The sequence below is a fragment of the Micromonospora saelicesensis genome (genome assembly GCF_900091575.1).
Lineage (GTDB): Bacteria > Actinomycetota > Actinomycetes > Mycobacteriales > Micromonosporaceae > Micromonospora > Micromonospora saelicesensis.
This window is the reverse complement of the sequence record NZ_FMCR01000011.1, coordinates 1-54,837: the sequence shown is the minus strand read 5'-3', so window position 1 is coordinate 54,837 and position 54,837 is coordinate 1. Positions and strand designations below refer to the sequence as shown.

The following is a 54,837-nucleotide window of genomic DNA, read 5'->3' as shown; positions in this document are numbered from 1 at the left end:
GCTCGTGCCCGAGCAGGAACGGGACCGGTTTCGCCGGCAGATGGAACCGGTGGTCGGCCGAGCCCGGGTGGAGTGGGTCTCACACAGCGTTCCCGGCGTGGTGATCACCGCCGACCCGGTGCCACCGCCCCGGCGGGCCAACCCGTCAGACTGAGCGCCGACCCTGTCGGGGCCCATGCACAGAACGGCCGGCCCGGATGAACACGGCCGGCCTCTGGACACACGGAAACCCCGGGCCTGGGGCCCGGGGTTTTCCGAATCAGTCTGACGGTGAAGTCGTCAGGCGGAGAGCGACACCACGCGCTTCGCGATCGCGGACTTGCGGTTCGCGGCCTGGTTGGAGTGGATCACGCCCTTGCTGACGGCCTTGTCCAGCTTGCGCGAGGCGTCCAGCATGAGCGCGGTCGCCTTCTCGACGTCACCGGCCTCGGCAGCCTCGTGGAACTTCCGGACGGCGGTCTTCAGCGACGACTTGACCGACTTGTTGCGCAGCCGGGCCTTCTCGTTCTGCCGGTTGCGCTTGATCTGGGACTTGATGTTCGCCACGCGACAGCCTCGTCTTGATAGCTCGGGTTGGTCAGCTTATTGCGCGTGATGACGAACGTGCGTCATCGCTGCGCGAAGAGCCAGGTTACCAGGTCGCCGGGGACGAGCCAAAACGACTCGGCCTTCGCGCGGACGGACCCGGCCCGTCGGGCACCAGGTTACGCCCTCGAACACGGCTGCGGCTCACCGCCAGCCCGGCGGCGAGCCGGTTCGCCGCACCGCCAGCCCGGCCGCGTCGCCGCGAGCCCGCCCCAGGCCAGCCCGCGTCACCGCCAGCCCATCCCAGGCCAGCCTGCGTCACCGCCAGCCCTGGCGGCGGGCCAGCCAGTCGAGCGACTGCTCGCCGCTCCACCGCTGGTGGGCGGGCAGGTGCGGCGAGGCCGTCGGCGGTGCCGCCGCAGCACCGGTGAGGTAGTAGCCGGCCAACGCGGCCAGGGTGGCGTCCAGCGCGTCCGGGGGCGCGCCGGCGGTGGCCGGGTGCGCGGCGAAGAGCCGGTCCGCGTCCAGCCCGCTGGCGTACGCGGTGAGCAGCAGGCCGGCCAGGTCGAACCAGGCCGGCCCGGAGCAGACCCAGGTCCAGTCGCAGAACCAGGCTCGGCCGTCCGAATTGATCAGCACGTTGTCGACCCGCAGGTCGCCGTGGATCAGGCCGGTCGCGCCGGCTGCGTACCGGGGGAGGAGGGACTCCAACTCCACCAGCTCGGGCAGCCGGCCCAGCAGCGGCTCGGGCAGCGGTGGGGTCGGCTCCCGACCGGCGGCGACCTCCTCCCACCAGAGGATGTCCGACCGGGCCAGGTCGGCCAGGTGGGGCAGGCCGAGCGCGGTCAGCTCGGCCGGCGGGTCGGCCAGGGCGGCGGTGACCCGCGCGTACCCGGCGAGGGTGGCGTCCAACTCGGCGGCTCCCCAGGGCAGGTGCGGGGTGTGCCCGTCGACGGCGTCGGTGCAGAGCACGAACCAGCCGGCCGCGGAGAGGGTCCACCGGGGGCGGGGCGCCGGCAGGTCGGCCGGCAGCCGGTCGAGGATCGCGGCCTCTCGGGCGTACCAGTCGACCAGATGCGGTTGCTCGGCGGCGGGTGCGGCCTTGACGAAGGCCCGACCACCGTCGGCGGTGTCGAGCACGGCGGCGAACCCGCGGGTGAAGCCCGCGCCCGCGACCCGGGCGGTGACCACCGGCGCGCCGAGCCGTTCGGCGACCGCGGCCCGCAGCGCCGCCGGTAACGCCGGCCACGACGGGCGCAGGGCGCTCGCGTGGTACGGCACCGGCGGCAGCAGGGGAGGGGACATCCCACCATGCTGCCCCGGGGTACGTGCGCGACGCACGGCGACACTGCCAGACTGCCAAGCCATGAGGACCGAGGACTTCTGGCAGCTGATCGACGAGGCGCGGGCCGGCGGCGGGGGTGAGCCCGGCCCGGTCGCCGCGCGGGCCGTGGCGTTGCTCGCCCAGCGCGACCCGGAGGACATCATCGGGTACGCGCGGCACCAGACGCGGGTGCTGGCCGCCTCGCACAAGGCGGATCTTTGGGGTGCGGCGTACCTGATCAACGGTGGCGCCTCGGCCGACGGCTTCGAACACTTCCGGGGCTGGCTGATGACCCAGGGGCGGGCCGTCTTCGCCCGCGCGGTCGCCGAACCGGACTCGCTGGCCGAACTGCCCCAGGTGCGGGCGGCCTCGCTCAGCGGCGAGGAGTTCTCCGCCGAGCAGATGCTCTCGGTGCCCTGGGACGCGTACCGCAAGGCCACCGCGACCGAACTGCCGGCGGACCGCGACCCGGTCCGGACGCCGGATCTCAACGACTTCTGGGACTTCGACGACGAGGACGAGGCGCGTCGCCGGCTGCCCCGACTGGCCGCGCTCTTCGTCGAGCCGCCGATGGAGTGAGGGGTCCTCGGGCCGTTCCATCGCCCGCGCAGTGGGCGCACCCCGGCGGCGTGGGAACATAGAGGGGGTCGGCGGCGCGCCGGCCTGTTCACGTCAGCCGACCAGAACGGACCGCTGTGCCACCGAAGCTCGATCCCGGCGCGAACGCCCCTGGTGCCACCGACCCCGGTCGCATCCGGAACTTCGGCATCATCGCCCACATCGACCACGGGAAGTCGACCCTGGCCGACCGGATGTTGCAGCTCACCGGCGTGGTCGACCCGCGGCAGATGCGCGCGCAGTACCTGGACCGGATGGACATCGAGCGCGAGCGCGGCATCACCATCAAGAGCCAGGCCGTCCGCATGCCGTGGACCATCCGCGAGGGTGAGCGGGCTGGTGAGCAGGCGGTGCTCAACATGATCGACACCCCGGGGCACGTGGACTTCACCTACGAGGTGTCCCGGTCGCTGGCCGCCTGCGAGGGTGCCGTGCTGCTGGTCGACGCCGCGCAGGGCATCGAGGCGCAGACCCTGGCCAACCTCTACCTGGCTCTCGAGAACGACCTGCGGATCATCCCGGTGCTCAACAAGATCGACCTGCCGGCCGCGCAGCCGGAGAAGTACGCCGAGGAGCTTGCCCACCTGATCGGCGGTGACCCCGCCGACTGCATCCGGGTCTCCGGCAAGACCGGCGAGGGCGTTCCGTACCTGCTCGACGAGATCGTCCGGCAGTTCATCCCACCGGTCGGTGACGCCGTGGCGCCCGCCCGCGCGATGATCTTCGACTCGGTGTACGACGTCTACCGCGGCGTCGTCACGTACGTCCGGGTCATCGACGGCCGGATCAGCGCCCGCGACCGGATCAAGATGATGTCCACCGGTGCGGTGCACGAGCTGCTGGAGATCGGTGTCATCTCACCCGAGATGGTCAAGGCCGAGGCGCTCGGCGTCGGCGAGGTCGGCTACCTGATCACCGGTGTGAAGGACGTCCGGCAGTCCCGGGTCGGTGACACGGTCACCATCAATAGCCGGCCGGCGGCCGAGGCGTTGGGTGGTTACAAGGACCCGAAGCCGATGGTCTACTCCGGCCTCTACCCGATCGACGGGTCCGACTACCCCAACCTGCGCGAGGCGTTGGACAAGCTCAAGCTCAACGACGCCGCCCTGGACTACGAGCCGGAAACCTCCGGCGCGCTCGGTTTCGGCTTCCGCTGCGGCTTCCTCGGCCTGCTCCACCTGGAAATCATCCGGGAGCGGCTGGAGCGCGAGTACAACCTCGACCTGATCTCCACCGCGCCCAACGTCGTCTACCGGGCGATCACGGACGACGGCGAGGAGATCGTCGTCACCAACCCGAGCGAGTACCCCACCGGCAAGATCGCCGAGGTGTACGAGCCGGTGGTCCGGGCCACAGTGCTGACGCCAAACGACTACGTGGGCGCGGTCATGGAGCTCTGCCAGGGTCGGCGCGGCACCCTGCTCGGCATGGACTACCTCTCCGCCGACCGGGTGGAGCTGCGCTACACGCTGCCCCTAGCGGAGATCATCTACGACTTCTTCGACCAGTTGAAGAGCCGCACCAAGGGCTACGCCTCACTCGACTACGAGCCCTCCGGCGAGCAGGCGTCCGACCTGGTGAAGGTCGACATCCTGCTGCACGGTGAGCCGGTGGACGCGTTCAGCGCCATCGTGCACAAGGACAAGGCGTACAACTACGGCGTCACCATCGCCGCCAAGCTGCGCACCCTGATCCCGCGCCAGCAGTTCGAGGTACCGATCCAGGCGGCCATCGGCAGCCGGGTCATCGCCCGGGAGACCATCCGGGCGATCCGCAAGGACGTGCTCGCCAAGTGCTACGGCGGCGACATCAGCCGTAAGCGCAAGCTGCTGGAGAAGCAGAAGGAAGGCAAGAAGCGGATGAAGATGGTCGGCCGGGTCGAGGTGCCGCAGGAGGCCTTCATCGCCGCCCTCTCCTCCGACTCCGGCGACGGCAAGGCCGCCGGCAAGAAGTAGTTCGCGCCGCCGTACGCGCCCGGGTGCCACCCGCACCCGGGCGCGTCGCGTTTCCGGACGCCTCGTGTGCGCCGGTGCGGGGAGTGTGACCGCCGGGTGCCGAAAATTTTTTGTCGCTGTTGTGCGGCCGACGGAGCGACGAAGTGGGCTCCTACCTGTGTGGACGTACTCACGCGTCAACCGACGCACCTCCGAAACATTGACTGCTGACAGTGTCGATTGAGGTGAGTCGGTTTGGGCTTTCGGTGGGTCGGGCACTTAGCCGTCACGACAGGAAGCACACAACTCGTGTGTCAGACATTCTTTGAAGGAGGGCGACCGTGGAGTTCACCGTGTGGGGCATCATCACTGCGATCGTTGTCGGTCTCATCGTCGGCGCGCTCGGCCGGCTGGTCGTCCCGGGCCGGCAGAACATGCCGATCTGGCTGCACATGCTGATCGGTATCGGCGCGGCCCTGCTGGGCACCGTCCTGGCGCGGGCCATCGGCATCGCGACCGAGACGAGCGGTATCGACTGGGGCGAGCTGCTGGTGCAGGTCGTGGTGGCCGCGATCGCTGTCGCGCTGGTGGCCGGTGTGGGTGGCCGCCGCCGCGTGACCCGGTAACACCACAGCACCAACTCGTACCACCGCGACACCTCCGATGGGCGCCCGACCGACAGGTCGGGCGCCCATCGGCGTACTGCCGCCGCGAGGGCCGCCGCCGCTTCCTGCTGGACGTCTCCGGCGAGCTGGATCGCGGTGATCGACTCGGTTTTGCTGATGTCGTGGTGTCCCGGTGGGTCCAATACCGCGGATTCAATGACCTCGTGTTGATCAGGTCCGGCGACCCGGCGACCCGGGGACCGGGCGACCCGGTGGGCTGGTGGCCCGGGGAGCCGGTGGGCCGGCGAGCTGGTGGGACCGCGGTGGAACGTGTCCCTGTCGGGCAAGTCGTGATCGTTTGGTGATTGAAGTCGGTTTGGATTTTCGGTGGGTAGGGCAATTAACGGTCACGACAGGAAGCACACGCACCGTGTGTCAGACATTCTTGAAGGAGGGTGGCCGTGGAGCTCACCGTGTGGGGCATCATCACTGCGATCGTTGTTGGTCTCATCGTCGGCGCGCTCGGCCGCCTGGTCGTCCCGGGCCGGCAGAACATGCCGATCTGGCTGCACCTGCTGATCGGTGTCGGCGCCGCGCTGCTGGGCACCGTCCTGGCGCGGGCCATCGGCATCGCGACCGAGACGAGCGGTATCGACTGGGCCGAGCTGCTGGTGCAGGTCGTTGTGGCCGCGATCGCGGTCGCCCTGGTGGCCGGTGTGGGTCGCCGCCGCAGCGTCACCCGATAACGACCCGGCATCATCTGGCGACACAGCACCACTCGTAGGACAGCACGACCCGAAAGAGCGCCCGGCCGAGAGCCGGGCGCTCTTTCGTGCTGAAAGGCCCAACTTTGGCCGGATGTTGGAGTGCCGGTCGTCGGGCCGCTGCGGTACGGTCGCCACGCTTCGGCCAGTCCCGCCCACTGTCGTAAAGGAATTCTCCGTACTAGGGTGCGGCGGAGAAGGTTAGTTCCAGGCGGCGCGAGGGGAGAAGTGGCGTGAACAGGTGGAAGCGGCTGGCCCCGGTCACCGCCATGGTGGCCTCGGCCGCGATGGTGCTGACCGGCTGTGGAGGCTCCGGCGACGATGCGGCCGACGACAGCAAGCTCACGGTCTGGATGATGGGTGAGGGCGGGGACGCGCAGAACTCCTTCCTCGACGGGGTCGAGGCCGAGTTCCGCCAGAAGCACCCCGACACCGATGTGGTCGTGCAGTACATCCCCTGGCTGGAGGCGCCCAAGAAGTTCCAGGCGGCGCTCGCCGGCGGTGAGGGGCCGGACATCACCGAACTGGGTAACACCGAGACCCAGGGTTGGGCCGCCCAGGAGGCGCTCGCCGACGTGAGTGGTCGGATGGGCGGCTGGGCCGACGGCAAGGATCTGCTGCCCGACCTGGTGCGCAACGCGCAGCTCGACGGCAAGCAGTACGGCGTGCCCTGGTACGCCGGTGTGCGCGCGATCTACTACCGCACCGACTGGTTCGCCGAGGCCGGCGTGCAGCCCCCGAAGAGCTGGGACGAGCTGGTCACCGTGGCCAAGGCCGTGCAGGCGAAGAAGAAGGGCACCTACGGCATCGCCCTTCCCGGCAACTCTGAGCTGCCCTTCTACTCCTTCCTCTGGGGCGCCGGCGGCGAGATTGCCAGCAACCAGGGCGGCACCTGGAAGTCCGGCTACACCACGCCCGAGGCGCAGCGGGCCGTCAAGTTCTGGACCGACCTGGTGACCGTGCACAAGGTCGCCCCGCCGGCGGCGGCGGGTTGGAACGAGATCGACGCGCGTACCCAGTTCGCCACCGGCAAGGCCGCGATGGCCTTCGCCGGCAGCTGGCAGCAGGGTGCCATCAAGAAGGACAACCCCGAGATCGAGAAGGTCTGGGGTACGTTCCCGATCCCCGGCCCGGACGGCAAGGCGGCGCCCGGTTTCGCGGGCGGCTCGGACGTGGCGATCTGGAAGGACAGCGAGCGGCAGGACCTGGCCTGGGACTACCTGACCGTGCTGCTCAACAAGAAGAACGCGCAGAGCTTCGCGAGCAGCCTCGGCTTCTTCCCGGTCTACAAGGACCTGGTCTCCGGTGACGCGTACGCGAACGACAAGGTGATGGCGGCGTTCGCCACCACCATGCAGAACACCAAGCTCACGCCGCTCACCCCGAAGTGGGTGGAGGTCAGCCGGACGAAGACGGTGACCCAGGCGATGAACAGCTCGGTCATGAAGGGTCAGAAGACGGTCGAGAAGGCTACCGCCGATGCGGCCGGTGAGATGGAAGGCATTTTGAACAGCAAGTGAGCTCACAGACAAAAAGCCCGGAGACGGCCGCCGCGCGGGAGAACCCCGCGCGGCGGCGTCGCCGGGTGGACCGCCTGCCCTACCTGCTGCTCCTGCCCGCCCTGCTGATCATCGGGGTGCTGCTGCTCTGGCCGCTCGGCCAGGTGGTGGTGATGTCCTTCTACCGGCTGAACAGCGTCCGCCAGCTGCGCGGCGATCGGGAGTGGCCGTGGGTGGGGTTCGGCAACTACGTCGACATCCTGTCCGACCCGTTCTTCCTGACCGTGCTGCGCAACACGGTTCTGTTCGCCGCGGCCAACGTGCTGCTCACCATGGTGCTCGGCACGCTGGTGGGGCTGCTGCTCAACCGGCTCGGTCGCAAGATGGCGACGTTCGTGGCCAGCTGCGTGATGCTCGCCTGGGCCACGCCGGCGCTGACCGGCACCATCGTCTGGAAGTGGATCTTCGACGACACGAGTGGCCTGGTCACGTGGCTGTTCAACGCGTTGCCGGACGGGCTCTCGAACAGCCTGTTCGGGCGCAGCGACTGGACCGGCTACGGCTGGTTCAACTCGCCGCTGCTCTTCTTCGCCATCCTCACCCTGGTGGTGGTCTGGCACTCGTTCCCGTTCATCGCGGTGAGTGTGCTGGCCGGTCTCAAGAGCGTGCCGAGTGAGCTGCACGAGGCGGCCCGGGTGGACGGCGCCAGCCCGTGGCGGGTCTTCTGGAAGATCACCTTCCCGTTGCTGCGCCCGGTCTTCGGGATCCTGATCGTGCTCTCCACGATCTGGGACTTCAAGGTCTTCACCCAGCAGTTCGTGCTGGCCGGCGGCACCCAGGACCGGCCGACGTTCATGCTCGCCATCTACTCGTACGCCGAAGCTTTCTCCCCGCCGCCCAAGTACGGGCTCGGCGCGGCCATCGCGGTGATCCTCACGCTGATCCTGCTCGTGGTCACCGGCTTCTACGTACGGATGGTGCTCAGGCAGGAGGACGAGTCGTGAAGAAAATCGCCCTCAACGGCGCCGGGCTGCTGGTCGCGCTCTTCGCGGCGTTTCCGGTCTACTGGATGATCTCCACCTCGCTGAAGCCGAGCAGCGAGATCTTCTCGGCCACCCCGCAGCCGGTGCCGACCCATCCGACGTTGACGCACTACCGGGAGATCCTGACCGGCAACCTGATCCCCGGTGTCAGTTTCCTCGACTTCTTCCTCAACAGCGCGCTGGTAGCCGTCTCCACTGTGGTGCTCAGCGGTCTGGTGGCGTTGCTCGCCGCGACCGCGGTGGCCCGGTTCCGCTTCAAGCTGCGGACCAGCTTCCTGATCATGCTGCTGGTGGTGCAGATGATCCCGCTGGAGGCGTTGGTCATCCCGCTGTTCCTGATGATCCAGCGGCTCGGGCTCTACAACACCCTGCCCAGCCTGATCCTCACGTACCTCGGTTTCTCGCTGCCGTTCGCGGTCTGGATGCTGCGCGGCTTCGTCGCCGCGGTGCCGAAGGAGCTGGAGGAGGCGGCGGCGATCGACGGGGCCAGCCGAGCCCAGATCTTCCGCCGGGTGCTCTTCCCGCTGGTTGCGCCCGGCCTGGTGGCCACCAGCATCTTCTCCTTCATCACGGCGTGGAACGAGCTGATCTTCGCGTTGACGTTCATCAACGACCAGGGCAGCTACACGCTGCCGGTGGCGATGACCTTCTTCTTCGGTCGGGACGACACCAACTGGGGGCCGGTGATGGCCGCGTCCACCCTGTTCACCCTGCCGGTCATCATCTTCTTCCTGCTGGTGCAGCGTCGGATGGTCTCCGGCCTGGTGGCCGGCGCCGTCAAGGGCTGACCCCGCGCCGCGAGAGCTGACGCCGGTGCTGACGCCCGGTCGGGAGGGCTGGCCGGCGTTGGACCGCCAACTAGGCTGACGGTCATGACGGGCAGGGTGGCAGCGGTGAACCTCGGCATCGTGACCGAGGCCGGGTGGGCCGGCGACGCGAGCGGTCGCAGCGGCATCGACAAGCGGCCGGTCGACGGCCCGGTTTCGGTGCTCACCGGCGGCCTGGCGGGGGACTTCATCGGCGAGCGGGCCCATCACGGTGGCCCGGATCAGGCGGTCTACGCCTACGCGGAGGAGGACGCCGCCTGGTGGGTGGCCGAACTGCGCCGCGCCATACCGCCCGGCGGCTTCGGCGAGAACCTGACCACCTACGCGGTCGACGTGACGGGTGCGGTGATCGGCGAGCAGTGGCAGGTCGGCTCCGCCCTGCTCCAGGTCACCAAGCCGCGTACCCCCTGCACCACCTTCGCCGGTTTCTGGGGCGTACCGGATCTGATCAAACGGTTCACCGTCCGGGCATCGCCCGGGGCCTACCTGCGGGTGCTGCGCGAGGGGGAGGTCGGCGCTGGCGACCCGGTCGAGGTGGTGGACCGGCCGGCGCACGGTGTCACCATCGGCGAGGTGTTCCGCGCGAACAGCCTGGAGCCGGAGTTGTTGCCGCGGTTGCTCGACGCCGAGGACCTGCCGGAGCCGATCCGGGAGAAGGCCCGCCGACGCCTCGCCGCCCGGGGCTGACCGGCCGCGACGGCATCCGCCGCGACGCCCCGACGAGCACCGACGGACTCCGCTGATCCGGCCCGGAAGAACCCCGATGACGGGCCCAGCGACGGACTTGCCCGTATTGTCCCCACGGAGGGCGTGCGGCGGGGACCGGGTGGAGCGCGATGTCGATGACGACGGACGGCGGTGCCGCGGCGGCGTCATCCCCCGACCCGAGCCTGGAGCGTCCGGCGTTCCTCGAGCTCTTCTTCGACCTCGTCTACATCTTCGCGCTGGTCACCTTGGCGACGGTGCTGGCCGACAACCTGACCTGGACGGGCGTCACCGAGACGCTGGTGCTGCTGCTCGGGTTCACGATGATCTGGGCACTGACCGTGTGGACGGCGGACAGCGTCGACCTGACCCGCCCGGCCGGGCAGGGGCAGTTCATCTGGGTGGCGGCGGCCAGCCTGCTGTTGGCCGCGCTCGCGGCCGACGCGTACGGCGATCGCCGGCTGCTCTTCGCGACCACGTACGTGGTCATCCACCTCAGTACCGCTGCCTACTACATCCTGGTCATCTCGCACAGGAGGCCGCCGCGGCGCAGCATCCGGATCCTGATCTGGGAGGCCGTCGCGGGCATCGGCTGGATCGGTGGGGCGCTCGTCGGCGGTTCGGGGCAGTTGGCGATCTGGGTGCTCGCTGCCGTCGTCGAGTACGGCGCGGCGGCGTTGGGTTGGCCGGTACCCGGGATCGGCCGCTCACGACCGCGCGACTGGCGGCTGGTCGGTGCGCGGGTGGCCGAGCGTTACCGGCAGTTCGTCATCGTCGCGCTCGGTGTCTCGATCTTCGTGACCGGAACGACCTTCAGCATGAGCGAGTACACGCTGGAGCGAGCCTCGGCTCTACTCGTGGTGTTCACCACCATCGTGTTGATGTGGCGGATCTACATCTACCGCGCCGGTGAGCTGCTGACCGACGCGATCGCCCGATCGTCCAACCCGGCGCTGCTCACCCAGTCCGCCGCGGTCACCCATCTGATCATGGTGGCCGGAATCATCGGCGCGGCGGTCACCAGCCGGCTCGTGGTGATCCGCCCGTTGGGCGAGACCCCGCCCTCGTGGGCCGCGGTGATCCTCGGCGGACCCGCGTTGTACCTGGTCGGCCGGGGCGTCCTCGACTTCACCGTGTTCGGGCGGATCTCGCGGTCCCGGTTGGCCGGGCTGGTGCTGCTGGCGGGCGTGGCACCGGCCACGCCCCTGCTGCCGCCGGTGCTGGTCGCCCTGCTCGCCATGGCGGTGCTGCTCCTGATCGCCGCGGCGAACCTGGTGAGCACCCGGCGACACACGCGTACGCCGGCACCACCGATGCTGCGGTGACTCTCCACGACGGCCGCCGACGGCCGTTCATCACGATGGCACGGCGGCCCCGACCAGGCGCCTGCGCGCGGCCAGCCCTTCCGCGACCAGGGTGACCAGCAGGACCAGGTTCGCCAGCATCAGGGCGGCCAGGGGCGGGAACAGGAGGGTGGCGGGTGCCACCAGGGCACACAACACCGCGATCGCCAGCACCCGGGACCAGAGGGTCCGGCCGGTCACCACGGCATCGAACAGGACGCTGCCGAGCAGGAACAGGACCGGTCCGCCGAGGGTGGCGACCATCAGCGCGACCGGGGCGCGGCCGAACGGCCGGTCGATGACCAGCGAGGTGCTGGTCGAGACCAGCACCACCCCGGCCACCATGACCAGATGGCTGTACGAGGTGGAGGTGCCGGAGCGGACCCGTTCCACAGTTGCGACGCTGGGTGGTGCCAGGATCCGCTGGACCCGTTGGAAGTAGAGCTGGAACAGCAGTACGGCGCTGAGGAACGCGACCGCGCTGGTGGCCACCGCGCCGGCCGTGAATCCGCTGCCGGCCAACCCCATGCCGGTGCTCAGGATCAACTCGCCGAGCGCGACGATGAAGATCGCCCGGTGCCGCTCGGAGAGGTGCACCCCGGTGAAGATCTGGCTGGCAAGCTCGGTCCGCCCCAGCCTGGGCGTCGGCCAGCCGATCCGGGCCGAGCCGAGGTCGACCGCCACCGCGAGAGACCAGAGCACCAGTCGGGCGGTCTCGTCCGCGAACACCCCGGCCACCCAGGGCGTCACTGTGACGCCGAACCAGAAGAACACCCGGATGCTCCTGGCCTGGATCGGCCGGTTCACCCGGGTGCCGGGGATCAGGACGGCGTCGCGGACCAGGTGAATGGCGAAGTAGGCCGCGACGAAGAGCCACCCGTACCGACCGAAGGCGTACGGGGTCGCGATCGCCATCAGCAGGGTGCCGAGCATGACCAGCAGGGTGGTCGCCTGGATGATCGGCAGCCGGGGGTTGAACAGGTCGGTGAGCCACGCGGTCAGCACCCAGACCCACCAGGCTGCCAGCAGCAGGACGGCGGTCTGCGCCGCGCCCCGGACGGTGAGGTTCTCGGCCAGGCTGGCAGCGAGCCGGGAGAACATGAAGATGTAGACGAGATCGAAGAAGAGTTCCAGGAAGGTCGGGTATTCCGGCTCGCCGCGGCGGCGGAGGATCCGGGGGAGCGGAGCGGATGTCACTGCGCTGCCTCCTGTGCCACCCCACGCCCTGGGCGCCGCGCCCCGACCTGCGCACCCGCCACGCTACCGACAGTGCGGGTCTCCGGTGTCGGGAACGGGCCGGGCCCGAGCGGTCGGCCCGCGGACGTGAAACGGCCCCCTGCCAACGCTGAGCGTCGGCAGGGGGCCGTCCTACGAGCAGTGGATCAGCGGAGCCAGGGGATGTTGCGGTCGAGCAGACCGCGCTCCTTGAGCTCCTTGCGGAGCGGGATCTCGTCGTCGACGTACCCGTCCCAGTTGATGCCCCAGTAGTTGGCGGTGTGGGTGCCCTCACCGATCAGCTGGCGCTGCACGGGGGTGCGGTTGCGGTACCACTCGCCGTTCACGTCGGGGTGCAGCTCGTCCAGCGGACGGATCCACCGGTAGGTGTAGCCGACGAAGAGCATCTTGCGGGTGATGGTCGACAGGTTCGTCGACCGCGAGTGCCACTGCCGGCGGTCGAAGATGAAGGCGTCGCCCGGGTTGGCGGTGATCTCCACCGTGCCCTCCGGGTCGGGGTTCTGCACGGTGAGGTCCGCAGGCCGGGGCAGCGAGTTCTTCAGGTGGCTGCCCGGGATGACCTTGGTGGCGCCGCGGCCGGTCTCGGAGAGGTCCGACAGCACGTACGCGACCTTCAGCGAGAACATCGGCCGAGGCAGGTTCGGGTCCATCGTCTCCGGGTCGGAGTTCTGCCGGTACCCGTCCTGGTGCCAACCCCAGTACGGCTTCTCCGGCTCGGCGGCCGGCGGGGTGACGTCCAGGTGGTTGTGGTGGGTGTAGATGTTCCAGCCGGCCAGCCCCCACATGTACGGGAAGGCGATCGGGTGGGTCAGCAGCTCACCGAAGAGCTCGTCGCGCTCCAGGAAGCCCAGCAGGTGCAGGGTGCCGTCCTTCTTGGTGGTGCCCTTGGCCTGCTCCTCCGCGTAGACGCGGTCGACCGCCGCCTCCAGCGCCGCCCGGTGGTCCTCCGTCAGGACGTTGCGCAGCAGGAGGAAGCCCTGCTCGTGGAACTCCTTGCGGTCAGTGTCGCTGATCGGTTCGTAACCGGTCCGGTCGCCGTAATCGAACACCGCGTCGTACCCCTCCCCATGAGGTGAAACCTTTTCTGGCACAGGCCGCCGATCGTAACGCGGCGGCCCGGGCAGCGGGGAGAGTGTGGCGCGGGATTGGGCCAGGGCGGGACCCCACGCAGCGGAAGAAACGCATAGAGTGAGATCTCAGAGATCAATAGTGCGATTCGGTGCGTATTGCCCGATTGTGCGGTGACTGCCGGTTAAGAGATCCGGGTCGGTCAACCCTCGTTGAACACCTCGGCGACCACCTGGCCGGCGGGGTTCTGCCGGCCGTCCACCCGGCCCCACGAGCCGTCGCGGGCGGTCCACTCCAGGTCGCCGAAGCGGACCCGCTTCACGCCGTGGTCCTGGGCGTGGGAGACCAGCCAGTGCGCGTACCGCCAGCCGTCGCGCTGGTCGCCCGGAGTCACCGCCAACCCGGTCGGGTCGGTCGGGTCGGTGCCCTTGAGCCCCCAGTCCAGCACCAGGTTGCGGGTCAGTTGCGCGGCCGCCGCCGCGCCGTGCATTACCGGGGTGCGCCCCACCGAGCAGGCGACAGCGCCGCTGGCGTCGCCGAGCAGGGCCCGGCTGAGCACCTCGGAGTCGTCGGCCCACTTCTGGTACGCCTCGGGGAACGCCGAGCGCTGCACCCGCTGGGCGGCATCGGTGACCCGCATCTCCTCCCAGCCGCGCACCTTCTTGAGGGCCGCGTAGAACCGGTTGGCCGCGTAGCGCGGGTCGCGGATCTGCGCCGGAGTGCCCCAGCCCTGGCTCGGCCGCTGCTGGAACAGGCCGACCGAGTCGCGGTCGCCGTCGGCGAGGTTGCGCAGCCCGGACTCCTGGTACGCGGTGGCGAGCGCGACCACGACGGCCCGCTCGGGCATTCCACGCTTCGCGCCGATCGCGGCGATGGTCGCCGCGTTTGCCATCTGGTCGGCGTCCAGGGCGACCCGCCCGTCGGCCTGCACTGTGCACTTCCGTGCCACCAGCGGCAACGTCAGGTTGTCGCCCACCTGCCGTACGACGAGCCAGATCGCGATCACGGCGACGAGGATGAGCACCACTCCACCCGCCACGGTTGCCCGAGTTCGCACCCACACCCCCAGATCGACAGTTCGCCAAGCGTACGTCCCCGCAGGCCCTCCGCGGGTCGTCCGAGTGGTTCGGGCCCAGCCTGGCCGCTCCGACCGGTTCGGGGTCCGCTCCGCTCTAGCGTGCCGGTTGGCGACGTTCCCGCTCCGGTCGCGATCTCACCTGCCACGTCGTTCCTGTCGCTCGCCCCGGTGCAGGGCTGTCGTGAGCGTCACCGGGTAACCACAACGGGAAGCGATTGATCGGTCAAGGACTTGAGTCAGTTGACATATCAATCCGACCTACCCTCCCATACCCGGGCGCGTTGGTCGACGAACGAGGAGGAGATCCATGGGAACGCTCGATGGCAAGGTCGTGCTGATCACCGGCACCGGCGGTGGTCTGGGCCGCGTCGCGGCGCTGACCTTCGCCCGCGAGGGCGCGAAGGTCGTCGGGGCCGACCTTCAGGTCGCGGGTAACGACGAGACTGTCGAACTCGTTCGTCGCGCCGGCGGCGAGATGACCGGCATCGCGCCGGTCGACCTCACCGAACCCGAGCAGGTACGCAAGCTCGTCGACGACGCCGCGGCCGCCTACGGCGGGCTCGACGTGGTCTACAACAACGCAGCCGCGCTCCGCTTCGGCCCGATGCCCGACTTCTCCGTGCAGGACTGGCGCTACACCATCACCGGAGAACTCGACATTCCGTACTTCGTGTCGAAGTTCGCCTGGCCGCACCTGGTCCGGCGCGGTGGCGGTGTCATCATCAGCGCCGCCTCCATGGCCGGCATGATCGGCGGCCACGTCCCGCCGATGGTCGGTCACACCGCCGCAAACGCCGGCATCATCGGCATGACGCGACAGCTCGCCCTCGAAGGCGCGCCCCACGGCATCCGCGCGGTGGCGGTCAGCCCCGGGCCCACCCTCACCCCGGCCAGCGAACGCGACCTCGGTGACAACCAGGAGGCCCGGGACGCCATCACCGCCAAGACGCTCCTCAAGCGCTTCGCGCGCCCCGAGGAGGTCGTCGAGCTGGTGGTCTTCCTCGCGTCCGACCGGGCGTCGTACATCACCGGGGCGAACTACCCGGTCGACGGCGGCGCGACCGCCTGGTGACCCGACCTTGGGGCGCCGCCGCTCCCGGTGGCGCCCCGACCGTCAGTCGTCGAGAGCGGGCACCCAGCGCGCCGGTCGCTTTTCGCGGAACGCCATGACTCCCTCGCGCCCCTCGTCGGAGAGGAAGTAGCCGGTCGAGACGGCGGAGAGTCGAGCCAGATCGGCGCGCAACTCGGCGGTACCCGGTCGGCGCAGCAACTCCTTCGCGCCGGCCAGCGCCCCGGGCGCGCCGCGCACCAGCGAGTCGCAGTAGCCCCGTACCGCGTCGTCCAACCCGTCCGCCGGGACCGAGGCGGTCACCAGGCCGATCTCGGCGGCCCGGCGGCCGTCGAAGGTGTCGCCGGTCAGGTACAGCTCGGCGGCGGCCCGGGGGTGCAGCCGGGGCAGCACGGTCGCCGAGATCACCGCCGGGATCACCCCGATGCGTACCTCGGTGAACGCGAACGTCGCCTCGTCGGCGCAGACCGCAAGGTCGGCGGCGGCGATCAGGCCCAGGCCGCCGGCCCGCGCCGGCCCGCCGACCCGGGCCAGCACCGGCTTCGGGCATTCCCAGAGCGCCGCGAGCACGTCACCCAGCATCCCGGCCGGCACCGTCCCGCTGGCGTACGCCGCGGCGGTCTCCTTCAGGTCCGCGCCGGAGCAGAAGACCGGGCCGGTGTGGTCGAGCACGATCACGCGGACCGCCTCGTCGGCGACCGCGTCCGCCAGCCCGGCCAGCAGTTGGGTCATCAGGCCGGTGGAGAGCGCGTTGCGGTTGTGCGGGCTGTCCAGGGTGAGGGTGGTCACCCCACGGGCCGTGGCGACCCGCACGAGGACGTCGGGAGAGGTCATGCCGGGCACACTAGTGGCCATGCCCGGCGTCCTTCCAGATGGTGAGACCGTCCCCGTCGACGGATCGTTGCCCGCCACCGCCACCGCGGCGGTCGGCGCGCGCGGCTTCGGCGTGTACGTGCACGTGCCGTTCTGCGCCAGCCGCTGCGGATACTGCGACTTCAACACCTACACCGCCGCCGAACTGGGCGGCGGCGCCAGCCGCGAGGGGTACGCGGACACGGTGCTGGCCGAGCTGAAGCTCGCCGCCCGGGTGCTCGGCGATACCCCGCCGCCCCGGGTCGACACCGTCTTCGTCGGCGGCGGCACGCCCACCCTGCTCCCCGCCGACGACCTGGCCCGCATCCTCGACGGCATCGACCGCACCTGGGGGCTGGCCGCCGACGCCGAGGTGACCACCGAGGCCAACCCCGAGTCGGTCACCCCGGAATCGTTGAAGCTGCTGCGGGCCGCCGGCTACACCCGGATCTCGCTGGGCATGCAGTCCGCCTCCCCGGGGGTGCTGGCGATCCTGGACCGCAAACACAGCGCCGGCCGGGCCACCGCCGCCGCCCTGGAGGCGCGCGACGCCGGGTTCGAGCACGTCAACCTGGACCTGATCTACGGCACCCCGGGGGAGCGGGCCGAGGACTTCGCCGCCTCGCTGGAGCAGGTCGTCGCCGCCGGAGTGGACCACGTCAGCGCGTACGCCCTGATCGTCGAGGACGGCACCCGGCTCGCCGCCCGGATGCGGCGCGGCGAGCTGGCGTACCCCAGTGACGACGTGGCCGCGGACCGCTACCTGGCTGCGGAGGCCGCGCTCGACGCGGCCGGGCTCTCCTGGTACGAGGTCTCCAACTGGGCCCGCACCGAGGAGGCCCGCTGCCGGCACAACCTGCTCTACTGGACCGGCGCGGACTGGTGGGGGCTCGGACCGGGGGCGCACAGCCACGTCGGTGGGGTGCGCTGGTGGAACGTGAAGCACCCCTCGGCGTACGCCCAGCGGTTGGCCGCCGGCGCGTCTCCCGGCCTGGCCCGGGAGGTGCTCACTGTCGACGAGGCGCACATGGAGGACGTGATGCTCCGGCTGCGGCTGGCCAGCGGCCTCCCGCTGGCGGTGCTCGACGCCACCGGCCGGGCCGGTGCCGAGCGGGCGCTGGCCGGCGGCCTGCTGGCCGCCGACGAGTACGCCGCCGGCCGGGCGGTGCTCACAGTGCGCGGGCGGCTGCTCGCCGACGCGGTCGTCCGCGACCTGCTGCCCTGAGTGGCCCCCCCCGGACCGGCACTGCGGTGCTCCGGACCGGCCGGGGGAGCGGCCGGCCCGGTTCACTTGATGAAGTTGGCCGTCATCGGGTAGCGGTACGGGGTGCCCTCGTTGGCCTTCATGCCGGCGATGATCCCGAACAGGATCTGGATCACCACGACGGCGATGCTGGGCAGGAAGAGCAGGCACCAGCTCACGAAGAGCAGCACGAACGCGATGATCGACCAGAGGATCTGGAAGTTCAGGGCGGCGAGGGCGTGCGCCCGGACGGTCGGCGACTGCTGGCCGCGGGCCAGGTAGGCGATCAGCGGGGCGACGAAGCCCAGCGGACCAAAACTGACCAGCGCGCCGAGGGCACCGCCGAAGTGCGCGACCAGCGCCCAGGTCTTGTCCTCGTTGTTGGCGTAGCCGCCACCGGGGCCGCCGTAGGCCCCACCGGCCGGGTAGCCGCCGGGCGGAGGATAGCCACCGGGCGGGGGGTAGCCGCCTGCCGGAGGGTAGCCGCCTGCCGGAGGGTAGCCGCCTGACGGCGGTTGGTCACCGGTGGGCGGCGGATAGCCACCGGGCGGGGGATAGCCGGCCGGCCCGGGCGCCCCGGACAGTGGTGCGGTGGGCGGCTCGGCCGACGGGGACGGGCCTGGGGAGGTGGGCTCCGGCGGGTAGTTGCCGGGGTCGCCCGACCCGGGAGGGCGAGGAGGTTCAGTCATGGATGTCACGGTAGGGGCCCGTGGCAACGCCGCACCAGAGCGACACCGCCCGGCAGTGCGGGCCGATCGGCCCGACAGGGTGGCGTGGGCCGCACCGACGGGTGGCCGTTGATCATCGCGTCGGCGGGCCCGCCGACGTAGACTGGCACTCGTTACAGTCGAGTGCCAGGACGGCCCGGCCGGCCCAGAGCGCCGGCGGCCGACGTGCGACAGGAGGTGCGGAGGATGGGTCTCGACGACCGTAAACTCGCCGTGCTCCGCGCCATCGTCGAAGACTACGTCTCCACCCAGGAGCCGGTCGGCAGCAAGGCGCTGGTCGAGCGGCACCAGCTCGGGGTCTCCCCGGCCACGGTCCGCAACGACATGGCCGTGCTGGAGGAGGAGGGCTACATCCGGCAGCCGCACACCAGTGCCGGCCGGGTGCCCACCGACCGCGGCTACCGCCTCTTCGTCGACCGGTTGTCCCGGGTCAAGCCGCTCAGCCCGGCCGAGCGCCGGGCCATCGAGCGCTTCCTGGTCGGCGCGGTCGACCTCGACGACGTGGTGCACCGCACGGTGCGGTTGCTCGCCCAGCTGACCCGGCAGGTCGCCGTCGTGCAGTACCCGAGCCTGGCCCGCTCCTCGGTGCGCCACCTGGAGCTGGTGCCGATCTCCACCACCCGGCTGATGCTCGTCATGATCGCCGACACCGGGCGGGTGGAGCAGCGACTCGTGGAGCTGCCCGGGCCGGTGCCCGCCGACGACGTCACCGACCTGCGCCGACTGATCAACGAGAAGCTCGCCAACGCCCGGCTGTCCGAGACGCCGCCGCTGGTGCAGGCGCTGGTCGAGGAAGCGCCGACCGGCCTGCGTCCGACCATGACCACGCTCGCCACCGTCCTGCTGGAGACGCTCGTCGAGCGACACGAGGAACGGATCGCGCTCGCCGGCACCGCGAACCTCACCCGGGGTGGCCTGCTCGACTTCCAGGGCTCCCTGCGGCCGATCCTCGAAGCTCTGGAGGAGGAGGTCGTGCTGCTCAAGCTCATCGGTGAGACCGAGCCGAGCACGACCCGGGTGCTGATCGGCGACGAGAACGAGTTCGACAACCTGCGCGCCGCCTCGGTGGTCAGCACCGGGTACGGCCCGGGCACCACCATCGTGGGCGGCCTGGGGGTGCTGGGCCCCACCCGGATGGACTACCCCGGCAACATCGCCACGGTGCGCGCCGTGGCACGCTACGTGGGCGAGTTGCTGGCCCAGAACTGATTGGTCAGGGCCGATGCGGCCGGCTGCGGCCGCCGACCGGCGCAACGCGAGACGAACATGAGGACACGGAACGCAGTGGCCAGGGACTACTACGGCATTCTCGGTGTGAGCCGGGAAGCCTCCGATGACGAGATCAAGCGCGCCTACCGCAAGCTGGCACGCCAGTTCCACCCGGACGTCAATCCGGACCCGGAGGCTCAGGAGAAGTTCAAGGACATCAACGCCGCGTACGAGGTCCTCTCGGACGACCGGAAGCGGCAGATCGTCGACCTGGGCGGCGACCCGCTCGCCCCGGGTGGCGGCGGTGCCGGCGGCCCGGGTGGCCCCGGAGGCGCCGGCCCGTTCGTCGGTTTCCAGGACATCATGGACGCGTTCTTCGGCGGCGCCGGAGGTGGCGCCCGTGGCCCACGGCCGCGTACCCGCCCGGGCGCCGACGCGATCCTGCGGCTCGAACTCGACCTGCACGAGACGGCCTTCGGCGTGGAGGCCCCGATCACCGTCGACACCGCGGTGCTCTGCACCACCTGCTCCGGCGCCGGCACGGCCGCCGGCACGCACCTGGCGACCTGCGAGGCGTGCGGCGGTCGGGGCGAGGTGCAGTCGGTGCAGCGCACCTTCCTCGGCCAGGTGGTCTCCGCCCGGCCGTGCACCGTGTGCCAGGGCTACGGCACCACCATCCCGCACCCCTGCCCCACCTGCGCCGGCGACGGCCGGGTGCGGACCCGCCGTTCGCTGACCGTCAAGATCCCGGCCGGCGTCGAGGACGGCATGCGGATCCGGCTGGCCCAGCAGGGCGAGGTGGGCCCGGGCGGCGGCACCGCCGGTGACCTCTACGTGGAGATTCACGAGCGCCCGCACGACGTGTACTCCCGTAAGGGGGACGACCTGCACTGCCGGGTCACAGTGCCCATGACGGCGGCGGCGCTGGGCACCCGGCTGACCATCAAGACGCTGGACAGCGAGGAGACCGTCGACGTCAAGGCCGGCACCCAGCCGGCCAGCACGCTGCGACTGCGCGCCCGGGGCGTGCCGCACCTGCGCGGCACCGGCCGAGGCGACCTCTACGTCCACCTGGACGTGCGGACGCCCACCAAGCTCGACCCGGACCAGGAGAAGATGCTGCGCGACTTCGCCAAGACCCGTGGTGAGGAGGTCGCCGAGCTGTCCAAGCAGGGCGGCTTCTTCTCCCGGATGCGCGACGCGTTCAACGGGCACGCCTGAGGTGTCCGCACCGCTGTTCCTGGTCGAGGCGCTGCCCACCGGCGACGCGCTGACCCTGGACGGCCCGGAGGGGCATCACGCCGCCACCGTGCAGCGACTGCGCGTCGGCGAGGAGCTGCTGCTCGCCGACGGCCGGGGTGGCACGGCCGCCGCCGTGGTCACGGCCGTCGGCCGGGGCAGCCTGGAGGTCACCATCACCTCCCGGGGGTACGCGGACGCGCCCGTACCCCGGCTGGTGACAGTGCAGGGCATCGCCAAGGGCGACCGGGGTGAGCTGGCCGTGCAGGCGATGACCGAGGTCGGGGTGGACGAGATCGTGCCCTGGGCGGCCTCGCGTTCGGTGACCCAGTGGCGCGGCGACCGGGGCGTACGCGCCCGGGAGAAGTGGGTGGCCACCGCCCGGGAGGCGGCCAAGCAGGCCCGCCGGCCGTGGCTGCCGGTGGTGGCCGGTGCGCCGGACGAGTCCACCGCCACTGTGGCCCGTCGGATCGCCGGTGCCGCCGCCGCGTTCGTGCTGCACGAGGAGGCCGAAGACCGGCTCACCACCGCCGAGCTGCCCTCCACCGGCGAGATCGTGCTGGTGATCGGCCCGGAGGGTGGCATCGCCCCGGCCGAGTTGACCGCCTTCGCCGAGGCCGGCGGGCGACCCGTACGCCTCGGGCCGGCCGTGCTGCGCACCTCCACCGCCGGCGTGGCGGCCCTCAGCGTGCTCGCCGCCCGCCTCGGCCGCTGGTAGCGCCGCCCGCCCCGCGCCGGTTACCGATCTTCACCGAGATCTTGGAAGGAAACCGCCCCTCCAGTGGCGCTTTCCTTCCAAGATCTTGTCGGAGCTGGCCTCAGCTGCGCAGGTAGGAGGCGCCGTTGAGGTCGACGATCGTGCCGGAGGCCCACTCGGCCTGCGGCGAGGCCAGCCAGTGCACGGCGGCGGCGATCTCCTCCGGTTGGCCCACCCTGTCGAACGGGCTCTGCGCGCGGATGGCCGCGCCCCGCTCGCCGCGCAGGTGCTCGGTGGTCATGTCGGTCGCCACGAAGCCCGGCGCGACGGTGGCGACAGTGATGCCGAACGGCGCGAGCGCCACGGCGAGGGACTGGCCCAGTGCGTTCAGCCCCGCCTTGCTGGCGCCGTACGCCGGCTGCTCGGGCTCGCCGCGGAACGCGCCACGGGACGAGACGTTGACGATTCGCCCGCCGCGTTCGCGCATGTGCTGGGCGGCGCACCAGGTGACGTTGCCGGCGCCGGTCAGGTTGGTCTCCAGCACCTGCCGCCAGCGCTGCTGCCACTCCTCGTACGAGGTGCCGAAGATCGGGTGCGGGTCGTCGCGGTCGCCGTACGTCCCGGCGTTGTTGACCAGCACGTCCAGCCCACCGAGCAGTTCGGCGGCCCGGTCCACCATGACCCGGACCGCGTCCGGATCGGTGAGGTCGGCGCGGACCACCACGTGCCCGGTGCCCGGCAGTTGCGCGAGCAGTTCCTCGGCCGCGTCGGCGGAGTCGCGGTGGTGGATGGCCACCCGGTCGCCGCCGGCTGCGAACGCCTTCGCCACCGCGCGGCCGATCCCGCGCGAGGCCCCGGTCACGAGTACCGCCCGATCCGTCATGCCGGCCATCCTGCCTCAGCCGTGCCGTGCCTGCGAAGGCCGGCGGCGCCTGCTGGGCCGGAGCGCCCCCGGCCCGTTGGTCCTTAGACTGCCCCGATGGGATCCGACTGCCTGTTCTGCCGCATCGTCGCCGGGGAGATCCCGGCCACAGTGGTCCGCGAGACCGACACCACGCTCGCCTTCCGCGACATCGGCCCGAAGGCGCCGGTGCACGTCCTGGTCATTCCGAAGGAGCACTACGCCGACGTCGCCACGCTCGCCCAGGGTGACCCGGCGCTGGCCGCCGACGTGCTGGCGACGTCCGCCGCCGTGGCCGAGGACGAGGGGCTGCTCGGCGACGGTTTCCGGCTGATGTTCAACACCGGCGCGTACGGCGGCCAGGAGGTCTTCCACGTGCACGCGCACCTGCTCGGCGGTGCGCCGCTCGGCCCGATGCTCGCCCGGGACCTGGCGTGAGCGAGCGCGGTCCCGACGGTCGCGGCAACGAGCACCTGGACCGGTTGGTCCGGCGGGTACAGGCCGAGGCCCGGGTGCCCGCGGTGTCGGCGGCGCTGCACCGGGCCGACCGACCGCTCTGGAGCTGCACCGTCGGCGAGACCGGCACCGACAGCCCCCTGGGCGCAGGCACCCAGTTCCGGATCGGCTCGATCACCAAGACGTTCACTGCGGTGCTGGTCCTGCAGTGCCGCGACGACGGGCTGCTGGACCTGGACGACCCGGTGGGCCGGCACCTGGACCTCCCGGCGCACGGCGACCTGACCGTACGCCGGTTGCTGTCGCACACCGGTGGCCTGCAACGCGAGCCGTTCGGCGATGTGTGGGACAGCCTGCGCGCACCGGACGACGACCAACTGGTCGCCGAGCTGGACCGGGCCGAGCGGGTGCTGCCGACCGGCCGGCGGTTCCACTACTCCAACCTGGGCGTGGCCGTGCTCGGCCAACTCGTCGCCCGGCTCCGGGGCGAAAGCTGGGCGCAGGCGCTCACCGAGCGGATCCTGACGCCGCTGGGGCTGACCGACACCACAGTGACCCCACGGCCCACGGCAGCCACCGGGTTCCTGGTCGACGCGTACTCCGACGAGGCGCACCCGGAACCGCCGACCGACTTCGGCGCGGTCGGCCCGGCCGCCCAGCTCTGGAGCACCGCGACCGACATGGCCCGCTGGGCGGCGTTCCTGGCCGACCCGGCGGCGCTGGACCCGGCCGGCGCGGTCCTCGCCCCGGCCACCCTGGACGAGATGCGCTGGCCGGTGACCACCACCGACGAGACGCTCTGGGGCGCGGGCTTCGGGCTCGGGCTGATCCTGATCCCGCAGGGGGAGCGGGTGATGCACGTGGGGCACGACGGGGCGATGCCCGGGTTCCTCGCCGGGGCGTACGGCCGCCGCGGCGGTGACGGCACGCCCGGCGCGATGGGCGCCGCGGTGCTCGGCTCGTCCGGTACAGCGGCCGAACTGTTCGACCTGTCGCACCGGCTGCTCGCCGCGGCGGTCGAGCACGACCCGGCCGAGATCGAGCCCTGGCGACCCGGCGCACCCGCGCCGGCGGCCCTGCGGGGTGCGCTCGGCCGCTGGTGGGGCGAGGGCTCCGAGTACGTCTTCTCCTGGCACGACGGCACCCTCCGGGCGCGCGGGGTCGGTGACCCGACCGGACGCCCACCGGCGATCTTCATCCCTCTACCGGACCAGCCGGACGTGTTCCGGGTGGTCTCCGGTCGGGAGGTCGGTGAGCTGCTGCGGCTGACCCGCGACGAGGCCGGCGCGGTGGTCCGGATGCACTGGGCGACGTACCGGTTCACCCGCCACCAGGAGACCTTCGACCGGTACGACTTCCGGGCCGGGAGTTGATCGCGGCCAGCGGAAATGGGCGCGATGCGCCCCGCGTTGAACCGATACGATGGGTGTAACGTCCGCACGCCAGGCCAGCAGGCCGGCGCCGAGATCGAGAGCAGGTGCGCAGGGCCCTTCGGCCCAACCTATGACCGGCACCCCACCTCCCGGCCCGCCCCGGGTGCAGACCAGGATCACCGTGCCCGACCCGAAGATCATGGTCAATCTGCTCGGCGCAGGCGACGAGATCCTCAGGCTCGTCGAACGCTCGGTCACCAGTGACGTGCACGTTCGCGGCAACGAGATCACCATCACCGGTGACCCCGCGGACAACGCCCTCGCCGAGCGGGTCTTCAGCGAGCTCCTCGAACTCATCGAGAAAGGCGAGACCCTGACCACTGACGCCGTCAGGCGTACCGTCGGCATGCTCGAGCAGGGCAGCGCCGAGCGGCCCGCCGAGGTCCTGACACTCAACATCCTCTCCCGGCGCGGGCGCACCATCCGCCCCAAGACGCTCGGGCAGAAGAAGTACGTCGACGCGATCGACACCCACACCATCGTCTTCGGCATCGGCCCGGCCGGCACCGGAAAGACCTACCTGGCGATGGCGAAGGCCGTCCAGGCGTTGCAGGCCAAGCAGGTCAACCGGATCATCCTCACCCGGCCGGCGGTCGAGGCGGGCGAGCGACTGGGCTTCCTGCCCGGCACGCTCAACGAGAAGATCGATCCGTACCTGCGCCCGCTCTACGACGCGCTGCACGACATGCTCGACCCGGAGACCATCCCGAAGCTGATGGCCGCCGGGACGATCGAGGTCGCCCCCCTCGCCTACATGCGGGGTCGGACGCTCAACGACGCGTTCATCATCCTGGACGAGGCGCAGAACACGACGCCCGAGCAGATGAAGATGTTCCTCACCCGACTCGGCTTCAACTCCAAGATCGTCGTGACCGGTGACATCACCCAGGTGGACCTTCCCGGCGGGACGAGCAGCGGCCTGCGGGTGGTTCGGGAGATCCTGGAAAACGTCGATGACGTGCACTTCTCCCAGTTGTCCAGCTCCGACGTGGTCCGCCACCAGCTGGTCGGGGAGATCGTCGACGCGTACGCCCGCTGGGACGCCGAGCGGGAGAACCAGCAGGCGCAGGGCGTTCACGCCGTGCCTGGGCGACCCGCCCAGGGCGGCCGGGCCGCCCGCCGCCGCTAAAGCAGAGGAAAGCAGTTGTCCATCGAGATCGCCAACGAGTCCGGTGTCGACGTCGACACCGACGCCGTGCTCGCCGTCGCCCGGCACGCCCTCGACGAGATGGGGGTCAACCCCCTCGCCGAGCTGTCCGTGCTGCTGGTCGACATCGACTACATGACCGAGCTGAACCACCGCTGGATGGGTGGCGACGGCCCGACCGACGTGCTCGCCTTCCCCATGGACGAGGGCAGCGTCGACCACGGCCCGGGTGAGTCCGCACCGGCCGGCGGCGAGCCCGCCCTGCTCGGCGACATCGTGCTCTGCCCGGAGGTGGCGGCCAAGCAGGCCGCGACCGCCGGGCACGCACCGGCCGACGAGCTGCACCTGCTCACCGTGCACGGGGTGCTGCACCTGCTCGGCTACGACCACGCCGAGCCGGAGGAGGAGCGGGAGATGTTCGCACTCCAGGCTCGGCTGCTGGCGAGCTGGCGGTCGACCCGCACCCAGTGATGTCCACTCCTCCGTTACTCGCGGCCGGCGCCACCGCCGGCCTTCCCGACTTTCAGCTGATCGTCTTCGCGGCCGGTCTGGTGGTGCTGGCCGGCCTGATCGCGATGACCGAGGCGGCCCTCGCCGCGGTCTCACCGGCCCGAGCCGCCGAGCTGGCCCGCGACGGCGTGCGCGGCGCCCGCACCCTCCAGGTCGTGGCCGGCGACGTCGTCCGGCACCTCAACCTGCTCCTGCTGTTGCGGCTGCTCGCCGAGCTGACCGCCACCACACTGGTGGCGCTCGTGGCGGTGGACAGCTTCGGCGCCGGCTGGCGGGCCGCGCTGGTGACCGCCGGCGCGATGACAGTGGTCAGCTTCGTGGTGGTGGGCGTCGCCCCGCGCACCATCGGCCGGCAGCACGCCTACGCCGTGGGTCGTGCGGTGGCGCCGCTGGTCCGCTGGCTGGGCCGGGCGCTCAACCCGCTCGCGTCGCTGCTGATCCTGATCGGCAACGCGGTCACCCCGGGGCGCGGCTTCCGGGAAGGTCCGTTCGCCACCCAGGTGGAGCTGCGGGAGCTGGTCGACCTGGCCGAGCAGCGCGGCGTTGTCGAGCACGGCGAACGCCAGATGATCCACTCCGTCTTCGCGCTCGGCGACACCATCGCCCGTGAGGTGATGGTGCCGCGTACCGAGATGGTGTGGATCGAGGAGGGCAAGACACTCGCGCAGGCGCTGGCGCTCTTCCTGCGCTCGGGTTTCTCCCGCATCCCGGTGATCGGCGAGAGCGTCGACGACGTGCTGGGTGTGCTCTACCTCAAGGACCTGATCCGGCGCTCCCGAGGCGGGGACCCGAGGGCCGAGCAGTTGCCGGTGGCCGAGCTGATGCGCCCGGCGACCTTCGTCCCGGAGTCCAAGCCGGTCGACGACCTGCTGTCCGAGATGCAGGCGGCCCGCAACCACCTGGTCATCGTGGTCGACGAGTACGGCGGCACCGGCGGTCTGGTCACCATCGAGGACATCCTCGAGGAGATCGTCGGCGAAATCACCGACGAGTACGATGTCGAGCGCCCGCCCGTCGAACGTCTGGCGGACTCCTCGGTGCGGGTGACCGCTCGCCTGCCGGTGGAGAACCTCGGCGAGATGTTCGACACCGACCTGCCCACCGACGAGGTGGAGACGGTCGGCGGTCTGCTCGCCCAGTCGCTGGGGCGGGTGCCGATCCCGGGTGCCGAGGCCGAGGTCGCCGGTCTCCGTCTGGTCGCCGAGGGCACCACCGGCCGGCGCAACCGGATCGACACCGTCCTGGTCACCCGGGTGGAGCCGGGCGATGAGCAGGACACCGCGGGGCGCGGCGAGCACGCCGGCCCCGGGGACGACACTGACAACTATCGAGACGACGAGAGGCAACCCGCCGATGCCTGACACACCCGCCGCGCCTGCCGCCCGGCCCACCCCCACCGCGTCGGGCGCGCTGAGCGCCGAGGACGGCAAGCTCGTCGTCCTGGCCCGGGGAGCCCGCGCGCGGGTCGGCGCCGTGGAGGGCGCCGCGGTCCGCGACCAGGACGGCCGGACGTACGCGGCGGCCAGTGTCGCGTTGCCGTCGCTGACGCTCACCGCGTTGCAGTTGGCGGTCGCTTCGGCCGTGGCGGCCGGGGCGAGTCGGCTGGAGGCGGCGGTGGTGGTGACCGAGGCGTCGACGCTGGACGGTGCCGGGCACGCTGCGGTACGGGACCTCGCGGCGGACGCACCGGTCCACGTGGCTGCTCCGGACGGCTCGGTCCTCGGCACGGTGACCCAGTGAGCCCGGTGCAGGATCCGGAGGCGCGTCCGTACCGGGCCGGGTTCGGCTGCTTCGTCGGTCGCCCCAACGCCGGCAAGTCGACGCTGACCAACGCCATCGTCGGCACCAAGATCGCCATCACCTCGAACAAGCCGCAGACCACCCGGCACGTCATCCGGGCGGTGCTGCACCGACCGGAGTCGCAACTGGTCCTCGTCGACACGCCGGGCCTGCACCGCCCCCGTACGCTGCTCGGCGAACGTCTCAACGACCTGGTCCGGTCCACCTGGACCGAGGTCGACGTGATCGGCCTGTGCATCCCGGCCGACGAGCCGGTCGGGCGCGGTGACCGGTTCATCACCGGCGAGTTGGCCGAGTTGAAGGCGACAGTGCTGGCGGTGGTCACCAAGACCGACCTGGTGGACAAGCGTCGCCTGGCGGAGCAGCTGCTGGCGGTCAGCAAGATGGGGGAGTTCGCCGAGATCGTGCCGGTGAGCGCGGTGTCCGGGCACCAGGTGGACACCCTCGTCGACGTGATGACCAAGTACCTGCCGCCGTCGCCGCAGCTCTACCCGGACGACATGCTCACCGACGACCCCGAGCAGGTGCTGGTCGCCGAACTGATCCGCGAGGCCGCCCTGGAGGGGGTCCGCGACGAGCTGCCGCACTCCATCGCCGTGGTGGTGGAGGAGATGATCCCCGAGGGTCAGGTCATGAAGATCTACGCCGACCTGTACGTGGAGCGGCCCAGCCAGAAGGCCATCGTGCTCGGGCACAAGGCGAGTCGGCTCAAGGAGGTCGGCACCAACGCCCGCAAGCAGATCGAGGAGTTGCTCGGCGGTCGGGTCTACCTCGACCTGCACGTGCGGGTCGCGAAGGATTGGCAGCGCGACCCGAGGCAACTGCGCAAGCTGGGCTTCTGACCCACCTCGTCGGCGGCGCCCGACCGGCGGCACGATCGCCTTCGGTCGGGCAGCCGCGGATGTTCACGCTCGGTTGAGGTGGCTGTCGTTTGGTGCGGGCGCCACGCAGGGTAGGAAAGTTGTGCCCCGCGTCCCCGACCGAGTGCAGGCTGATGCGCAACAGGTACCTCGACATCCTCCGTGCCCTGGCCATCGTTCGAGTGGTGGTCTACCACGTCACCGGATGGGCGACCCTCACCCTCGTCTTCCCTGCCATGTCGGTGATGTTCGCGCTGGCAGGCTCACTGATGGCCGCGTCGCTGACCCGGGCCGGACCGGCGGCGGTCGGGCGTCGGCTGCGTCGACTGCTGCCGTCGCTGTGGGTGCTCGCGGTGGTCTTCGTGCCGGCCATGATGTTCAGCGGGTTGTCGGTGAGCCCTCGGATGCTGTTGTGGCTGTTCCCGATCGCCGACCCGCCGGCCAACAACTGGGGCGCGCTGGCGCTGAGCATCATCTGGTACCTGCGCGACTATCTCTGGTTCGTGCTCGCCTCGCCGGTCGCGTTCTGGCTGTTCCGGCGTGCTCCGCTGATGACCCTGCTCGCCCCGTACCTCCTGCTGGTGACGATCGAGGTGGGGATCTACCCGGCGCCGCCGGTGCTGCGCGAGTTCGGGCTCTACTTCGGCGCGTGGCTGCTCGGCTTCGCCCACCACGCCGGGATGCTGCGCCGACTCTCCGGCCGGCTGCTGTACCCGGTGGCGCTCGCCCTCGCCGTGGGCGGCGGCGCCTGGATCGTCGAGCATCCCGGTCCGCGCGGGTACGACCTGAACGACAACCCCCTGGGCAACGCCCTCTGGTCGGCCGCGTTCATTCTGATCGTGCTGGGCCGGGCGCCGGCCGGGGTGGCCTGGCTGAGCCGGAGCCGACTGGCCGACCGGGCGGTGACACTGCTCAACCGGCGGGCGCTCACCGTCTACCTCTGGCACATGCCGTTCGTGGTGGCGCTCACTCCGCTGGTCGACGTGGTGGGCTGGTCCCACCAGGACCCGGTGGGCCTGGCCATCCGGGTGTTGCTGGTCTTCGCCCTGGTCGGGCTGGTCACCCTGGCCGTCGGTTGGGTCGAGGACGTCGCCGCCCGCCGCCGCCCGGAGTTGATCCCCGGTGGCCCGGCGCGGTCCGCCGACGCGGCGGTCCGGCCGGGTGCCGACGCTGGGGCCCGGCCGGGTGCCGAGGGTGCGGTCCGGCCGGGTGCCGAAGCGGCGGGCGGTGCCGGGGCGACCGTCGGACGAGCGGTGGTGCCGGCGCAGCGGACGGCCGGGGCCAGCGCCGAGATCAACGCTCGCTGATCGTGAGGTTGCCGCTGTTGGCCGAACCGTCGAGCACCAGGGACGCCGCCGGGTTGTCGGCGACGGTGACGGTCTTGTCGCCGGAGTCGGCGCTGGACCGGACCCGGTAGCTGCCCTGCGGCACCACCAGCGTGACGTCACCACTGGAGGCGTGGACCCGGGCCGAGGCGGGCTTGTCCAGCTCCACGTTGACATTGCCCGAGCTGGCCTCGGCGTCGACAGTGCCGCCCAGCCGGCGTGCGCTGATGTCTCCCGACGAGGCGCGCAGCCGTACCGCCGCGGCAGCCTCGCTCACCTCGATGTTGCCGGAACGGGCCTCCACCCCGACCGCGCCCGACGCGCCGGAGATCCGCACGTCGCCCGAGCTCACCTGTAGGTCCACGGTGCCGACCCGGCTCAGCTCGACGTTGCCGGAGCTGGTCTCGCCCTGCACCGCCACACCCTCGGGCACCGTCACCTCGTAGGAGATGCTGCACCGCGAGCCACAGTCGGTGTCCAGCACCAGCTCGCTACCCTTGATCTCGTAGCGGGTGTTGTCCGGTTCACCGCCCTGGTAGCGAACCACTCGCTTGATCCGTACCTCGGACGCCGGGCCGGTGCCGCGGACCACCACGTCGCCCGACCCCCCGGAGACCCGGACCGTGGTGATCCGGACCGCCTCGGTGTTGTCGTAGTCGAGCCGACGGAACGACAGGTTGTCGCACCCGGCGAGCACGATGAGGGTGGTGGCGAGCCCTAGCGCGACGGGAGCGGCGACGCGACGACGGCGGGGAGTGGTGGTCAGGTGCAGTGCCATGACCAGCACGCTACGACCGAGCACGAGGTGGCCGCATCGGGGTTCATCCGCGCTTGCACCCCGAACCAACCCTGATTTCACACCCCGAGGGAGAATGGCCCGATGGCCGGGTATCGCCGACAGCTCTACCGCGACGACGCGGTGGTGCTGCGTGTGCAGAAGCTCGGCGAGTCCGACCGGATCATCACCCTGCTCACCCGCCGGCACGGCCGGCTGCGCGCGGTGGCTCGAGGGATCCGCCGCACCACCAGCAAGTTCGGTGCCCGGCTGGAGCCGTTCGGCCACGTCGACCTCCAGCTCGCCGGTGACCCGAAGGGCAACCACGGCAGTTCTCTGCACACCGTGAGTCAGGTCGAGGGCATCGACCTGTACGGCAAACGGTTCCTGGGCGACTATCCGCGCTACACGGCGGCCAGTGCGATCGCCGAGACCGCCGAGCGGCTGACCCCGGTGGAACGGGAGCCGTCGCTGCGGCTGTTCCAGCTCACCATCGGCGCGTTGAAGGCGCTGTCCCGGGGCGAGCACGCCACCACCCTGGTGCTCGACGCGTACCTGCTGCGCGGGATGTCGCTGGCCGGCTGGGCGCCGGCGCTGGTCGCCTGCGCGGTCTGCGGCACGCCCGGGCGGCACCGGGCGTTCTCGGTGCCCGCCGGAGGCGCGGTCTGTCCGGATTGTCGGCCACCCGGGGCGGCTCATCCCGCCCCGGCCACCATCGATCTGATGTCCGCGCTGACCTCCGGCGACTGGGTGATCGCCGACGCCACCGACGCCGCCGTACGTCGGGAGTGCAGTGGGCTGGTCGCGGCTCACCTGCAGTGGCACCTGGAGCGCGCGCTACGCTCGCTGCCGCTGGTCGACCGGGGTTCCTCGGCGGCCGGCACGGCTCCGCCGCCGGAGGGCACCGGGGCCGTGGTGCTCCGGCCACGTGGCGACGTCGAGGCCGGGGCGGACGGCGCGAACAGGGAGTGACCGAGTGATCCGATCGAAGAAGGCGGGCCGGCGTGAGCCGACGCCGCCGGTGCCACACCCGTCCGGGGCCCGCCCTCCGGCGCTGCCCACCGAGGCGGTGCCGAAGCACGTGGCGGTGGTGATGGACGGCAACGGCCGCTGGGCCAAGGACCGCGGGCTGCCCCGTACCAAGGGGCACGAGGCGGGGGAGCACAGCCTCTTCGACACCATCGAGGGCGCCATCGAGATGGGCATCCCGTACCTGTCGGCGTACGCGTTCTCCACCGAGAACTGGCGGCGCTCGCCCGACGAGGTCCGGTTCCTGATGGGGTTCAACCGGGACGTGATCCGCCGCCGCCGGGACCAGCTGGTCGACCTGGGCGTACGGGTGGTGTGGTCGGGCCGGCCCGGTCGGCTGTGGAAGAGCGTCATCTCCGAGTTGCAGACCGCCGAGGAGATGTCCCGCGACAACTCGACGCTGACCCTGCAGTTCTGCGTCAACTATGGCGGGCAGGCCGAGATCGGTGACGCCGCCGCCGCGATCGCGCGGGACGTGGCGGCCGGCCGGCTGGATCCGGCGAAGGTCACCGAGAAGACCGTGGCGAAGTACCTCTACCACCCGGAGATCCCGGAGGTGGACCTGTTCCTGCGCCCTTCCGGGGAGGAGCGGATCTCCAACTTCCTGCTCTGGCAGACCGCGTACGCCGAGTTGGTCTTCCTGGACACGCTCTGGCCCGACTTCGACCGCCGCCACCTCTGGTACGCGTGCGAGTTGTACGCCCAGCGGGACCGACGCTTCGGCGGCGCGCTGCCCAACCCGGTCGCCCCGGTTATCTGAGCCGACGCGCTTACCCGCACGTCACTCTGGGTATCAGAGACGTCAGAAGCCACTGACGGAGGTGAACCCACATGATCCAGAAGCGCATTGCCCAGTGGGCGGTGATGGCGATCGCGGTGCCGCTGGCCGCGGCCGGCGCCCGCCGGCTCAGCCACACCCTGGAGGCCCGGCGTGGTCCCTCCGGGGCGACCCGGTTGCTGACCAAGGGTGCGGACCTGATCCGTCCGCAGAAGGCCAAGCGCCGCCGCTTCTTCTGACCGATCCCCAGCTGTCCCAGCGCCGCCCGCACCCCCCGTGCGGGCGGCGTTGTCGCATTCCCTCGGTGCCGAGGGGCCTGGGCCAGCACCACGGCGACCATCAGGCTTGGCACCGAGCGGGGGTGGTGTGCTCGTTTCGGGGTCCTGCGCAAGGGCGGCGGGTAGGGTCCGAAGGTGGTGGGACGACGGCGGTTGGGGGGCAGATGCGTGATCTCCGCTTCAAGATGATCATGGCGTTGAACGCCGCCGACCTGGGCGACCCGATCTGCGAGCAGGTGGCCGAGATCTGTGCCGAAATCGCCGAGCAGCACTGCGCCGAGTTCGGCCACACACCGCAGCTGCGCACCGGTGAGATCGCCGAACTAGCCACCGGCGAGCCGGCCCTGACCTGGGCGCCGTCGACCCCCGACGCCGGGCAGCGTGCCTGGTGACCGCGCCCGCGCCCGCTGTCGACATCCGTCGTGCCGATGATCGCTTCGCCACCCGGATCTCCTGGCTGGACTCCAAGCACTCCTTCTCGTTCTCCCGGCACTACGACCCGGCCAACACCCACCACGGCCTGCTGCTGGTCAACAACGACGACGTGGTCCGACCGGGGGCCGGCTTCGAGACCCACCCGCACCAGGACATGGAGATCGTGACCTGGGTGCTGCGCGGTTCCCTGGTGCACCAGGACTCCACCGGGCACTCCGGGGTGATCTACCCGGGTCTGGCCCAGCGGATGAGCGCCGGCACCGGCATCCTGCACTCGGAGAAGAACGACGCCTGGCGGCTCAACAACCAGGAGCCGCACACCGACCCGGTGCACTTCGTGCAGATGTGGGTGCTCCCCGACGAGCAGGGCGTCGACCCCGGCTACGAGCAACTGGAGATCGAGGACGAGCTGCTCCGCGGGGGCCTGGTGCCGATCGCCTCGGGGATGGACCGCTACGACGGCGCGTCCGCGATCCGGATCCGCAACCGGTACGTGACCCTGCACGCCGCCCGTCTCGCCCCCGGCGACGAGGTCACCATCCCGGACGCGCCCTACGTGCACCTCTACGTGCCCAACGGCACGGTGACCCTGGAGGGCAGCGGTCCGCTCGGCAGTGGGGACGCCGCCCGGCTCACCATGACCGGTGGCCGGCGGGTGACCGCCGACGAACCGGCCGAGATCCTGGTCTGGGAGATGCACGCCACGGTCGCCTGACCGTCATCCGCGCGGCCCACCCCCATGATCTCGCCCGAACATGGATGTAGTGGCCTCCCCACCCGGGGAGACCACTACATCAGGGATCGAGCACGATCACGGTGGCGCGCAGGGCACCACCCCGGCTACGCCGGCGACTCGGTGCGGTCGCCGGCCCAGGTGGTGTGGAACGAACCCTCGCGGTCCACCCGCTGGTAGGTGTGCGCGCCGAAGTTGTCCCGCAGACCCTGGATCAGCGCGGCGGGCAGCCGCTCCGCGCGCAACGCGTCGAAGTACGCCAGCGACGACGAGAACGCCGGCGTCGGCACACCCGCCCGGGTCGCGTCGGCCACCACCCGCCGCCAGCTCGGCACACCAGCGCTGACCGCCTCGGCGAAGTACGGCGCCACCAGCAGCGTCGGCAGGTCGGGCTGCTCGTCGTACGCCTCACGGATCCGGTTCAGGAAGCGGGCCCGGATGATGCAGCCGCCCCGCCAGATCGTCGCGGTGCCGCCCAGGTCGATGTCCCAGTTGTATTCCTGGCTGCCCGCGCGGATGTGGTCGAAGCCCTGCGCGTACGCGACGATCTTGGAAGCGAGCAGCGCCCGGCGGACGTCCTCGACGAAGGTGTCCCGGTCGCTGACCTGCCACTTCTCACCCGCGTCGGGGAATGCCCGGCGGGCCGCCTCGCGCTGGTCGACGTGCCCGGAGAGCGAGCGGGCGAAGGTCGCCTCGGCGATCCCGGTGATCGGGATGCCCAGGTCCAAGGCGCTCTGCACTGTCCACCGACCGGTGCCCTTCTGCTCGGCCCGGTCCTGCACGATGTCCACGAACGACCGGCCGGTCGCCGCGTCGGTGTGCGCGAGCACGTCGGCGGTGATCTCGATGAGGAACGACTCCAACTCGCCGTTGTTCCACTCCCGGAAGATCTCCGCGATCTCGGCCGGCGTCGCGTCCAGGCCGGCCCGGAGCAGGTCGTACGCCTCGGCGATGAGCTGCATGTCGGCGTACTCGATGCCGTTGTGCACCATCTTGACGAAGTGCCCGGCGCCGTCCGGCCCGACGTGCGTGCAGCACGGCACGCCGTCCACCTGGGCGGCGATCTTCTCGAACATCGGCCCGAGCTTCGCGTACGACTCGGCGGAGCCGCCCGGCATGATGCTCGGCCCGCGCAGCGCGCCCTCCTCGCCGCCGGAGACGCCGGTGCCGCTGAAGTGCAGCCCCTGCGCCCGCAGCGCCTCCTCACGGCGACGGGTGTCGGCGAAGTGGGCGTTGCCACAGTCGACGATGATGTCGCCCTCGTCGAGCAGCGGCACCAACTCGTCGATCACCGCGTCGGTGGGCGCGCCGGCCTTCACCATGACGATGACCGCGCGGGGTCGTTCCAGTGACGCCACGAAATCGGCCATCGTCTCGCCCGGCAGGAACGTGCCCTCGTCGCCGTGCTCGGCGACCAGGCTGCGGGTGCGCTCCGGTGAGCGGTTGTGCACTGCCACCGTGAAGCCGTTGCGGGCCAGGTTGCGGGCCACGTTGCGGCCCATCACCGCCAGCCCGGTCACACCGATTTGTGCCCTCGCCTGATCAGCCATCCGTGCCGCCACCTCTCGTCACACCACTATCAGCGTTTGGAAACTTACCGTGATGTGAGCCGATACGGACCAGTGATGGACGTCCCGTTACTGCACGTAATGTGGACGTTGCCGATGACGGTGCGGGCTCCTTTCAGTGGTCGGTATGCCCCGCGCAGGGAAAGTTGTCGTCATCCCGCGCCGCGCGCGTCAGCCTTCGGCGAGACGAGCCTCGATACGGGCGATCTTCCCGGTCAGCGCGTCGGTGACCCCGGGCCGGACGTCGGCCTTGAGCACCACACTCACCCGGGGCGCCTGCGCGGCGACCACGTCGACCGCCCGCTTCACCACCGCCATCACCTCGTCCCACTCGCCCTCGATGGTGGTGAACATGGCATCGGTCCGGTTGGGCAGCCCGGACGCACGGACCACCCGCACCGCCTCGGCGACCAGGTCACCCACGGAGTCGTCACCGCCGAGCGGGGTGATCGAGAACGCGATCAGCATGTGCCGATCGTGCCAGTAAAAACGGATGCGCGTCGGTCAGGCGGTGGCTACGGTACGGACATGCGTAACTGACGCCCCACTTCCGAGCCGGCCCGCCGTCCCGCGTCGCGGTCCGTGCGCTCCCGGGCGTCCCGCATTCCCTCCCCGCCGTTCAGCGGCGCTGGCCCTGCCCGACCCCCGGTGAGCAGTCCCTTCCCCACTCGACCGTCGCGCGACGGCGGTCACCAGCCGATCCGACCGACCGCCGCAGCGCGGGACCGGCCGTGCCGGTCGGCATTGAAGGAGGCCCGGATGCCTGCCAGGCGTAACCCGAAGAAGACCCGTACCCCGAGAGCGACGCCGCTCGGCGTCGACCCGGCGGCCGGCCACGGCCCGCTCCCAACCACCCTCCCCGCTCTCGACCTCGCGGTCGAGCCGGCGTTGCCGGCGGTGCTTGTGGAACCGGGAACGCTGGCCGAGCCGGCGCTGCTGGCGGTGCTCGCCGAGCCGGCGCTTCCGACGGCACTGGCCGAAACGGCGCTGCTGGCGGTGCTCGCCGAGCCGGCGCTGCCGGCGGCCGTCCTGGACGAGGTGGCGCCGCCGGTCGACGTGCCGACAGCGGTCGATGTTCCGTCGGTCGTCGACGTGCCGGCGGTCGTCGATGCGCCGACGATGCGAGATCTGCCGAAGCCGACCAGTCGGCCGAAGGCACCGACGGCAGGCCCGCCGCAGGGTGGCGGCAACCGCTCCGGCGGCGGCCGCGGCCAGCAAGCCGGCCAGGCCCGCCGCTACGCCTTCCGCCGCAGCTGACCGAGCCATCCCACCCCACCCCACTCGGCGCGGCGATCTTGCACTTTCTGTCATCGCATCACCGGCATAACGGGATGAATCAACGACAGAAACCGCAAGATCGGCGGGGGCGGCGCGTGGGCGCGGGGTGGTGACAGCAACATCAGGGATGTAGTGGCCTCAGGCGCCAACGAGGCCACTACATCCATGATGTTGTGCGGATCTTGCGCCCGGACGGCGGGCGGCGGCTGCGGGCAGCAGCGGGGGCGGGCAGCGGGCGGCCAGCGGGGGCGGACTCAGCTGATCAGGGGGCGGAAGGTGCCCAGGACGACGCTCGTGGTCAGGGCGGCGGCGGCGAGGACGGCCGCGCCGGCGATGAGGAGGACGTCGGCGCGGGTGAAGTGCTGCTGGCGGGCGACGGTACGGGGTGTGCCGGCGTCGAAGCCGCGCGCGTCCATCGCCACCGCCAGTCGGGTGCCTCGGCGGATCGCCCCCACCAGCAGCGCGAACGCGGTGGAGGCGAAGAGCCGCAGCTTCGCCACCGGGTTGCGTCCCGCGTCGACGCCCCGCGCGCGTCGAGCCATGCTGATCATCTGCCACTCCTGACCGAGCAGCGGCACCAGCCGGAACGCGGCCAGCGCCCCGATGGCGAACCGGGCTGGCGCCTTCGCGTTCTGGATCAACGCGTCGGCCAGGTCGGTGGGGTCGGTGGTCGCGAAGACGATCACACCGGGCAGGGCCACCGCGAACACCCGCAGCACCAGGCCGAGCGCGGTGAGCAGGACGCCGGTGCTCACCAGCACCGGTCCCGCGTCCAGCAGGATCCGGCCGGACCGGTCGGCCGCGAACAGCACCAGGGTGACCAGGATGCCGGCGGCACTGAGCAGCAGCGGCCAGGCCCGCCGGGCCAGCACCCGGTAGCGGATGCCGAACAGCGGCAGGACGGCCAGTTCGAGGGCGATGGCGATCGCCGGGGCCACCGGGTCCAGGGTCGCCAGCAGGGTGAACGAGAAGACCAGTGCGGCGGCGACCTTCGCCACCGGGTTGCGGCGGGCCAACGGCGCGTCCGGCGCGGCGACCGGCTCGATGCTGATCATCGGTGCTCGTCCGGGGCGCGGTGCAGGGTGACGGTGCGGTCGGCGAGCGCGGCGACGAAGTCCGCGTCGTGGGTGACAGTGACCACGCCGTGCCCGGCGTCGCGCAGGTCGGCGAAGAGGTCGACCAGCTCCCGCCAGGTCCGCCGGTCCTGGCCGAAGGTGGGTTCGTCGCAGATCAGCAGGCGTGGCGCGGTGGCCAGGGCCGTCGCCACGCTCAGCCGCCGGGCCTCGCCACCGGAGAGGGTGTACGGGTTGGCGGCGGCGAGCCGGGCCAGCCGCAGCCGGTCCAGCAGCCCGGCCACTGTCTCCTTGACGGCCGCCTCGGGTTGACCGGTGCGGCGCGGGCCCAGCGCCAGCTCGTCGAAGACCGTGCTGGTCACGAACTGGTGCTCCGGATCCTGGAAGACCGACCCGATCCGTCGGGCCAGCGCGGGCGCCCGCCACCGGTGCGGGGGAGTGCGGTGGTCCGCGCCGGCCAACTCGGCGGACGCGGTGACCCGACCGTTGCCCGGCCGGAGCAGACCGCCGAGCAGCAACGCCAGGGTGGACTTGCCGGCGCCGTTGGGTCCGCGTACGGCGAGTGCTTCACCGGCACGTACCGCCAGGTCGGTGGAGCCCAGCCGGGGTGGCAGGCCGAGCCGGTCGGCGGTGAGCAACACCTCCCCGGGGCCGGCGGTGGCCGGCCGGGGCGCGATGGGGTGACCGGGCACCCAGACCCCCTCGGCGGCCAGGGCGGCGCCGTGGGCGGCGAAGACCGCCTCGGGTGTGCCGTCCGCGCGGACGCCGCCGCCCGGTTCCAGGACGACCACCCGGTCGACCAGCGGCAGTGCCTCGGCGACCCGGTGCTCGACCAGGATCAGCGTGGTGTCGGCGTCCAGCGCGCCGGCCACCGCGCGCCGGACCAGGTCGGCCCCGGCGGGGTCGAGGTTGGCGGTCGGCTCGTCGAGCAGCAGCAGGGCGGGGCGCAGGGCCAGCGCGCCGGCCAGGGCGAGGCGTTGCTGCTCGCCGCCGGAGAGCGCCGCGGTGTGGCGGTCCCGCGAGTACGGGAAGCCGACCCGGTGCAGCGCCTCGTCCACCCGGGGCCAGATCTCGTCGGACGGCACGCCCCGGTTCTCCAGCCCGAACGCGACGTCGTCGCCGCAGCGCGCCATCACCAGTTGGGTCTCCGGGTCCTGGAAGACGATGCCGACCCGTTCCCGCCCCTTGCGTGGGTCGAGCCCGTCGATCTCGACGGTGCCCTCCTGCTCGCCGGAGTCCTCAGGAAGCAGCCCGGCCAATGCGCTGAGCAGTGTGCTCTTACCGGCCCCGGAGGGCCCGAGAAGCAAAACCCGCTCCCCAGCCTCAACCCGCAGATCAACCCCGCGTACGGCCCAGGCGCGCCGCCCGGCGTGCCGCCACCCGAACCCCCGCAGCAGTACCCCGCCCACCAACCCACCCCCTCCCACCCAACCGCGCGCCCCCGCCTATCCCCGGTTGATCAAGAGGTTTGCGTCAGGAAATCGCCTTCCGTTGACGCAAACCTCTTGATCAACGCGAGTGGGTGGGGGCTAGATCAGGGCTCGGTTTCGGCCTGCTGGGAAGCGGTCCAGGACGCCGGTGTTGGCCAGGGCGTTCGTCAGCAGCCAGCCGCCCAGGCCGGCGATCACGGTGGCGCTGACGATGGTGAGCAGCGCGTACGGGATGCGGTAGTCGGTCAGCGCGTAGTCGACGTTCCAGACGAAGAAGTCGAACAGTGCGGCGCTGAGGCCGGTCAGCGCGCCCGCGAACACCGCGGTCGGCAGCCGGAACGACCGGTACCGGAAGGCGGCGAAGGCCAGCTCGGCGCCGATGCCCTGCACGATGCCCTGTGGGATCACCGTGCCGGCCCACTGGCTGCCCAGCAGCGCGGACAGGACCGCGGCCACGGTCTCGCAGTAGAGCGCGGCGCCGGGCTTGCGGATGACGAGCCCACCGATCACCGCCGGCATCAGCCAGACGCCGTAGAGCAGCGTCTGCGCCGGCGGGAAGAAGGCGAACGCGCCCTCGGTGGCGCTCCAGACCAGGCCCCAGGCCCAGAAGATGACGCCGAAGGCGACCGCGATCACCGAGGCGACCACGATGTCGATGGTGCGCCAACGGTGTGTGTCGGTGGTGGATTTCATGTGTTGCTCCCAGTTCGTGAGTGCGAACCAGGAGAAGACGCACGCCGCGTCCGGTGGCACCGGACTGCGGCGCGGCTGGAGGTCGACCGAACTCCCTGCGCTGGCATTACCCAGATCAGGTTCGAGGGTCTGCGGGCGTGCCCGCACTCTCAGCGCTGTGCGCTCCCCTGTCGGATATGAAGTTGTCTCGCTGACGCTAACACCGACCGGGGGCGTGGGCCCAGCAGGGCATCCGCGTGACCTGCGGGAGCGACCGGCCGACCGCCGGCTGGGTACGCTTCCGATCATGCGGGTTGATGCGCGAGGCTTCACGTTCGAGGTGACCGTCGGCGGTCCGACGGACGGCGTACCCGTCCTGCTGCTGCACGGTTTCCCCCAGCACAGCGGCGAGTGGGACGACGTGGTGCCGGCGCTGCACGCGGGTGGGCTGCGCACGTACGCGCTGGACCAGCGCGGCTACTCACCCGGCGCCCGGCCGACGGCGGTGGCCGACTACCGGATCCCCGAACTCGTCACCGACGTGGTGGCGGTGCTCGACGCGCTCGGGTTGGACGCCGTGCACCTGGTCGGCCACGACTGGGGCGCGATCGTGGCCTGGGCGGTTGCCGCCGGGCACCCCGAGCGGGTGCACACGCTGACCGCGGTGTCCGTACCGCATCCGGCGGCCATGGCGCACGCCCTGAGCGCCGACGCCCAACAGAAGGCCCGCTCGTCGTACATCGCGCTGTTCCGCAAGCCCGACAAGGCGGAGAAGGTGCTGCTGGCGTGGCACGCCACCGCGCTGCGCAAGCTGCTCGGCGGGGTGGGCGACACGTCCCGGGTGAACCGGTACGCCGACCCGATGCGCGAGCCGGGTGCGCTCACGGCCGCGCTGAACTGGTACCGGGCGATGTCCCGCGCCGACCTGGCCGCCGTCGGCCCGGTGGCGGTGCCCACCACGTACGTCTGGAGTGACCGCGACGTCGCCATCGGCCGGACCGCCGCCGAGGCGTGCGCGCAGAACGTCACCGGGGACTACCGCTTCGTGCAGCTGCCCGGGGTGAGTCACTGGATCCCGGACGCGGCGCCGGCCCCGCTCGCCGAGGCGATCCTGGCCCGAGCCGGCGAAACGGCCTGAGCCGTGCGGGTCCGCGAGGGAAAGCCATCGTGACGACGGACGCCAGCGGGCCGGGCAGCCGTCGCTCGATCGCCGCGCAGCTGCGGGTGCTGGGCGTACGCCCCGGCGCGACGCTGCTGGTGCACGCCTCGCTGCGTCCGCTGGGCTTCGTCAGCGGCGGCCCGCACGCGGTGGTGCTCGCCCTGCGTGACGCGCTCGGCCCGGACGGCACGATCGTCGTGCCCACCCACACGCCCGACAACAGCGACCCCGCGCAGTGGCGCAACCCGCCGGTGCCGGCGGACTGGTGGCCGCTGATCCGCTCGGAGATGCCGGGCTTCGACCCGGCGGTCACGCCGAGCCGGTTCATGGGTGTGCTCGCCGAGACGGTCCGCGGCTGGCCCGGTGCACTGCGCAGCTCCCATCCGCACGTGTCGTTCGCCGCCCTCGGTCCGGCCGCCGAGCAGGTGGTGGCCGGGCACACAGTGGCCGACATGCTCGGCGAGGGCTCCCCGCTGGCTCGCCTCTACGACCTCGACGCCGACGTGTTGCTGCTCGGCGTGGACCACTCGGTGAGCACCTCGCTGCACCTGGCCGAGTACCGCCGCCCCGGCTCGCCCCGGGAGCGGATCGGTGCTGCCGTGCGTACCGCCGACGGTGGTCGGGAATGGGTGTGGTGGCAGGACGTACGACTCGACGCGGACGACTTCGCCGCGTTGGGCCGGGACCTGGAGGCCACCGGAGCGGTACGCACCGCACCGGTCGGCACCGGGACCGGCAGGTTGATGCGCCAGCGGGCGGCGGTCGACTTCGCGGTTCGCTGGCTGGCTCGTAATCGAACGACGGAGGACGTATGACGGTGAGTGCCGAGGACTACCTGGCCGTGGTGACCGAGACGATCGGCCGGGTGGCCGCCAGTCAGCGGGAGGCGGTGGGGCGGGCCGCCGACCTGATCGCCGAGGCCGTCCGAGCCGACGGCGTGGTGCACGCGTTCGGCACCGGGCACTCGGAGGCCCTCGCCATGGAGATCGCCGGACGGGCGGGCGGTCTGGTGCCGACCAACCGGATCGCGCTACGCGACCTGGTGCTGCTCGGCGGCGAACCGGCCGACCGGCTCGGCCCGCTGCTGGAACGGGACCCGGCCGTCGCGCACCGCCTCTACGAGCTGGCCCCGGTGCGCCCCACCGACGTCTTCGTGCTCGCCTCGAACTCCGGGGTCAACGGCGCGATGGTGGAGTTCGCCACGCTGGTGAAGGAGCACGGTCACGGGTTGGTGGCGATCACCTCGGCGCGGCACTCCGGCCGGATGGCCTCCCGGCACCCGTCCGGGCGCAAGCTGAGCGACCTCGCCGACGTGGTGCTCGACAACGGCGCGCCGTACGGCGACGCGACGCTGCCCCTGCCTGGTGGCGGCGCGGTCGGCGCGGTCTCCTCGATCACCGCGGCGCTGCTGGCGCAGCAGGTGACAGTGGAGGTGGTGGCGCGGTTGCTGGCGGCGGGGGAGCGGCCCCCGGTCTACCTGTCGGCGAACATCCCGGACGGCGACGCGCACAACAACGAGCTGGAAGCGCGGTACGCGGGCCGGATCCGACGCGGCTCCTGACATGGTGCTGGCGGCGGAGATACGTCGCCGCGATGAACGGCCGATGTCGTGAACCTGTTTCGCGCTCGGCCGGGTGGGGCATTGGCGTTGCTGCCGGCGGCCGGGACCGCCGGCAGTAGCGTCTCACCGGAGGTAGCGCGTGTCCAAGGAGACCGAGAAGCAGCGCTGGCAGCGCAACTTCGCCGACCTGCTGCAGGAGTTGCGGGTCGCTCAGACCGGCGTGCAGATCCTCTTCGCCTTCCTGCTCACCCTGCCGTTCAGTAACGGGTTCACCGAGACCACGGAGTTCCAGCGCGACGTCTACATCGTGGCGTTGCTCGCGGCGGCCGCCGCCACCGCACTGATCATCTCGCCGGTGGCGTTCCACCGGGCGCTGTTCCGGCAGGGGCGCAAACCGGAGCTGGTCCGCTTCGCGCACCGGATGGCCACCGGCGGCCTCGCCTTCATGCTGATCGCGATGGTCAGCGCGGTGCTGCTGATCACCGACTTCGTGCTGGACCGGCCGATCGCCTTCGTGCTCAGCGCCCTGGCCGGAATCTGGTTCCTCACGTTCTGGGTGGCCCTGCCGTTCGCCCGACGCAACTGGGGTGAGGACGACATCGACGACGATGACGACGACCCGGACACCATCAACGGTCGCTGACCGCGTCGATCTTCACGCAGCGCTACCCCTGGGTAACAACCGGGGGTAGCGTGGCGGTAGTCGCGCACGTCGAACAGCCGCACCGAGCTTCGAGGGGGCAGCCGTGACCACGACGCAGGATGGCCGACCGGCACCGGAAGGCCCCGACTCCGAAACCACCGCCGGTTCCGCCGCGCCGCTGCCCGCGGAAGCGGGGCAGGTCACCGAGAAGGAGGCCCGGCAGGTCGCCGAGGCCGCCCGGGAGTCCACCTGGGACCGACCCAGCTTCGGCAAGGAGTTGTTCCTCGGCCGGTTCCGGCTCGACCTGATCGACCCGTGGCCCCGATCCGATCCGGACGACGTGGCTCGCGCGGAGGAGTTCCTTGGTCGGTTCCGCGCCTTCCTGACCTCCGAGGTTGATGGTGAGGCCATCGAGCGGGACGCGTCGATACCCGACTCGGTGTTCCACGGCCTGGCCGACCTCGGCGCGTTCGGCATGAAGATCGACCGCAAGTACGGCGGGCTCGGGCTGAGCAACCTGCACTACTGCCGGGCGCTCATGCTGGCCGGCTCGGTCAGCCCGGCCATCGGCGCGCTGCTCTCGGCGCACCAGTCGATCGGGGTGCCGCAGCCACTGAAGATGTTCGGCACCGCCGAGCAGAAGCAACGCTTCCTGCCCCGGCTCGCCGCGGGCGAGGTGTCCGCGTTCCTGCTCACCGAGCCGGACGTCGGCTCCGACCCGGCCCGGCTGGCCACCATCGCGGAGCCGACCGAGGACGGCACCGGTTACCGGCTCAACGGGGTGAAGCTCTGGGCCACCAACGGCATCGTGGCCACCCTGCTGGTGGTGATGGCCCGCGTGCCGGCCACGGATGGACGTCGGGGCGGTATCACCGCGTTCGTGGTGGACGGCGACAGCCCCGGCATCACTGTCGAGCGGCGCAACGAGTTCATCGGCCTGCGCGGCCTGGAGAACAGCCTGACCCGGTTCCACGACGTGATCGTCCCCGCCGAGAACGTCATCGGTGGCGAGGGCAAGGGGCTGAAGATCGCCCTGACCACTCTGAACACCGGCCGGCTCTCACTGCCGGCCATGTGCGTGGGCGCCGGCAAGTGGGCGTTGAACGTGGCCCGGGGGTGGGCCGCCGACCGGGTCCAGTGGGGACGGCCGGTCGGTGAGCACGAGGCGGTAGCGCAGAAGCTCTCCTTCATCGCCGCCACCACGTACGGCATGGAGACGATGCTCGACCTCTGCTGCCTGCTCGCCGACGACGACCGCAACGACATCCGGATCGAGGCGGCACTGGTCAAGCTGTACGCCAGCGAGATGGCCTGGAAGATCGCCGACGAGCTGATCCAGATCCGGGGTGGGCGCGGCTACGAGACGGCCGACTCACTGGCCGCCCGCGGCGAACGCCCGGCCGCCGTCGAGCAGATGCTGCGCGACCTGCGGATCAACCGGATCTTCGAGGGGTCCACCGAGATCATGCACCTGCTGATCGCGCGGGAGGCGGTCGACGCCCACCTGTCGGTGGCCGGCGACATCATCGACCCGGACGCGGGGCTGGGCCGCAAGGCCCGAGCCGGCGCGCGAGCGGGCGCCTTCTACGCGAAGTGGCTGCCCACCCTCGCCGTCGGTCGGGGGCAGAGCCCTTCGGCGTACGCCGAGTTCGGCCCGCTCGCCGCGCACCTGCGCCAGGTGGAGCGTTCGTCGCGCAAGCTGGCCCGGTCGACGTTCTACGCGATGTCCCGCTGGCAGGGGAAGATGGAGCGTAAGCAGGCGTTCCTCGGTCGGGTGGTGGACATCGGCGCCGAGTTGTTCGCGATGTCCGCGGTCTGCGTCCGGGCCTCCGCCGAACGGGACAGCCGCCCGGAGAACGTCGAGCTGGCCGACCTGTTCTGCCGGCAGGCGCGGGTGCGGGTGGACGCCCTGTTCGCCGCACTCTGGGACAACACCGACTCGGTCGACAGCGCCGCCGCGAAGCGCATCCTCGCCGGCCGCTACGCGGGCCTGGAGGAGGGCGTGCTCACCCCGTCCGAGGAGCTGCCCTGGGTGGCCCGCTGGTCGCCCGGCCCGTCCACCGCCGAGGACGTCCGCCGCCGCATCCCGCCAAAGCCGTAAACCGCGCCGCGCGGGCTCGCCGCCGCGCGGGCTCGCCGCCGCGCGGGTCGGCGCTGTCGGTCAGCGGGAGACCGCCCAGGCCAGCACTCCCGCCAGGATCAGACCGTTGAGCCCGGCCAGGGCCAGGTACGCCGCGGGTGGGATCTTCTTGCCCCGGCGGACGAAGGAGACCAGAACGGCGGCGTAGCCGAGCAGCAGGACGGCGATGACGACGAGGAAGTAGAACACCCGACGACCTTAACGACACCCTCGTCGAGCTGAACCTGCGCCCGGCCGGCTCTCGGTGCCCTTTCGGGTGGACATGTACTCGTGAGCCGTATACCAGGGAGTCATATTTATACCTCTGAGGTATATCGCTTACCGGAGTGGCGCTGCCCCGACGGGCGGGCGTGCCGGCGAAAGACCTCAGCGGCCCCGGCCGCGTAGGCCGAGTTGACGCAGCTCCAGGGCGGCCAGGGCGTCGACGGTCGCGTCGTCGCCGCGCCGCCACGCCTCTGCGACGTCCGGACCGATCCGGGTCAGTTTGCCCAAGGGCTGGGTAGCCAGCGCGCGTAGGGCGAGCAGGTCCCGGCCGGCTGGTCCGGCGGCCAGCTTCGTCGCCGATCCGGCCCGGCGCATCCAACGGACCCGCAGCGGCAGCCAGCCGAACAGCACGATGCCGAGCGGGAAGATCAGCACCGCGACGGCGAGGGCCAGCGCGAGTTGGTCGACCAGGTGCTGCTGGTCGCGCCCGGCGTCGGCGAGCGAGCGGGCGGCCTCGGCGGCGCGCTGGAACGGTGCGGTGAGTTCGTCGCCGACCAGTGGCACCCGGCCGACCTTGCTGCCGGCGTCGCCCAGGTTGTCGGCGAGCCCACTGCCGGCGCCCTCCAACTTCTGCCCCGGCACGGCGAGCTTCTGCACCAGGTCGTGCAGCCACAGCGCGCCGCGGATCGCCGCGTACACCCAGGCGACGACGAGCAGGTCGGTGAGCAGCTGACGGGCGGCGGTCGGAAACCGATCGGCATAGATTTTCACGCCGGCCAGCGTGCCACGAACGCCTCGCCCGGTGTAGCCGTGAAGTGAGCCCGGATCGCGATCGACCGGGCGCTGGTGGTCAGCGCGGGCAGGTCGGGCAGGTGCCGAAGATCTCCAGGGTGTGGCTGACGTCGGCGTAGCCGTGCTGCGCGGCGACCCGATCGGCCCAGCTCTCCACGGCCGGACCGGCCACCTCGACCGTACGCCCGCACACCCGGCAGACCAGGTGGTGGTGGTGCCCCTCGCTGCACCGGCGGTAGAGGTGCTCGCCGCCCGGCGGACGCATCACGTCGATCTCACCGGCGTCGGCGAGCCCCTGGAGGGTGCGGTAGACGGTGGTCAGGCCGACCCGCTCGCCGCGCTGCCGCAGCATCGCGTGCAGGTCCTGGGCGCTGTGGAAGCCCTCCATCTCGCCCAGCAGCGCGCTCACCGCCGAACGCTGCCGGGTGTTGCGCACCGCGGCGCTGCTCTCGCTCATGATCCCTCCCCGGCGTGGCTGACCGCGTCCGCCACGATGTGCGCGACGTGCTCGTCGACCAGGCTGTAGGCGATCTCCCGGCCTCGGCGGGAGCCGCGCACCACGCCCGCTCCGCGCAACACCCGCAGGTGCTGGGAGACCAGTGGTTGCGCCGCGCCGAGCTTCTCCACCAACTCGTGCACGCACCGCTCGCCGCCGGCCAGCTCACTGACGATGGCCAGCCGAATCGGAGCGGACAGGGCGCGGAGCAGCTCGCTGGCCCCGTCGAACCCGTCGTAGCCCGTCGCGCTGGTCATCCTGCAACGGTAACCAATACCACCGACGTCGCGCTGACCAGGCTCAGCTCAGCACGACCTCGTGAGGTTCCGGTGTCGGCGCGGCGGTCGGCGTCGTCCGACGGCGCACGACCCGCCAGACAGCGCCGGCCACGGCCACCACCAGGAACGACGCGATCGCCACCAGCACCACCGAGGCGCCCGGTGCGGTGTCCGCCGTGGCCGCCACCCAGACACCCGAACCGGCGGCGAAGAAACCGAGCGCCATCGCGGCGGCCATCGTGCTGCGGAAGCCCCGGGTGACCTGCTGGGCGGTGGCGACCGGAACGACCATCAACGCGCTGATCAGCAGCACGCCGACGGCCCGCATGGCGATGGTCACGGTGACCGCGGTGGCGACCGCGATCAGCAGGTTCAGCGTGCGGACCGGCAGGCCGGAGACCCGGGCGTACTCCTCGTCGTGACTGACCGCGAAGAGCGCCGGCCGCAACGCGATCATCGTGACCAGGATCGCCGCGCCGAGCAGCGCGATGGTGGTCAGGTCGGCGGGCGAGATGGTGGTCAGCGACCCGAACAGGTAGGCGTTGAGGTTCGCGCTGGTCGCGTCGGAGAGACCAACCAGGAGTACGCCGCCCGCGATGCCGCCGTAGAAGAGCAGGGCCAGAGCCAGGTCCCCGGAGGTACGCCCACGGGCCCGGACGATCTCGATGGCGATCGCGCCGATGGTGGCGGCGATCACCGCGACCAGCACCGGTGAACGGTTGAGCAGCAGCCCCGCCCCGACGCCGGTCAGCGCCACGTGCCCCACACCATCGCCGATCAGCGCCAGCCGGCGCTGCACCAGGTAGATGCCGAGCGCCGGCGCGGCCAGGCCGATCACCAGGGCGCCGATCAGGGCGCGCTGCATGTAGGGGTACTGGAAGAGTTCCATGGGTCAGTTGCTCCACAGCCCGGCGGGCTCGTCGTAGCAGTGCGGGTGCACGTGGTCGTGGTCGGGCTCCGCGTGATGGCCGGCCGGGTCGGGCACCGCGCCGTCGTGGGCGATGCGACCCTCGTGAACGACGACGGCCCGGCTGATCACCGGTCGCAGCGGGCCCAGCTCGTGGGCGACGAGGAGCACCGTTCCGCCGTCGCCGACGAAGTCGCGCAGCGCTCCGGCGAACGCCTCCTGGCTGGCCGCGTCCACCCCGGCGGTGGGCTCGTCGAGAACCAGCAGCTCCGGCTGGCCGGCCAGGGCACGGGCGATCAGGGTGCGCTGCTGCTGGCCGCCGGAGAGCGTGGACACCGGGTCACCGGCCCGGTCGGCGAGCCCGACCGCGCCCAGCGCGGCGTCGACGGCGGACCGGTCGGCTCGACCCGGCGGACGCAGCACCCCGCGACGGGCCAGCCGGCCGGAGGCCACCACCTCCCGGACGGTCGCCGGTACGCCGCCGCCGGCACCCAGGCGCTGCGGGACGTACCCGATGCGCGCCCACTGCCGGAACCGGCGCAACGGCCGGTCGAAGAGGGTGACCGAGCCGGCGCTGATCGGCACCAGCCCGAGCACGGCGCGGATCAGCGTGGACTTGCCCGAGCCGTTGGCGCCGAGGATCGCGACCACCTCGCCGGCGGTCACGGTGAGCGAGATGTCCCGGAGCACGGGGCGGCCGTCGTAGCCGACCACCCCGTGCTCGACGGTGATGACAGGTGAGGTCACGAGCAGCTCAAGGCCGTCTGCAGGGTCCGCAGGTTGGTGCGCATCACCGAAAGGTAGTCCCCGTTGCTGTCGGCGGCGAGCCCTTCGATCGGGTCGAGCACGGCGGTCTTCGCACCGACCTGACCGGCGATGGTCTCGGCCACCTTCGGGCTGACCAGGGTCTCGAAGAAGATCGTGGTGGCCTGGTGCTCCTTCGCCTCCTCGATCACGTGCGCGAGGCGCTGCGGCGAGGGCTCGACGTCCGGGCTCAGCCCGGTGATGCCGACCTGGTCCAACTGGTAGCGGTCGGCGAGGTAGCCGAACGCGGCGTGGCTGGTCACGATCTCCCGCCGCTGGCAGGTCGCCAGACCGTGCTTGAACTCGCCGTCCAGGGTCGTCAGGTCGGCGCGCAGGGCGGTCGCCCGGGCGGTGTAGTCGGCGGCGTGGTCCGGGTCGGCCTTGCCGAGCCGCTGGGCGAGCTGGTCGCCGATGCCGGCGAGCCGGGTCGGGTCGAGCCAGACGTGCGGGTCCTTGCCGCCGCTCTCCTCGGCGTGCCCCTCCTCGCCCTCGTGGTCGTGCCCGCCTGCGGACGCGTCCAACAACGGCTGCACGCTGGTCACGTCGAACGCCCGGTCGCCGCCGTTCTGGGCCACGGCGTCGTCCACCGCCGGCTGGAACCCCTTGAGGTAGACGATCAGCTCCGCGTCGCTGACCTCACCGACCTGGCTCGGGTTGAGTTCCAGGTCGTGCGGCTCGGCGCCGGGCTTGGCCAGGTTGGTGACCCGGACCGCGTCGCCGCCGATCCGTTCGGCCAGGAACTGGAGGGGGTAGAACGCGGCCACCACGTCGACTCGCTGGGGGTCGGCGCCGGCGGCGCCGCCGGTGGAGCAGCCGGCCCCGGCGCCCAGGGCGAGGAGGGCGGTCGCGGCGGCCAGGACACGGTACGTGGCGCGGTTGGTCATGTCGTCAACTGTCCGTGGCAACGATAATGATTGTCAAAAACGCATGATTGCATGTCAGAGGAGCTTCGCGAGGCCCACCGTCACCAGCAGGGTGAGCATCACCAGTCGGATCAGCCGGGTCTGCGGCGCCTGAACCGCCCAGGTCGTCGCCAACAGGGCGATCAGGACCCCGGCGAGCGCGAGCGTGAGCAGCCCGCCGATCACCCCGGGCGTGAAGAACGCCACCAGCACCACCACCAGGGTGAGCAGGAACACCGACGTCGGGTTCGCCCCGGCCAACCGGGCGAGCAGAGGGCGCTGCGTACGCTGCATCCCACAGACTCTACGAGGAGGAACCCCCGGTGCTGGTGACCAACCGGTTCGTGGTCGACGTCGATGCCGCCGACGGCTTCACCGAACGGGCGCACGCCGCCCTCACCGCGCTGGCCGCCCGGCCCGGCTACCTGCGCGGCCAACTGGTCCGGGCGCTGGACGACCCCCGGCACTGGTCACTGGTCACCGAATGGGAGTCGGTCGGCACGTACCGGCGGGCGCTGGGCGCCTTCGAGGTCAAGGTCAGCGCCGTGCCGCTGCTCGCCGAGTCCGTCGACGAGCCCTCCGCCTACGAGCCGCTGGCCACCGCCGCCCCGGGCGGGGCCGTGGTCGTCGCCGAGAGTGATCGGGCTGCGGGTCCTTACCGCTGAGCCGCCGGACACTACGCTGCTCCTATGACCGCACCCGCCCCGCCACCCGGTCCCGGGGTGGCTCCGCCGTTCGCCGCGCCGCCCACCGAGGGCCGCCGGACTCGGCTCTGGATCGGCCTCGGCGTCGGCGCGCTCGCCGTGGTGCTCTGCTGCGGCGGGGGTGGCACCGCCGTCGTCGGCCTGGCCGTCAGCGGAGTCCAGGCGATCCGGGAACAGGCCCGCACCGTGACCGGCGACTACTACCAGGCGCTGGTCGAGCGGAACTACGGGCGCGCGTACGAACAGCTCTGCGACGACGCGCAGCGGCGTGAGTCCCGGCCGGAGTTCGAGCGGCGCGCTGCCGCCGAACCGCAGGTGACCGCGTTCCGGGTGGGCGAGGTGGACACCACCTACCTGACCGTGCCGGTCGACGTGACCCTCGACGGCGGCGACCGGGAGCGGCAACAGGTCAGCCTCGGCCAGGACGGGCAGACCGGCGGCGTGGAGGTCTGCGAGGTCAGCTGACCCGTCCCCGGTATTCTGCTGGGCTCGGGGCGACGGTGGTCGTACCGTTGTCCCGAACCGACCGTTCCATCCACATCTCGCCCCCGCCGACCGCCAGCCGGCGTAGGAGGAAACATGCCAGCCGACCGTATCGATGCCGTCGTCAGCCTCGCCAAGCGCCGAGGCTTCGTCTTCCCCTCCAGTGAGATCTACGGAGGCACCCGATCGGCGTGGGACTACGGTCCGCTCGGCGTGGAGCTCAAGGAGAACGTCCGCCGGCAGTGGTGGAAGACAATGGTCCAGCAGCGCGACGACGTCGTCGGCCTGGACTCCGCGGTGATCCTGTCCCGCAAGGTGTGGGAGGCGTCCGGCCACATCGCCGAGTTCGTCGACCCGCTCACCGAGTGCCAGTTCTGTCACAAGCGGTTCCGGGCTGACCACCTGGAAGAGGCGTACGCCGAGAAGCACGGCAAGCCGCTGACCTCACTGGCCGAGCTGAACTGCCCCAACTGCGGCAACAAGGGCACCTTCACCGAGCCGAAGATGTTCAACGGCCTGATGAAGACCTACCTGGGCCCGGTGGAGAGCGACGAGGGGCTGCACTACCTGCGCCCGGAGACCGCGCAGGGCATCTTCGTCAACTACAAGAACGTCGAGACGGTCGCCCGCAAGAAGCCCCCGTTCGGCATCGCGCAGACCGGCAAGTCGTTCCGCAACGAGATCACCCCCGGCAACTTCATCTTCCGGACCCGCGAGTTCGAGCAGATGGAGATGGAGTTCTTCGTCGAGCCGGGCACCGACGAGCAGTGGCACGAGTACTGGCTCCAGGAGCGCTGGAACTGGTATCTCGACCTTGGTCTCTCGGCGGACAATCTGCGCCTGTTCGAGCACCCCAAGGAGAAGCTGTCGCACTACTCGAAGCGGACGGTGGACATCGAGTACCGCTTCCAGTTCGGTGGCACCGAGTTCGCCGAGCTGGAGGGTGTCGCCAACCGCACCGACTTCGACCTCTCCACGCACAGCAAGCACTCCGGCGTCGACCTGTCGTACTTCGACCAGAGCAAGAGTGAGCGCTGGATGCCGTACGTCATCGAGCCGGCCGCGGGTCTGACCCGCGCGGTGCTCGCCTTCCTGCTGGAGGCGTACGACGAGGACGAGGCGCCGAACACCAAGGGCGGCGTGGACAAGCGCACCGTGATGCGGTTCGACCCGAGGCTCGCCCCGGTCAAGGTGGCGGTGCTGCCGCTGTCCCGCAACGAGGCGCTGTCGCCCAAGGCCAAGGACCTCGCGACCCTGCTGCGCAAGCGCTGGGTGGTGGAGTTCGACGACTCGCAGGCGATCGGGCGTCGCTACCGTCGGCAGGACGAGATCGGCACCCCGTTCTGTGTGACTGTCGACTTCGACACCCTTGACGACAACGCGGTGACGGTGCGCAACCGGGACACCATGGCCCAGGAGCGCGTCTCCCTGGACCAGGTCGAGCGCTACCTGATCGAGCGTCTCCCCGGCTGCTGAGACTCTGCGCACGGGGCCTCGGCCGACGCGATAAGCGCCGGTCGGGGCCCCGTACACTTGTCCGGTGACTGCCTCGACCGTGCCCGCGCTGCGCCCGCTGACTCTCGGCCAGCACCAGGTGTGGCCGCCGGTCGTGCTCGCGCCGATGGCCGGGATCACCAACATCGGGTTCCGTCGGCTCTGTCGCGAGCAGGGCGGCGGCATCTACGTCTGCGAGATGATCACCACTCGGGCGCTGGTCGAGCGCAACCCGAAGACGCTGCGCATGATCGCGTTCGGCGACGACGAGAAGCCCCGCAGTCTCCAGCTCTACGGCACCGATCCGGAGATCACCGCCGCCGCCGTGCGGATCGTCGTCGAGCGCAACCTGGCCGATCACATCGACCTCAACTTCGGCTGCCCGGTCCCCAAGGTCACCCGGCGTGGCGGCGGCGCGGCCCTACCGTGGCGGCGCCGGCTCTTCGCGCGACTCGTGCGGGCCGCGGTGGCCGCCGCGTCACCGGCCGGGGTGCCGGTCACGGTGAAGATGCGCAAGGGCATCGACGACGACCACCTGACGTACGTCGAAGCCGGGCTGGCGGCCCAGGAGGCCGGCGTGGCCGCGGTGGCCCTGCACGGGCGCACGGCGTCGCAGCGCTACTCGGGCACCGCCGACTGGGACGCGATCGCCACCCTGAAGCAGGCCCTCGACGTGCCGGTGCTCGGCAACGGCGATATCTGGGAGGCCGACGACGCGCTGCGCATGGTGGCCCACACCGGCGTGGACGGCGTGGTCATCGGGCGCGGCTGCCTGGGCCGACCGTGGCTCTTCGCCGACCTGGAGGCCGCCTTCAACGGTCGGCCGGAGCGGCGGCTGCCCACCCTCGGCGAGGTGGCGGTGACCATGCGCCGGCACGCCGAGCTGCTGGTCGACCAGTTCACGGCCGGCGCCCGCAACCCAGCCCGAGGTGAACGGGACGGCTGCACCGACTTCCGCAAGCACGTCGCCTGGTACCTCAAGGGCTTCCCGGTCGGCGGCGAGCTGCGCCGCTCGCTGGCGATGATCGAAAGCCTGGCCCAGCTCGACGACCTGCTGGGCAAGCTCGACCCGGCGGAGCCCTTCCCGGTGACCGCCCTCGGGCAGCCGCGCGGGCGTACCAACTCGCCCGGCAAGGTCTTCCTGCCGGAGGGCTGGCTGGCCAGCCGGGACGACGACACGGTCCCCGAGGGCGCCGAGATGGACGACTCCGGCGGCTGAGTCACTGGTCGGCTGAGTTCCCTGGTCCTGGCGGTTGGCTGTGCACCTGTGCCCGGCGGTCGGCCGAGTTCCCTGGGCGTGGCGGCTGGCTGAGCACCTGGTCGGTCGGGCGGAAGCGGTCCGCGAGCGTCCCTCCGGAGCGCGGGCTCGAACCAAAGCCCGTGCCGACGCGCCGGTCGCCCCCGCGCCCTCGGCAGTGGCGCTCGGTCTTTCCTCGGCACTCCGCGCAGAGGCTGGGCAGATGAGTGTGGCGCCCTATCGAGCTGATGTCGTGAACGAATCACCAGCTCGGCTCGGTCGAGCCATGCCTCTGATTCGTCTACGACATCAGCTCCAAAGGACCCGTGACGCGGTCAGTGGGGTGGCCCGCTGTGCTCGGGTGGTTGGTCCGGTGGGTGGCTTGCCGGGGGTGGGTGGCCTGGTCAGCTCGGTTGACCCCTCGATTTCGTTCGAGCCTGCGAGGGCGCGTGGACAGTGACCCGGTCATGCCGAAGGGCCGGGCCCCGTGGTGGGGTCCGGCCCTTCGGTGTGTGCTGGTGCGGGGTCAGCTGGTGGCGTAGCCGCGGGTGGCGATCCAGTCCGCGAGGTGCTCGACGCTGATCCAGTAGGAGGCGGTGTTCGCATCGGCGGAGTCGGCGATCTTCACCGTGTTGCCGCCGTCGCGGTAACCCACGACGCTGATGTAGTGCCCGCCCTCGTAGGAGTGGGCGTTGCCGTCGGTGTCGACGCTGGTGCCGGCGATGTTCGCGACCACAGCCCGGCCGTCGTCAACGGTGTTGACGATGTCGGCGCGCAGGGTGTCGGTCTGCTTGGTGTCGGCGTCGGGGGTGCTGATTTCCACGGACCGGTAGGCGTCGTTCTTACCGGTTTCCTTGTTCAGCACGGGGGTGATGTCGTTGATGGAGTTGGTGCCGGCCTCGGTGGTGCCCATTTCCTTGGCCATGTCATCGACGTTGATGTTCTT

General features: G+C 71.3%; 61 protein-coding genes and 1 riboswitch (1 of these 62 only partly in view). Of the genes, 38 read left to right on the top strand and 23 right to left on the bottom strand.

Translation table 11 applies throughout. The features are described from left to right. Positions 1 to 154: the 3' end of a hypothetical protein gene (locus GA0070561_RS32625; RefSeq protein ID WP_091409841.1), read on the top strand. It extends 269 nt beyond the left edge of the window; only the last 154 of its 423 coding nucleotides appear in the window; the start codon falls outside the window, past its left edge; its stop codon occupies positions 152 to 154. Between the two features lie 125 nt (positions 155 to 279). On the opposite strand, the gene rpsT is transcribed toward GA0070561_RS32625, so the two are convergent. Both rpsT and GA0070561_RS32615 read right to left on the bottom strand, forming a co-directional pair. Beyond that, on the bottom strand, positions 280 to 546 hold the full coding sequence (rpsT, locus tag GA0070561_RS32620; RefSeq protein WP_030491765.1) for a 30S ribosomal protein S20: 267 nt from the start codon (positions 544 to 546) through the stop codon (positions 280 to 282). Between the two features lie 297 nt (positions 547 to 843). Beyond that, positions 844 to 1,830 (bottom strand): aminoglycoside phosphotransferase family protein, encoded by a 987-nt coding sequence (locus tag GA0070561_RS32615; RefSeq protein WP_091409838.1) that lies wholly within the window; start codon positions 1,828 to 1,830, stop codon positions 844 to 846. 61 nt (positions 1,831 to 1,891) lie between these two features. Here GA0070561_RS32615 and GA0070561_RS32610 point away from each other — a divergent pair, with 61 nt between their 5' ends. The 9 genes from GA0070561_RS32610 (at position 1,892) to GA0070561_RS32570 (ending at position 11,169) form a co-directional block, all read left to right on the top strand. Then, the gene (locus GA0070561_RS32610) at positions 1,892 to 2,428 is read left to right on the top strand and encodes a DUF4240 domain-containing protein (protein WP_091409835.1); all 537 of its coding nucleotides are present in this window, start codon (positions 1,892 to 1,894) and stop codon (positions 2,426 to 2,428) included. Positions 2,429 to 2,544: 116 nt separating this feature from the next. Beyond that, positions 2,545 to 4,422 carry a translation elongation factor 4 gene (gene lepA / locus GA0070561_RS32605; protein ID WP_091409831.1) on the top strand — a complete coding sequence of 626 codons (1,878 nt, stop codon included), beginning with the start codon at positions 2,545 to 2,547 and terminating at the stop codon, positions 4,420 to 4,422. Positions 4,423 to 4,742: 320 nt separating this feature from the next. Continuing rightward, positions 4,743 to 5,027 carry a GlsB/YeaQ/YmgE family stress response membrane protein gene (locus tag GA0070561_RS32600; RefSeq protein WP_091409827.1) on the top strand — a complete coding sequence of 95 codons (285 nt, stop codon included), beginning with the start codon at positions 4,743 to 4,745 and terminating at the stop codon, positions 5,025 to 5,027. Positions 5,028 to 5,467: 440 nt separating this feature from the next. Beyond that, positions 5,468 to 5,752, top strand: a complete 285-nt coding sequence (locus GA0070561_RS32595; RefSeq protein ID WP_091410004.1) for a GlsB/YeaQ/YmgE family stress response membrane protein — start codon at positions 5,468 to 5,470, stop codon at positions 5,750 to 5,752. A 251-nt stretch (positions 5,753 to 6,003) separates the two neighbouring features. Further along, complete coding sequence (locus GA0070561_RS32590) at positions 6,004 to 7,290, top strand: sugar ABC transporter substrate-binding protein (protein ID WP_091409824.1); 1,287 nt, start codon at positions 6,004 to 6,006, stop codon at positions 7,288 to 7,290. Next, positions 7,287 to 8,273, top strand: a complete 987-nt coding sequence (locus GA0070561_RS32585; protein ID WP_091409821.1) for a carbohydrate ABC transporter permease — start codon at positions 7,287 to 7,289, stop codon at positions 8,271 to 8,273. Before GA0070561_RS32590 ends, GA0070561_RS32585 begins: the two co-directional genes overlap by 4 nt. Next, on the top strand, positions 8,270 to 9,100 hold the full coding sequence (locus GA0070561_RS32580) for a carbohydrate ABC transporter permease (protein ID WP_091409818.1): 831 nt from the start codon (positions 8,270 to 8,272) through the stop codon (positions 9,098 to 9,100). The genes GA0070561_RS32585 and GA0070561_RS32580 overlap by 4 nt, the downstream gene beginning before the upstream one ends. 84 nt (positions 9,101 to 9,184) lie before the next feature. Beyond that, positions 9,185 to 9,826, top strand: coding sequence for an MOSC domain-containing protein (locus GA0070561_RS32575; protein WP_091409815.1), 642 nt, complete (start codon positions 9,185 to 9,187; stop codon positions 9,824 to 9,826). A gap of 149 nt (positions 9,827 to 9,975) precedes the next feature. Beyond that, positions 9,976 to 11,169, top strand: coding sequence for a low temperature requirement protein A (locus tag GA0070561_RS32570; RefSeq protein WP_091409812.1), 1,194 nt, complete (start codon positions 9,976 to 9,978; stop codon positions 11,167 to 11,169). 30 nt (positions 11,170 to 11,199) lie between these two features. Here the strand turns inward: GA0070561_RS32570 and GA0070561_RS32565 are convergent, their stop codons facing one another. The 3 genes from GA0070561_RS32565 to GA0070561_RS32555 form a co-directional block, all read right to left on the bottom strand. Beyond that, complete coding sequence (locus GA0070561_RS32565) at positions 11,200 to 12,384, bottom strand: low temperature requirement protein A (protein WP_091409808.1); 1,185 nt, start codon at positions 12,382 to 12,384, stop codon at positions 11,200 to 11,202. A 185-nt stretch (positions 12,385 to 12,569) separates the two neighbouring features. Further along, entirely contained in the window at positions 12,570 to 13,472 is a 903-nt protein-coding gene (locus GA0070561_RS32560; protein WP_091409805.1) for a phytanoyl-CoA dioxygenase family protein, read from the bottom strand. A 221-nt stretch (positions 13,473 to 13,693) separates the two neighbouring features. Next, complete coding sequence (locus tag GA0070561_RS32555) at positions 13,694 to 14,554, bottom strand: hypothetical protein (RefSeq protein ID WP_091409801.1); 861 nt, start codon at positions 14,552 to 14,554, stop codon at positions 13,694 to 13,696. A gap of 322 nt (positions 14,555 to 14,876) precedes the next feature. Between GA0070561_RS32555 and GA0070561_RS32550 the strand changes: the two genes are divergently transcribed. Then, entirely contained in the window at positions 14,877 to 15,641 is a 765-nt protein-coding gene (locus GA0070561_RS32550; RefSeq protein ID WP_091409798.1) for an SDR family NAD(P)-dependent oxidoreductase, read from the top strand. 42 nt (positions 15,642 to 15,683) lie between these two features. On the opposite strand, the gene GA0070561_RS32545 is transcribed toward GA0070561_RS32550, so the two are convergent. After that, positions 15,684 to 16,472: an enoyl-CoA hydratase-related protein gene (locus GA0070561_RS32545; protein WP_091410000.1), complete on the bottom strand. Its 789-nt coding sequence runs from the start codon at positions 16,470 to 16,472 to the stop codon at positions 15,684 to 15,686. A 19-nt stretch (positions 16,473 to 16,491) separates the two neighbouring features. Between GA0070561_RS32545 and hemW the strand changes: the two genes are divergently transcribed. Then, entirely contained in the window at positions 16,492 to 17,715 is a 1,224-nt protein-coding gene (hemW, locus tag GA0070561_RS32540; protein WP_181541895.1) for a radical SAM family heme chaperone HemW, read from the top strand. A 62-nt stretch (positions 17,716 to 17,777) separates the two neighbouring features. On the opposite strand, the gene GA0070561_RS32535 is transcribed toward hemW, so the two are convergent. Beyond that, positions 17,778 to 18,422 (bottom strand): DUF4870 domain-containing protein, encoded by a 645-nt coding sequence (locus GA0070561_RS32535; protein ID WP_091409790.1) that lies wholly within the window; start codon positions 18,420 to 18,422, stop codon positions 17,778 to 17,780. 225 nt (positions 18,423 to 18,647) lie between these two features. Here GA0070561_RS32535 and hrcA point away from each other — a divergent pair, with 225 nt between their 5' ends. From hrcA to GA0070561_RS32520, 3 genes are all read left to right on the top strand, one after another. Further along, a complete protein-coding gene (gene hrcA, locus GA0070561_RS32530; protein WP_091409786.1) occupies positions 18,648 to 19,670 on the top strand; it encodes a heat-inducible transcriptional repressor HrcA in 1,023 nt (340 codons plus the stop codon). Between the two features lie 75 nt (positions 19,671 to 19,745). Continuing rightward, a complete protein-coding gene (dnaJ, locus tag GA0070561_RS32525; protein ID WP_181518639.1) occupies positions 19,746 to 20,891 on the top strand; it encodes a molecular chaperone DnaJ in 1,146 nt (381 codons plus the stop codon). A gap of 1 nt (position 20,892) precedes the next feature. Continuing rightward, positions 20,893 to 21,627, top strand: a complete 735-nt coding sequence (locus tag GA0070561_RS32520) for a 16S rRNA (uracil(1498)-N(3))-methyltransferase (RefSeq protein ID WP_091409779.1) — start codon at positions 20,893 to 20,895, stop codon at positions 21,625 to 21,627. A 100-nt stretch (positions 21,628 to 21,727) separates the two neighbouring features. Here GA0070561_RS32520 and GA0070561_RS32515 read toward each other — a convergent pair whose 3' ends face one another. Next, positions 21,728 to 22,489: an SDR family NAD(P)-dependent oxidoreductase gene (locus GA0070561_RS32515; RefSeq protein WP_091409776.1), complete on the bottom strand. Its 762-nt coding sequence runs from the start codon at positions 22,487 to 22,489 to the stop codon at positions 21,728 to 21,730. 96 nt (positions 22,490 to 22,585) lie between these two features. On the opposite strand from GA0070561_RS32515, the gene GA0070561_RS32510 reads away from it, so the two are divergent. The 8 genes from GA0070561_RS32510 (at position 22,586) to GA0070561_RS32475 (ending at position 30,020) form a co-directional block, all read left to right on the top strand. Then, positions 22,586 to 22,945, top strand: coding sequence for a histidine triad nucleotide-binding protein (locus GA0070561_RS32510; RefSeq protein ID WP_091409772.1), 360 nt, complete (start codon positions 22,586 to 22,588; stop codon positions 22,943 to 22,945). Then, a complete protein-coding gene (locus tag GA0070561_RS32505; RefSeq protein ID WP_091409768.1) occupies positions 22,942 to 24,336 on the top strand; it encodes a serine hydrolase domain-containing protein in 1,395 nt (464 codons plus the stop codon). Before GA0070561_RS32510 ends, GA0070561_RS32505 begins: the two co-directional genes overlap by 4 nt. Positions 24,337 to 24,466: 130 nt before the next feature. Then, complete coding sequence (locus GA0070561_RS32500) at positions 24,467 to 25,525, top strand: PhoH family protein (RefSeq protein WP_091409765.1); 1,059 nt, start codon at positions 24,467 to 24,469, stop codon at positions 25,523 to 25,525. Between the two features lie 15 nt (positions 25,526 to 25,540). Further along, positions 25,541 to 26,014, top strand: a complete 474-nt coding sequence (gene ybeY, locus GA0070561_RS32495; RefSeq protein WP_030491788.1) for an rRNA maturation RNase YbeY — start codon at positions 25,541 to 25,543, stop codon at positions 26,012 to 26,014. Beyond that, positions 25,990 to 27,414 (top strand): hemolysin family protein, encoded by a 1,425-nt coding sequence (locus GA0070561_RS32490; RefSeq protein WP_091409761.1) that lies wholly within the window; start codon positions 25,990 to 25,992, stop codon positions 27,412 to 27,414. Before ybeY ends, GA0070561_RS32490 begins: the two co-directional genes overlap by 25 nt. Next, positions 27,407 to 27,793: a cytidine deaminase gene (locus tag GA0070561_RS32485; protein ID WP_091409757.1), complete on the top strand. Its 387-nt coding sequence runs from the start codon at positions 27,407 to 27,409 to the stop codon at positions 27,791 to 27,793. The genes GA0070561_RS32490 and GA0070561_RS32485 overlap by 8 nt, the downstream gene beginning before the upstream one ends. 5 nt (positions 27,794 to 27,798) lie before the next feature. After that, positions 27,799 to 28,695 (top strand): GTPase Era, encoded by an 897-nt coding sequence (gene era, locus GA0070561_RS32480; protein WP_091409997.1) that lies wholly within the window; start codon positions 27,799 to 27,801, stop codon positions 28,693 to 28,695. A 152-nt stretch (positions 28,696 to 28,847) separates the two neighbouring features. After that, the gene (locus GA0070561_RS32475) at positions 28,848 to 30,020 is read left to right on the top strand and encodes an acyltransferase family protein (RefSeq protein ID WP_091409753.1); all 1,173 of its coding nucleotides are present in this window, start codon (positions 28,848 to 28,850) and stop codon (positions 30,018 to 30,020) included. Here GA0070561_RS32475 and GA0070561_RS32470 read toward each other — a convergent pair. Beyond that, positions 30,007 to 30,816, bottom strand: coding sequence for a DUF4097 family beta strand repeat-containing protein (locus GA0070561_RS32470; protein ID WP_091409994.1), 810 nt, complete (start codon positions 30,814 to 30,816; stop codon positions 30,007 to 30,009). The two genes, GA0070561_RS32475 and GA0070561_RS32470, sit on opposite strands and share 14 nt — an antisense overlap. Before the next feature lie 102 nt (positions 30,817 to 30,918). Here GA0070561_RS32470 and recO point away from each other — a divergent pair, with 102 nt between their 5' ends. From recO to GA0070561_RS32445, 5 genes are all read left to right on the top strand, one after another. Next, a complete protein-coding gene (gene recO, locus GA0070561_RS32465) occupies positions 30,919 to 31,785 on the top strand; it encodes a DNA repair protein RecO (RefSeq protein WP_091409749.1) in 867 nt (288 codons plus the stop codon). 4 nt (positions 31,786 to 31,789) lie between these two features. Next, positions 31,790 to 32,602, top strand: coding sequence for an isoprenyl transferase (locus GA0070561_RS32460; RefSeq protein ID WP_091409745.1), 813 nt, complete (start codon positions 31,790 to 31,792; stop codon positions 32,600 to 32,602). A gap of 71 nt (positions 32,603 to 32,673) precedes the next feature. After that, a complete protein-coding gene (locus GA0070561_RS32455; protein ID WP_030336441.1) occupies positions 32,674 to 32,859 on the top strand; it encodes a hypothetical protein in 186 nt (61 codons plus the stop codon). A 203-nt stretch (positions 32,860 to 33,062) separates the two neighbouring features. After that, positions 33,063 to 33,290: a thioredoxin reductase gene (locus GA0070561_RS32450; protein ID WP_091409742.1), complete on the top strand. Its 228-nt coding sequence runs from the start codon at positions 33,063 to 33,065 to the stop codon at positions 33,288 to 33,290. Then, complete coding sequence (locus tag GA0070561_RS32445) at positions 33,287 to 34,048, top strand: pirin family protein (RefSeq protein WP_091409739.1); 762 nt, start codon at positions 33,287 to 33,289, stop codon at positions 34,046 to 34,048. The genes GA0070561_RS32450 and GA0070561_RS32445 overlap by 4 nt, the downstream gene beginning before the upstream one ends. Before the next feature lie 125 nt (positions 34,049 to 34,173). Here GA0070561_RS32445 and gndA read toward each other — a convergent pair whose 3' ends face one another. Beyond that, positions 34,174 to 35,616: an NADP-dependent phosphogluconate dehydrogenase gene (gene gndA / locus GA0070561_RS32440; protein WP_091409736.1), complete on the bottom strand. Its 1,443-nt coding sequence runs from the start codon at positions 35,614 to 35,616 to the stop codon at positions 34,174 to 34,176. A gap of 189 nt (positions 35,617 to 35,805) precedes the next feature. Beyond that, positions 35,806 to 36,102 carry a thiamine-binding protein gene (locus GA0070561_RS32435; RefSeq protein WP_091409732.1) on the bottom strand — a complete coding sequence of 99 codons (297 nt, stop codon included), beginning with the start codon at positions 36,100 to 36,102 and terminating at the stop codon, positions 35,806 to 35,808. Positions 36,103 to 36,393: 291 nt separating this feature from the next. Here GA0070561_RS32435 and GA0070561_RS32430 point away from each other — a divergent pair, with 291 nt between their 5' ends. Continuing rightward, entirely contained in the window at positions 36,394 to 36,891 is a 498-nt protein-coding gene (locus GA0070561_RS32430) for a hypothetical protein (protein ID WP_091409729.1), read from the top strand. Between the two features lie 275 nt (positions 36,892 to 37,166). On the opposite strand, the gene GA0070561_RS32425 is transcribed toward GA0070561_RS32430, so the two are convergent. The 3 genes from GA0070561_RS32425 to GA0070561_RS32415 all read right to left on the bottom strand — a co-directional run bounded on the left by GA0070561_RS32425 (position 37,167) and on the right by GA0070561_RS32415 (position 40,108). Beyond that, on the bottom strand, positions 37,167 to 37,967 hold the full coding sequence (locus tag GA0070561_RS32425) for an energy-coupling factor transporter transmembrane component T family protein (RefSeq protein WP_091409725.1): 801 nt from the start codon (positions 37,965 to 37,967) through the stop codon (positions 37,167 to 37,169). Then, on the bottom strand, positions 37,964 to 39,394 hold the full coding sequence (locus tag GA0070561_RS32420) for an ABC transporter ATP-binding protein (protein WP_091409722.1): 1,431 nt from the start codon (positions 39,392 to 39,394) through the stop codon (positions 37,964 to 37,966). Before GA0070561_RS32420 ends, GA0070561_RS32425 begins: the two co-directional genes overlap by 4 nt. A 120-nt stretch (positions 39,395 to 39,514) precedes the next feature. Further along, entirely contained in the window at positions 39,515 to 40,108 is a 594-nt protein-coding gene (locus GA0070561_RS32415; protein ID WP_091409990.1) for an ECF transporter S component, read from the bottom strand. Positions 40,109 to 40,182: 74 nt separating this feature from the next. After that, positions 40,183 to 40,287: riboswitch (TPP riboswitch) on the bottom strand. Between the two features lie 107 nt (positions 40,288 to 40,394). Here GA0070561_RS32415 and GA0070561_RS32410 point away from each other — a divergent pair. From GA0070561_RS32410 to GA0070561_RS32390, 5 genes are all read left to right on the top strand, one after another. Next, positions 40,395 to 41,225 carry an alpha/beta fold hydrolase gene (locus GA0070561_RS32410; protein WP_091409718.1) on the top strand — a complete coding sequence of 277 codons (831 nt, stop codon included), beginning with the start codon at positions 40,395 to 40,397 and terminating at the stop codon, positions 41,223 to 41,225. 29 nt (positions 41,226 to 41,254) lie between these two features. After that, a complete protein-coding gene (locus tag GA0070561_RS32405; RefSeq protein WP_091409716.1) occupies positions 41,255 to 42,061 on the top strand; it encodes an AAC(3) family N-acetyltransferase in 807 nt (268 codons plus the stop codon). Next, positions 42,058 to 42,807, top strand: coding sequence for a sugar isomerase domain-containing protein (locus tag GA0070561_RS32400; protein WP_091409712.1), 750 nt, complete (start codon positions 42,058 to 42,060; stop codon positions 42,805 to 42,807). Before GA0070561_RS32405 ends, GA0070561_RS32400 begins: the two co-directional genes overlap by 4 nt. A gap of 139 nt (positions 42,808 to 42,946) precedes the next feature. After that, positions 42,947 to 43,450: a DUF6328 family protein gene (locus tag GA0070561_RS32395; protein WP_091409708.1), complete on the top strand. Its 504-nt coding sequence runs from the start codon at positions 42,947 to 42,949 to the stop codon at positions 43,448 to 43,450. Positions 43,451 to 43,553: 103 nt separating this feature from the next. Then, positions 43,554 to 45,551, top strand: coding sequence for an acyl-CoA dehydrogenase family protein (locus GA0070561_RS32390; protein ID WP_091409703.1), 1,998 nt, complete (start codon positions 43,554 to 43,556; stop codon positions 45,549 to 45,551). Between the two features lie 60 nt (positions 45,552 to 45,611). On the opposite strand, the gene GA0070561_RS33880 is transcribed toward GA0070561_RS32390, so the two are convergent. The 8 genes from GA0070561_RS33880 to GA0070561_RS32355 all read right to left on the bottom strand — a co-directional run bounded on the left by GA0070561_RS33880 (position 45,612) and on the right by GA0070561_RS32355 (position 50,267). Further along, positions 45,612 to 45,779 carry a hypothetical protein gene (locus GA0070561_RS33880; RefSeq protein ID WP_167337361.1) on the bottom strand — a complete coding sequence of 56 codons (168 nt, stop codon included), beginning with the start codon at positions 45,777 to 45,779 and terminating at the stop codon, positions 45,612 to 45,614. Between the two features lie 177 nt (positions 45,780 to 45,956). After that, positions 45,957 to 46,565, bottom strand: a complete 609-nt coding sequence (locus GA0070561_RS32385) for a hypothetical protein (RefSeq protein ID WP_091409700.1) — start codon at positions 46,563 to 46,565, stop codon at positions 45,957 to 45,959. Positions 46,566 to 46,644: 79 nt separating this feature from the next. Then, positions 46,645 to 47,043, bottom strand: a complete 399-nt coding sequence (locus tag GA0070561_RS32380) for a Fur family transcriptional regulator (protein ID WP_091409697.1) — start codon at positions 47,041 to 47,043, stop codon at positions 46,645 to 46,647. After that, a complete protein-coding gene (locus tag GA0070561_RS32375; RefSeq protein ID WP_030338189.1) occupies positions 47,040 to 47,339 on the bottom strand; it encodes an ArsR/SmtB family transcription factor in 300 nt (99 codons plus the stop codon). The genes GA0070561_RS32380 and GA0070561_RS32375 overlap by 4 nt, the downstream gene beginning before the upstream one ends. 43 nt (positions 47,340 to 47,382) lie before the next feature. Beyond that, positions 47,383 to 48,249, bottom strand: a complete 867-nt coding sequence (locus GA0070561_RS32370; protein WP_091409693.1) for a metal ABC transporter permease — start codon at positions 48,247 to 48,249, stop codon at positions 47,383 to 47,385. 3 nt (positions 48,250 to 48,252) lie between these two features. Continuing rightward, positions 48,253 to 49,014, bottom strand: a complete 762-nt coding sequence (locus GA0070561_RS32365; RefSeq protein WP_091409689.1) for a metal ABC transporter ATP-binding protein — start codon at positions 49,012 to 49,014, stop codon at positions 48,253 to 48,255. Next, on the bottom strand, positions 49,011 to 49,955 hold the full coding sequence (locus tag GA0070561_RS32360) for a metal ABC transporter substrate-binding protein (protein WP_091409686.1): 945 nt from the start codon (positions 49,953 to 49,955) through the stop codon (positions 49,011 to 49,013). Before GA0070561_RS32360 ends, GA0070561_RS32365 begins: the two co-directional genes overlap by 4 nt. 54 nt (positions 49,956 to 50,009) lie before the next feature. Then, complete coding sequence (locus GA0070561_RS32355; protein WP_030338196.1) at positions 50,010 to 50,267, bottom strand: hypothetical protein; 258 nt, start codon at positions 50,265 to 50,267, stop codon at positions 50,010 to 50,012. A gap of 29 nt (positions 50,268 to 50,296) precedes the next feature. On the opposite strand from GA0070561_RS32355, the gene GA0070561_RS32350 reads away from it, so the two are divergent. The 4 genes from GA0070561_RS32350 (at position 50,297) to dusB (ending at position 53,873) form a co-directional block, all read left to right on the top strand. Further along, on the top strand, positions 50,297 to 50,638 hold the full coding sequence (locus GA0070561_RS32350; RefSeq protein ID WP_091409682.1) for an antibiotic biosynthesis monooxygenase family protein: 342 nt from the start codon (positions 50,297 to 50,299) through the stop codon (positions 50,636 to 50,638). A gap of 24 nt (positions 50,639 to 50,662) precedes the next feature. Next, complete coding sequence (locus GA0070561_RS32345) at positions 50,663 to 51,142, top strand: hypothetical protein (protein ID WP_091409679.1); 480 nt, start codon at positions 50,663 to 50,665, stop codon at positions 51,140 to 51,142. A 114-nt stretch (positions 51,143 to 51,256) separates the two neighbouring features. Next, entirely contained in the window at positions 51,257 to 52,636 is a 1,380-nt protein-coding gene (locus tag GA0070561_RS32340; RefSeq protein ID WP_091409675.1) for a glycine--tRNA ligase, read from the top strand. Positions 52,637 to 52,700: 64 nt separating this feature from the next. Further along, complete coding sequence (gene dusB / locus GA0070561_RS32335) at positions 52,701 to 53,873, top strand: tRNA dihydrouridine synthase DusB (RefSeq protein WP_091409672.1); 1,173 nt, start codon at positions 52,701 to 52,703, stop codon at positions 53,871 to 53,873. Positions 53,874 to 54,417: 544 nt separating this feature from the next. On the opposite strand, the gene GA0070561_RS32330 is transcribed toward dusB, so the two are convergent. Continuing rightward, positions 54,418 to 54,837 (bottom strand): C39 family peptidase (locus GA0070561_RS32330; RefSeq protein WP_208603901.1); only part of this gene is annotated, 420 nt, incomplete at its 5' end.

What these genes read in the sequence shown, in the direction of transcription:
- GA0070561_RS32615 (WP_091409838.1), bottom strand. Translation starts at nt 1,830, where the DNA reads ATGTCCCCTCCCCTGCTGCCGCCGGTGCCGTACCACGCGAGCGCCCTG.
- GA0070561_RS32610 (WP_091409835.1), top strand. Translation starts at nt 1,892, where the DNA reads ATGAGGACCGAGGACTTCTGGCAGCTGATCGACGAGGCGCGGGCCGGC.
- GA0070561_RS32575 (WP_091409815.1), top strand. Translation starts at nt 9,185, where the DNA reads ATGACGGGCAGGGTGGCAGCGGTGAACCTCGGCATCGTGACCGAGGCC.
- GA0070561_RS32570 (WP_091409812.1), top strand. Translation starts at nt 9,976, where the DNA reads ATGTCGATGACGACGGACGGCGGTGCCGCGGCGGCGTCATCCCCCGAC.
- GA0070561_RS32550 (WP_091409798.1), top strand. Translation starts at nt 14,877, where the DNA reads ATGGGAACGCTCGATGGCAAGGTCGTGCTGATCACCGGCACCGGCGGT.
- GA0070561_RS32545 (WP_091410000.1), bottom strand. Translation starts at nt 16,472, where the DNA reads ATGACCTCTCCCGACGTCCTCGTGCGGGTCGCCACGGCCCGTGGGGTG.
- hemW (WP_181541895.1), top strand. Translation starts at nt 16,492, where the DNA reads ATGCCCGGCGTCCTTCCAGATGGTGAGACCGTCCCCGTCGACGGATCG.
- GA0070561_RS32535 (WP_091409790.1), bottom strand. Translation starts at nt 18,422, where the DNA reads ATGACTGAACCTCCTCGCCCTCCCGGGTCGGGCGACCCCGGCAACTAC.
- hrcA (WP_091409786.1), top strand. Translation starts at nt 18,648, where the DNA reads ATGGGTCTCGACGACCGTAAACTCGCCGTGCTCCGCGCCATCGTCGAA.
- GA0070561_RS32515 (WP_091409776.1), bottom strand. Translation starts at nt 22,489, where the DNA reads ATGACGGATCGGGCGGTACTCGTGACCGGGGCCTCGCGCGGGATCGGC.
- GA0070561_RS32510 (WP_091409772.1), top strand. Translation starts at nt 22,586, where the DNA reads ATGGGATCCGACTGCCTGTTCTGCCGCATCGTCGCCGGGGAGATCCCG.
- GA0070561_RS32500 (WP_091409765.1), top strand. Translation starts at nt 24,467, where the DNA reads ATGACCGGCACCCCACCTCCCGGCCCGCCCCGGGTGCAGACCAGGATC.
- GA0070561_RS32485 (WP_091409757.1), top strand. Translation starts at nt 27,407, where the DNA reads ATGCCTGACACACCCGCCGCGCCTGCCGCCCGGCCCACCCCCACCGCG.
- GA0070561_RS32475 (WP_091409753.1), top strand. Translation starts at nt 28,848, where the DNA reads ATGCGCAACAGGTACCTCGACATCCTCCGTGCCCTGGCCATCGTTCGA.
- GA0070561_RS32470 (WP_091409994.1), bottom strand. Translation starts at nt 30,816, where the DNA reads ATGGCACTGCACCTGACCACCACTCCCCGCCGTCGTCGCGTCGCCGCT.
- recO (WP_091409749.1), top strand. Translation starts at nt 30,919, where the DNA reads ATGGCCGGGTATCGCCGACAGCTCTACCGCGACGACGCGGTGGTGCTG.
- GA0070561_RS32455 (WP_030336441.1), top strand. Translation starts at nt 32,674, where the DNA reads ATGATCCAGAAGCGCATTGCCCAGTGGGCGGTGATGGCGATCGCGGTG.
- GA0070561_RS32450 (WP_091409742.1), top strand. Translation starts at nt 33,063, where the DNA reads ATGCGTGATCTCCGCTTCAAGATGATCATGGCGTTGAACGCCGCCGAC.
- gndA (WP_091409736.1), bottom strand. Translation starts at nt 35,616, where the DNA reads ATGGCTGATCAGGCGAGGGCACAAATCGGTGTGACCGGGCTGGCGGTG.
- GA0070561_RS32435 (WP_091409732.1), bottom strand. Translation starts at nt 36,102, where the DNA reads ATGCTGATCGCGTTCTCGATCACCCCGCTCGGCGGTGACGACTCCGTG.
- GA0070561_RS32430 (WP_091409729.1), top strand. Translation starts at nt 36,394, where the DNA reads ATGCCTGCCAGGCGTAACCCGAAGAAGACCCGTACCCCGAGAGCGACG.
- GA0070561_RS32425 (WP_091409725.1), bottom strand. Translation starts at nt 37,967, where the DNA reads ATGATCAGCATCGAGCCGGTCGCCGCGCCGGACGCGCCGTTGGCCCGC.
- GA0070561_RS32415 (WP_091409990.1), bottom strand. Translation starts at nt 40,108, where the DNA reads ATGAAATCCACCACCGACACACACCGTTGGCGCACCATCGACATCGTG.
- GA0070561_RS32410 (WP_091409718.1), top strand. Translation starts at nt 40,395, where the DNA reads ATGCGGGTTGATGCGCGAGGCTTCACGTTCGAGGTGACCGTCGGCGGT.
- GA0070561_RS32400 (WP_091409712.1), top strand. Translation starts at nt 42,058, where the DNA reads ATGACGGTGAGTGCCGAGGACTACCTGGCCGTGGTGACCGAGACGATC.
- GA0070561_RS32380 (WP_091409697.1), bottom strand. Translation starts at nt 47,043, where the DNA reads ATGAGCGAGAGCAGCGCCGCGGTGCGCAACACCCGGCAGCGTTCGGCG.
- GA0070561_RS32375 (WP_030338189.1), bottom strand. Translation starts at nt 47,339, where the DNA reads ATGACCAGCGCGACGGGCTACGACGGGTTCGACGGGGCCAGCGAGCTG.
- GA0070561_RS32370 (WP_091409693.1), bottom strand. Translation starts at nt 48,249, where the DNA reads ATGGAACTCTTCCAGTACCCCTACATGCAGCGCGCCCTGATCGGCGCC.
- GA0070561_RS32360 (WP_091409686.1), bottom strand. Translation starts at nt 49,955, where the DNA reads ATGACCAACCGCGCCACGTACCGTGTCCTGGCCGCCGCGACCGCCCTC.
- GA0070561_RS32355 (WP_030338196.1), bottom strand. Translation starts at nt 50,267, where the DNA reads ATGCAGCGTACGCAGCGCCCTCTGCTCGCCCGGTTGGCCGGGGCGAAC.
- GA0070561_RS32345 (WP_091409679.1), top strand. Translation starts at nt 50,663, where the DNA reads ATGACCGCACCCGCCCCGCCACCCGGTCCCGGGGTGGCTCCGCCGTTC.
- GA0070561_RS32340 (WP_091409675.1), top strand. Translation starts at nt 51,257, where the DNA reads ATGCCAGCCGACCGTATCGATGCCGTCGTCAGCCTCGCCAAGCGCCGA.